General features: G+C 46.0%; 34 protein-coding genes and 1 pseudogene. 11 read left to right on the top strand and 24 right to left on the bottom strand.

Annotated elements, in window-relative coordinates:
• Nucleotides 1–251: 251 nt before the first annotated feature.
• Complete coding sequence (locus QUA97_RS20565; RefSeq protein ID WP_333195720.1) at nt 252–1,712, bottom strand: 16S rRNA (cytosine(967)-C(5))-methyltransferase; 1,461 nt, start codon at nt 1,710–1,712, stop codon at nt 252–254.
• Between the two features lie 161 nt (nt 1,713–1,873).
• Between QUA97_RS20565 and QUA97_RS20560 the strand changes: the two genes are divergently transcribed.
• Nucleotides 1,874–2,608 carry a Uma2 family endonuclease gene (locus QUA97_RS20560; protein WP_194067906.1) on the top strand — a complete coding sequence of 245 codons (735 nt, stop codon included), beginning with the start codon at nt 1,874–1,876 and terminating at the stop codon, nt 2,606–2,608.
• Nucleotides 2,609–2,647: 39 nt separating this feature from the next.
• Here the strand turns inward: QUA97_RS20560 and QUA97_RS20555 are convergent, their stop codons facing one another.
• Both QUA97_RS20555 and QUA97_RS20550 read right to left on the bottom strand, forming a co-directional pair.
• Nucleotides 2,648–3,364: a Uma2 family endonuclease gene (locus QUA97_RS20555; protein ID WP_333195718.1), complete on the bottom strand. Its 717-nt coding sequence runs from the start codon at nt 3,362–3,364 to the stop codon at nt 2,648–2,650.
• A 285-nt stretch (nt 3,365–3,649) separates the two neighbouring features.
• Nucleotides 3,650–4,747: a UPF0104 family protein gene (locus tag QUA97_RS20550; protein ID WP_333195716.1), complete on the bottom strand. Its 1,098-nt coding sequence runs from the start codon at nt 4,745–4,747 to the stop codon at nt 3,650–3,652.
• Nucleotides 4,748–4,850: 103 nt separating this feature from the next.
• Here QUA97_RS20550 and QUA97_RS20545 point away from each other — a divergent pair, with 103 nt between their 5' ends.
• Nucleotides 4,851–6,896 (top strand): S8 family serine peptidase, encoded by a 2,046-nt coding sequence (locus tag QUA97_RS20545; RefSeq protein WP_333195714.1) that lies wholly within the window; start codon nt 4,851–4,853, stop codon nt 6,894–6,896.
• A gap of 152 nt (nt 6,897–7,048) precedes the next feature.
• On the opposite strand, the gene QUA97_RS20540 is transcribed toward QUA97_RS20545, so the two are convergent.
• The 11 genes and pseudogenes from QUA97_RS20540 to QUA97_RS20490 all read right to left on the bottom strand — a co-directional run bounded on the left by QUA97_RS20540 (nt 7,049) and on the right by QUA97_RS20490 (nt 22,981).
• On the bottom strand, nt 7,049–7,528 hold the full coding sequence (locus QUA97_RS20540) for a hypothetical protein (RefSeq protein ID WP_333089109.1): 480 nt from the start codon (nt 7,526–7,528) through the stop codon (nt 7,049–7,051).
• Nucleotides 7,529–7,681: 153 nt separating this feature from the next.
• Nucleotides 7,682–9,322, bottom strand: a complete 1,641-nt coding sequence (locus tag QUA97_RS20535; RefSeq protein WP_333195712.1) for a glycosyltransferase family 39 protein — start codon at nt 9,320–9,322, stop codon at nt 7,682–7,684.
• Between the two features lie 14 nt (nt 9,323–9,336).
• Nucleotides 9,337–10,956: a glycosyltransferase family 39 protein gene (locus QUA97_RS20530; RefSeq protein ID WP_333195710.1), complete on the bottom strand. Its 1,620-nt coding sequence runs from the start codon at nt 10,954–10,956 to the stop codon at nt 9,337–9,339.
• Between the two features lie 73 nt (nt 10,957–11,029).
• Entirely contained in the window at nt 11,030–14,002 is a 2,973-nt protein-coding gene (pruA, locus tag QUA97_RS20525; protein ID WP_333195708.1) for an L-glutamate gamma-semialdehyde dehydrogenase, read from the bottom strand.
• A 207-nt stretch (nt 14,003–14,209) separates the two neighbouring features.
• Nucleotides 14,210–15,121, bottom strand: a complete 912-nt coding sequence (locus tag QUA97_RS20520; RefSeq protein ID WP_194067898.1) for a hypothetical protein — start codon at nt 15,119–15,121, stop codon at nt 14,210–14,212.
• A gap of 463 nt (nt 15,122–15,584) precedes the next feature.
• The gene (locus tag QUA97_RS20515; RefSeq protein ID WP_333195705.1) at nt 15,585–18,212 is read right to left on the bottom strand and encodes a protein-arginine deiminase family protein; all 2,628 of its coding nucleotides are present in this window, start codon (nt 18,210–18,212) and stop codon (nt 15,585–15,587) included.
• A gap of 209 nt (nt 18,213–18,421) precedes the next feature.
• Nucleotides 18,422–18,748: pseudogene (locus QUA97_RS20510) on the bottom strand (DUF433 domain-containing protein).
• A gap of 372 nt (nt 18,749–19,120) precedes the next feature.
• On the bottom strand, nt 19,121–20,527 hold the full coding sequence (locus QUA97_RS20505) for an NAD(P)(+) transhydrogenase (Re/Si-specific) subunit beta (protein ID WP_194067894.1): 1,407 nt from the start codon (nt 20,525–20,527) through the stop codon (nt 19,121–19,123).
• Nucleotides 20,524–20,817 (bottom strand): NAD(P) transhydrogenase subunit alpha, encoded by a 294-nt coding sequence (locus QUA97_RS20500; protein ID WP_106150865.1) that lies wholly within the window; start codon nt 20,815–20,817, stop codon nt 20,524–20,526. The genes QUA97_RS20505 and QUA97_RS20500 overlap by 4 nt, the downstream gene beginning before the upstream one ends.
• 431 nt (nt 20,818–21,248) lie before the next feature.
• Nucleotides 21,249–22,400, bottom strand: a complete 1,152-nt coding sequence (locus QUA97_RS20495) for a Re/Si-specific NAD(P)(+) transhydrogenase subunit alpha (RefSeq protein WP_194067893.1) — start codon at nt 22,398–22,400, stop codon at nt 21,249–21,251.
• A gap of 392 nt (nt 22,401–22,792) precedes the next feature.
• A complete protein-coding gene (locus tag QUA97_RS20490; RefSeq protein WP_194067892.1) occupies nt 22,793–22,981 on the bottom strand; it encodes a hypothetical protein in 189 nt (62 codons plus the stop codon).
• Between the two features lie 345 nt (nt 22,982–23,326).
• Between QUA97_RS20490 and QUA97_RS20485 the strand changes: the two genes are divergently transcribed.
• From QUA97_RS20485 to QUA97_RS20475, 3 genes are all read left to right on the top strand, one after another.
• Nucleotides 23,327–23,839: a DUF2808 domain-containing protein gene (locus tag QUA97_RS20485; protein WP_194067891.1), complete on the top strand. Its 513-nt coding sequence runs from the start codon at nt 23,327–23,329 to the stop codon at nt 23,837–23,839.
• 451 nt (nt 23,840–24,290) lie between these two features.
• Nucleotides 24,291–25,574: an MFS transporter gene (locus QUA97_RS20480; RefSeq protein WP_194067890.1), complete on the top strand. Its 1,284-nt coding sequence runs from the start codon at nt 24,291–24,293 to the stop codon at nt 25,572–25,574.
• An 85-nt stretch (nt 25,575–25,659) separates the two neighbouring features.
• Nucleotides 25,660–27,246 (top strand): DHA2 family efflux MFS transporter permease subunit, encoded by a 1,587-nt coding sequence (locus tag QUA97_RS20475; RefSeq protein WP_194067889.1) that lies wholly within the window; start codon nt 25,660–25,662, stop codon nt 27,244–27,246.
• 32 nt (nt 27,247–27,278) lie between these two features.
• On the opposite strand, the gene QUA97_RS20470 is transcribed toward QUA97_RS20475, so the two are convergent.
• The 9 genes from QUA97_RS20470 to purM form a co-directional block, all read right to left on the bottom strand.
• Complete coding sequence (locus QUA97_RS20470; protein WP_194067888.1) at nt 27,279–28,046, bottom strand: ABC transporter ATP-binding protein; 768 nt, start codon at nt 28,044–28,046, stop codon at nt 27,279–27,281.
• A 316-nt stretch (nt 28,047–28,362) separates the two neighbouring features.
• Nucleotides 28,363–29,241, bottom strand: coding sequence for a glycine--tRNA ligase subunit alpha (gene glyQ / locus QUA97_RS20465; protein WP_194067887.1), 879 nt, complete (start codon nt 29,239–29,241; stop codon nt 28,363–28,365).
• Between the two features lie 126 nt (nt 29,242–29,367).
• Nucleotides 29,368–29,655 (bottom strand): NfeD family protein, encoded by a 288-nt coding sequence (locus QUA97_RS20460; RefSeq protein WP_194067886.1) that lies wholly within the window; start codon nt 29,653–29,655, stop codon nt 29,368–29,370.
• A gap of 94 nt (nt 29,656–29,749) precedes the next feature.
• On the bottom strand, nt 29,750–30,037 hold the full coding sequence (locus tag QUA97_RS20455; RefSeq protein WP_194067885.1) for an NfeD family protein: 288 nt from the start codon (nt 30,035–30,037) through the stop codon (nt 29,750–29,752).
• 891 nt (nt 30,038–30,928) lie between these two features.
• Nucleotides 30,929–31,396, bottom strand: coding sequence for a GNAT family N-acetyltransferase (locus tag QUA97_RS20450; RefSeq protein WP_333195699.1), 468 nt, complete (start codon nt 31,394–31,396; stop codon nt 30,929–30,931).
• The gene (locus QUA97_RS20445; protein WP_333195697.1) at nt 31,393–32,028 is read right to left on the bottom strand and encodes a type I restriction endonuclease; all 636 of its coding nucleotides are present in this window, start codon (nt 32,026–32,028) and stop codon (nt 31,393–31,395) included. The genes QUA97_RS20450 and QUA97_RS20445 overlap by 4 nt, the downstream gene beginning before the upstream one ends.
• Nucleotides 32,029–32,047: 19 nt before the next feature.
• Nucleotides 32,048–32,389 (bottom strand): DUF1611 domain-containing protein, encoded by a 342-nt coding sequence (locus QUA97_RS20440; RefSeq protein ID WP_333195695.1) that lies wholly within the window; start codon nt 32,387–32,389, stop codon nt 32,048–32,050.
• A gap of 836 nt (nt 32,390–33,225) precedes the next feature.
• Entirely contained in the window at nt 33,226–33,930 is a 705-nt protein-coding gene (locus QUA97_RS20435) for a hypothetical protein (protein ID WP_194009557.1), read from the bottom strand.
• 1,029 nt (nt 33,931–34,959) lie between these two features.
• On the bottom strand, nt 34,960–35,988 hold the full coding sequence (gene purM / locus QUA97_RS20430) for a phosphoribosylformylglycinamidine cyclo-ligase (protein ID WP_194067909.1): 1,029 nt from the start codon (nt 35,986–35,988) through the stop codon (nt 34,960–34,962).
• A gap of 582 nt (nt 35,989–36,570) precedes the next feature.
• Between purM and QUA97_RS20425 the strand changes: the two genes are divergently transcribed.
• The 3 genes from QUA97_RS20425 to QUA97_RS20415 all read left to right on the top strand — a co-directional run bounded on the left by QUA97_RS20425 (nt 36,571) and on the right by QUA97_RS20415 (nt 41,557).
• A complete protein-coding gene (locus tag QUA97_RS20425; protein WP_194067881.1) occupies nt 36,571–37,644 on the top strand; it encodes a septal ring lytic transglycosylase RlpA family protein in 1,074 nt (357 codons plus the stop codon).
• A 411-nt stretch (nt 37,645–38,055) separates the two neighbouring features.
• Nucleotides 38,056–39,681 (top strand): bifunctional pantoate--beta-alanine ligase/(d)CMP kinase, encoded by a 1,626-nt coding sequence (locus tag QUA97_RS20420; RefSeq protein ID WP_333195692.1) that lies wholly within the window; start codon nt 38,056–38,058, stop codon nt 39,679–39,681.
• A 940-nt stretch (nt 39,682–40,621) separates the two neighbouring features.
• On the top strand, nt 40,622–41,557 hold the full coding sequence (locus QUA97_RS20415; RefSeq protein ID WP_194067878.1) for a polysaccharide deacetylase family protein: 936 nt from the start codon (nt 40,622–40,624) through the stop codon (nt 41,555–41,557).
• Nucleotides 41,558–41,785: 228 nt separating this feature from the next.
• On the opposite strand, the gene QUA97_RS20410 is transcribed toward QUA97_RS20415, so the two are convergent.
• The gene (locus QUA97_RS20410) at nt 41,786–42,850 is read right to left on the bottom strand and encodes an NAD(P)/FAD-dependent oxidoreductase (RefSeq protein ID WP_194071259.1); all 1,065 of its coding nucleotides are present in this window, start codon (nt 42,848–42,850) and stop codon (nt 41,786–41,788) included.
• A gap of 101 nt (nt 42,851–42,951) precedes the next feature.
• Here QUA97_RS20410 and QUA97_RS20405 point away from each other — a divergent pair, with 101 nt between their 5' ends.
• The 3 genes from QUA97_RS20405 to QUA97_RS20395 all read left to right on the top strand — a co-directional run bounded on the left by QUA97_RS20405 (nt 42,952) and on the right by QUA97_RS20395 (nt 45,801).
• Nucleotides 42,952–43,152: a hypothetical protein gene (locus QUA97_RS20405; protein ID WP_194071258.1), complete on the top strand. Its 201-nt coding sequence runs from the start codon at nt 42,952–42,954 to the stop codon at nt 43,150–43,152.
• A gap of 128 nt (nt 43,153–43,280) precedes the next feature.
• Nucleotides 43,281–44,126 (top strand): YaaW family protein, encoded by an 846-nt coding sequence (locus QUA97_RS20400; RefSeq protein ID WP_194071257.1) that lies wholly within the window; start codon nt 43,281–43,283, stop codon nt 44,124–44,126.
• A 151-nt stretch (nt 44,127–44,277) separates the two neighbouring features.
• Complete coding sequence (locus QUA97_RS20395) at nt 44,278–45,801, top strand: O-antigen ligase family protein (protein WP_333195688.1); 1,524 nt, start codon at nt 44,278–44,280, stop codon at nt 45,799–45,801.
• Nucleotides 45,802–46,070 lie beyond the last annotated feature (269 nt).

Below are 46,070 nucleotides of genomic sequence, written 5' to 3'. Positions count from 1 at the left end.
AGAATCAATTTTTCTTTGAGAAATCTTCTGAACTCCCCTTGACAACTGGCATACAAGCTTAACTTGTTACCAATGGGGCAGGGTTCACCAACAATCCTTCATTCTCACCAACAATTGAAAAAAACCGTCCGACCCAACCAACAATTTAAATGTACATTGGATTTATTGCAACCATCTAAATTGTGAATGGTGAACCGCAGATTAACACTGATTAACGCCGATGCAATTGCAGATTTCAATCGTCTTGCAAGTTAATTTTGCTTGAGTTTAACCATAAAGAAGCCGTCCATTTGATATTTGTGCGGCCAAACTTTCACCCATCCTTCGGGTGATGGTTGTACAGGTAAATCAATGGTTGGCGGTTCGATTTGCCAGTGAGGATTGTTGTCTAAGAACGATCGCACAACTTGTTCGTTTTCTAAGGGATGAATCGTGCAAGTTGCATAAACTAATACGCCGCCGGACTTGACAAATTTCGCTGCATTTGCTAATAATTCTGATTGCAGTTGGGATTGTTGTTGAATGTTTTCAGGTGTGTGCCGCCAGCGGGCGTCGGCGCGGCGGTGGAGGGTTCCGAGGCCCGAACAAGGTGCGTCTAATAACACTCTGTCTGCTAGGTTGATAAATTCTGGGAATTGGCGGCTGTCTCCGGTATGAATTTTGATAGATTTCATCTGGAGTCTGTCTGCATTTTCTTTAAGTTTTTTGAGTCTGCTGGCGGTTTTGTCGCAGGCGTAAATAGTGCCTGTATCCTGCATTAATTCGGCGCTGTGGGTGGTTTTCCCTCCTGGGGCCGCGCAGGCATCGATGATGATTTCTCCAGGCTGTGGATCGAGTAAATGGGTGACTAATTGAGCGCTGCTGTCTTGGATTGTCCACCAACCTTCTCTATATCCGGGGAGGTTTTTAATTGCGCCGGTGCTGCTATTTAGTCTTAATGCTTGGGGTAAGTTGGGGATTCTGCTAGTTGAGATGTTGCAGGCTGTGAAGGCGGTTTCGATTTGGGCGATCGAGCTTTTTAAGGGATTTATTCTTAGGTCAATTTTGGGGGATTTGTTGAACCATTCACAGAGTTGTTCGGTTTCGGTTTCGCCTATTTGTTCGATCCACAATTTGACAATCCAGTCGGGGAAGCTGTGCAGAATTCCTAGGCGTTCGATTTGATTTTCCGGTAATGTTAGGAAATTCAAACTCCCCCTAGCCCCTTCTTGGTAAGGGGGGGGATTTGATGTGGTTTCAGTCTCTGGTTGCTGAGGGGAATTCGGAGCACTCTTAGCCCCTTCTTCTAGGGGTAATGGATGGTGCGTGCGGGCCCCGCTTGGGGGGGTTAAACGGATGTATTGTCGCAGCAAACCGTTGACAAAACTGCTGAGTCCTGAAAATCCGTTTTCTTTTGCTAGTTGAACGGTGGTGTTGACGGCGGCGGAGGGGGGGATGTGGTTGAGATATTGCAGTTGATATAAGCCTAAATGTAGGATGGTGCGGATGTCTGGCGGTTGTTGGGAGGATTTTTTTGTTGCTAGTTTGTCGATGATAAAGTCGATCGACCGCATTCTCCTGACGCTACCGTAAACTAATTCTGTGACTAAACGCCGATCGAGGTCGTTGAGTTGAGAATTGCCTAAAGTGCGATCGAGGGCGGCATCTGCAAACGCACCTCGGCGGTGGACTTCGCGGAGTGCGAGAAAGGCTATTTGGCGCGGATTTTGCATGGCTGGTTGGTTGATATGTCAAGTTATTATAGGTTGTCTGAGGATTGAAAGCGTTGTTTTCACAAGATGAAACGAGGTTGATGTTAAGTGTATAATGTAAATAACTGCTTATTTATTTGACTATTTCGAGTTTCTATACCTGTAGTAAAAGGTGATTTCTGATGACTCAAATATCTGTAAAAAGTACAAGAAATATTGAGCAACCAACTCCTGCTGATGACGATGCGAGTATTCTGCCACTGGAAAATGGCGATCGGCTTTCACGACCTGAATTTCACGATCGCTATCTCGCCATGCCGCAGGTCAAGAAAGCCGAATTAATTGAAGGAATTGTGTATATGCCATCCCCAGTACGTCACAGAAGCCACGGTAAACCCCATGCTGCGATTACCGGATTGTTGTTGAATTACCAAGTGGCAACACCAGGGGTAGATTTAGGGATTGAAACTACTGTATTTTTAGATTTAGAAAATGAACCGCAGCCCGACGCTTTGCTGCGAATTGAGAATGGAGGAAATTCGCGAATTACTGATAATGATTACGTGCAAGGTGCGCCAGAATTGATTGTAGAAATAGCTGCAAGTACAGCATCTAAGGATTTGCACGATAAGAAAAATGCTTATCGGCGAAATGGGGTGCAGGAGTATATGGTTTGGCAGATTAACAAACAACGTTTGCATTGGTTTAGGTTGGAAAAAGGCAACTATATTTCTATCCAACCGGATGATAATGGTGTTATTTGCAGTAGAGTTTTTCCGGGTTTGTGGTTGGCTGTACCGGCTTTGTTGTCGGGAGATTTGGCGCAGGTGATGGCGGTTTTGCAGGAGGGGATTAATTCGCCGGAACACGCGGATTTTGTTGGGATTTTGTCGGGAGAGTCGGGAAAGGGCGATTGAAATCAGTATAGACGTGGTTTCAACCGCCGTCTTGTTTGTTCAAATTTCGTCGGGATTGATGCCCATTTCTCGCAATTTGTCGGAAAGGCGATCGGCTTTTTGCTGTGCTAATTCTTTCTCCTGTCGTTCTTGTTCCATTTGTTGCTGTGTCAGTTCCATTTGTCGTTGTGCTGATTCCATTTGATTTGACAACTCCACATAAGACAAAAACTTTTTTCCATCAGGCCGATAAATTTCTAAATCTCCCGATGCAGTTTGAAAACGGATCTGCAAACGCGGACTCACCCAACCATCAATTAATTCAATATAGTTGAGTTTTCCATCACTTCGCAGCCAACCCATTAATTCATTATCCTCTGGATTGTAGACATAATATTCTTCTACTCCATAATTCTGATAGAAATTAAACAGCTTAAACAGCGATCCCATTCGGTTTCCCGGTGATAGGATTTCAAAGACAACTTGCGGGGCGATATTGTCTTCCAGCCACTGTTGGTAGGAACCTCTGTAACCTTTCGGTCTGCCAAACACTACCATCGTATCAGGTGCTTGGCGAGTTTTGTTATCTCCTTCGACTGGATACCACAGCAAGTCACCTGCTACAAAAATATTTTCGTCTTCTTTGTATAGGGCATCTATTCCGCCTTGAATGGTGACAATTAGTTCAAACTGTTTAGTGTTGTCAGACATGGGTTTGCCGTCGCTGTCTGGGTAGATGATTTCGGCTGAGGTTTTTGTGGGAATTGTTGCCGTCATGGGGATGAGTCCTTTGCTAGTATCATCAATTTCTATTTTACGCTAAAGGCCGAGAAACCGGGTTTTTCGGAAAATACTTCATTATAACTCACAGATTAGGTAAAAACCCGGTTTCTTTGTCGGAGTGCATAAGTCTGCTAGGGTTTAAACCTCTAGTGTTTTTTTGGGTGAAGTTGACAGCAACGGTTCTAATCGGTTCCCTACTCTATCGCACTATTCCTATTACCTGCAATCTACAGATTCTCCGATATTTTCAGGGGGTAACTGATGCCGAAACAGTTAAATTTACCTTCTTTTAACCTGTCTGCGCTGCCGATCGATCTTTGCCACCGCAGCACCCGCAACATCCGCCAAAATGCTCACTATCCGATACAACGCCACCGCACTCAAAATTATAGCTACAGAAAAGCGATCGGACAGCAGGGCGATCGCCGTTGCTTCAAATACTCCCATCCCTCCGGGCGCACCCGGTACAACTAAACCCACAACAAACGCAAAACAAAAAGCACCGAACAAGTTCGGAATATCAATCAAATTCACCGGATTTAAAGCCATTACCGTTAGCAAAAAACCGCAGCCCCGCAATCCGATAAAACACATTTGTCCGATTAACGGCACTAAAGGATAGCGTTTAATTGGTAAATGAATTTCCGGGGAAGACTTGACACCAGATGTGTTTTTAGCTAGATTGGAGCTAGACCCCAAACGCCAAGTTGGTCGATCGCCCGCAACCTCCTCAATCTCCTCCCCAATCTCCCCAATCTCCTCCCCAATTTCCTCCCCAATCTCAGAATTTTCCCCGTTCTTCTTAGATAACTTCAACCGCTCCACAAATAGGACGATCGGATTTAAAATTCGGGGCTGAATCGCCGTTAAAATCGCAGCACAACCGAAAATCCGCAAAAAACCGTTGAATTTGTCAAAACAAATCAAACCAATCAGCACCCCCGCCGAAGCCATCAGCAGCGGTTCCAACAACACGCTGAGAATAGAAACTTTCGGCGAAATACCAGCCTTTTTTGCCTCGGAAATTCGACCCCAAAAATGCCAAATATTCCCCGGCAAATACTTGGCAATATTAGTTTTGAGAAAAATTTGAATCGCCCACCGGACACTTACAACTTGATTGAATTCCCGCAAAATCAACATCCACACCCAGCCGACAAAAATCAGAGACATTAAAGTAATGCCGAGGGCGATCGCCAGCAAGGGAAAACTTTCGGCTCGAATTTGGATGTTCGCAACTTCTCGCCAGTGAGTGAAAAAAGCTTTCGCAATAAATAAAAACGTCCCGCCCAGAATTACATAGCGAACATAAGGCTTTAAACGCGATTTCGCCAGCTTGAAAAAATTCTGAACTCGATGCAAGTGTTGTTTTCCCATTTTCCGATCCTGATTAGTGAATTTGGGATTGTAGATTTCTTAACCACAATTTCATGTTTTATATCTAAAATTTAGATCGATCGTACTTAAGGAGTAAATTTCTATGGCCAGCCCGAGTCCAGACGGTCTTTCCTATCTTTTAGATGATAGTCCCAACAGTTTCGCATTAACTCCGGGCTTTTTGACTCCTTATCCTAACGGACTTTTTGCCCTCGGAGGTAACGATTTTATTGTCGGTTCCTCGGATGCCGATCGCCTCAACGGTGACAGCGGTAACGACAGACTCCTCGGCGGCAGCAATTCCGATACACTATTCGGTGGTGTCGGGAATGACTTGCTCAACGGCGGTACCGGCAATGACTTCTTATTTGGCAATTCTGGCAGCGATACCCTGCAGGGAGGTAGGGGAGATGATGACCTCTACGGCGGCCGCGGTAACGACGTTTTAGTAGGCGATGGAGGCACAGATACCCTGACAGGGGGTTTGGGCTCCGATACCTTCGTCCTCCGCAGCGACACGGCAGTCTCCGATCCCGCAGCCGCTGACATCATTACAGACTTTAACAGTTTTGTCGATGCGATCGGACTGACTGACAATCTTACCGAAGCTGACTTGATGCTCGAAGAAATCGCGATCGCCCCCGGCATTTCCAATACATTAATTAAAATTCGCCAATCCAATGCTATTTTAGGCTTGGTAGCCAACGCATCTCCACAAGACCTCGCCGATAAATTTATCTCTGCAAGCACCCTATTGGGAAACCAACTCAGCCAAGCCCGCGATTTAGGCGTTTTGGACAGCACTCAAACCATCACCGACTCGGTTAGCAGCGCTCAACCAGACGACATTTACCGCTTTACTTTGCCCGCAACTAGCGACTTTAAATTAACAGTCAACAATTTTACGGGTGATGTTGGCGTTGCTCTGATTAAAGATATTAATGGCGACAATTCTATTGACTTTACCGATATTATTGCTGCTTCTCAAGAACCTGGTTTATCGCCGCAGTCAATCGACCTCAAAAATTTGGCAGCAGGAACTTACTTTATCCGAGTTTCTCAATACCAAGGCAATACAAACTTTACCCTAAATCTGTCTGCAACCCCTCCAACTATTTCTGATAACAATCCAAGCAACGTGCCTGGTTTTGACAGTCGTTTCGGCTTCGGTTTGGTGAATGCGGCGGCAGCAGTTGCTAAGGCTGCGGGTGTTCCAACTTTTCCTGACGTTCCCGACTTGGGCGGCGACGAGTGGGGTCGAGATTTAATCAAAGCTCCAGAAGTTTGGGCGCAAGGCTTGACTGGAGACGGCATTGTAGTAGCAGTTATCGACAGCGGAATTGACTACAATCACCCGGATTTGACCGGGAATGTTTGGAGCAATCCGGGGGAAAGCGGCGTTGATGCGGGTGGTCGCAATAAAGCTAGCAACGGCGTTGATGATGATGGCAATGGCTTTGTGGACGATTTCCGGGGATGGGATTTTGTCAACGGCGATAATGACCCGATGGATGATAACAGTCACGGCACTCATATCTCGGGTTTAGTTGCTGCGAAAAAAGATGGAGTGGGAATTACTGGAACGGCTCCGACTGCGAAAATTATGCCTTTAAAAATACTCGATAGCGCCGGAGTGGGGACAATTAACAATGAAATTGAGGCGATTTATTATGCGGTAGCAAATGGAGCAAAAGTGATTAATGTGAGTTTGGGTGGCCAACAGTTGAACGATCGAGAATTGACTGCAATTCAAGCTGCCGAAGCTCGCGGCATACTCGTAGTTTCAGCAGCGGGAAATGATGCTCGCCCGCAGGTAGATTATCCGGCTCGGTTTGCAAATGACGTAGGAATTGCTGTCGGTGCGGTTAGCCGCAACGGCTTATTTGCCGATTTTTCTAACCGGGCGGGATCAGAGCTAATTAATTACTTTGTTGCTCCGGGTGGTGATGGTGGCAGGGCAGATTCTGGTGACGTTTATTCAACTGTACCGCTTTCTCAACCGGGGATTCCCTATCGATATTTTGCGGGTACTTCAATGGGAGTGCCGCACGTAGCTGGGGTGATAGCTTTGATGTTGCAGGCAAATCCGAGTCTGACTCCTGCTCAAATTAAGCAGATTCTGGCGGAAACTGCCAATCGATCGGTTTAAATTCAATCCGGTTTGTAGTCAGGATTGTAGTCCTTTCTCATCAAAATCTCAAGAAGGAATAAAGTCCTCACTACAAACTTGATCGTAGGTTTGTATTGATGACTTTAATCCTAATTTTGTATAGTTGCAGCGTCAACCATCAACTCCGATCCTTAATAATTGGCGGCGTAAATCAAGTCAAATTTGCGGCACAGAGTGATGCAGCAGTGATTTGGTCGATCGAATACTAAATCGTATTTCATCTCGCCCTCAATTTTGGTAATCGGCTGCTTTAAGGGGATGCCGTGAATGTCATATTGGCGGCGTTCTAAGGCACTCCAGTCGATAATTTTGATGTCGATTTGGTTCTGCAAGTCACTTGCAATCAGAAATAAGTGCATCTTGTCTTCAGCTTTCCCTGTCAAGGGAATTTTGATTAACACTGACTGAGTGACGATCGGTCTTTGGTCGTTGGGATGCTTCTGGGTGTCGCAGCTTTGCAGTTCGATATCGTAAGGTTCTACCTTAAATTTCTCTCCGCTGGCGATCGCAGACGAGTGCAAGTCTTTCAGGCACTTTTCTAGATGAGGGATCAGTCCTAACTCTGGATCGCACAGCAGTTTGCGAATATTGGAGGTTTCAGTTACTGTCATTGTAGATTTTTTATGTTATTTTTAGATGCTTAATTTCTAGCTTACCCCGAAAAGCAGCCATATTCTACTCTACTTGCGACATACTTTCAAAAATTCAGTTGCTGGGCCGTATTTCACAGCGAACCAGATATTTTTTTCCCCCAATCTTTTAGATTATTTCTTAGTAATTTTCCAGAGATTGAGATCGACATTACTAACCGCCGGATTTATTTGATAGTTTTGTTGGTCAATTGCCGATCGCAAATTTGAGGACGGTCTGTATAAAAACAAGTCGCTGAAACCGCCGGGAATTGTCGGGGGTTCAGGTTTTTTTCGTGCCAATTCTTGATTTTTGTAGCAAGAAGTATAGCAGCGCGGTTCTATTAGCAGTTTGACTTGTGGTTGCAAGCGATAACTCAAAGCCATCATGTATGCGATATTCGCATCGCTGATTATTAAGGGATTGCTGGCAGAATTGACAATCGCCGCTACTTCCAATTCGGCGCGCAGCCAGCCGCTGCCTTTGTTCCACCAACTATCGGCCCCAGAACTAACTCCACCGGATATGATGCCTGCACAAAAAAGTGAGACTATAACTATTTTCCACAATCTTTGCTGTTTTAAATTATCACATTTGTTGCTAATTTTTGTAGACAGCAGGTAAGCAACTGCTAGCTGAATTCCCACATAACAAGGAACTAAATATCGCGGATTTGCCGATCGCCTGCCGCCTTTAAGTATATCGGGTAATGCTAAAAATATTGCGGTTGTGGCAATTAATAACAATACCATCAACCACACCCGCTTTGGTGTTTGCCGGCACAGAAAATAAATCGCATAGCCGACTAAAGCTAGAATCGCGATACCAGCGGGAATTATCAAGGCTAGTTGTGTGGCACTGGCACTTCCATCAATGCCAATATCAAAAAATGCTATGCTGAGGGAACCCACCCACCTGCTAACTAATCTTAAGAGATTTGTCTGTTCTGCCCATACTGTTGTGCTTCTAATTTGATTTAAATTTTCTACAGTATTTACGAGGGTAGGCATGAAGCCGATTAAAGCAATTAAAGCGGCTACATAATAGGCAATAAATGTTTTAATATCGCGCCAGTTGGCAATCAAGGCGACGTAGATTGCATGGGCGGCGGCGACGCAGACAAATAACAAGTGGGTGTAAAATCCCATTGCTGCTGTGACTGCGTAAAGCGCCCAGTGAGAAACCAGCCAAATTGGATTTTGATTTGCTTCGGGGCGCATTGCTCGCAGCAAGGCTGCACTCGATAAAATAGTAGTTAATGTCCACAAACTGTACTGTCTGGCTTCTTGGGCAAATAAGATGTGGTAGGGAGAAATCGCGAAAATTGCGATCGCCATCCATGCTACTGCTGAGGATTCAAATAACTCCCAAGCCAGCCAATAAATGGCGGGAAATACTAGCAAGCTAATCACGGCGGCCAAACTTCTCATTGCTGTAACTGAAGTGCCGAACCATTGCGCCCAAAATCGCGCTAGTACGTAATACAGCGGCGGGTGTTGCGGGTCTTCGGTTGCTAAGGAATTCAGGCTATCGCTTAAGGTTTTTTCGGAATTTACCTGCTGGTATTTTTGTAAATCCGAGGGCGAGGTTATTTTATTGTAGGAAATTTCTTTGAGCATTTCCGCTTCCGTGTAGCCGGAAACTCTTAAAGAAGTATAGGTTTCGTCTATCCAATAAAATTTGCCATCGAGATTGACAAATCGAAAGAAAATGCCGATCGCTAATACGGCGATTATCAGAAAACCCAACCATTTTCTAGGTAAATTAAAACGCATTTTTTCAATATTTTTTACTTGGTTCGCAACTTACTCAAAATGGTATCTCCACCTTTTAGAGAATAAATTTTTTCGATTTCATAGGGAGTCTTTTTTTCGATTTCTGCTTTGACTTCAGGGGAAATTCCGTATAGAAATATCTCCTGAAAATTTGGGGGAATTTCCACGGTTTGAGGCGGGAATACGATAAATTTAGTTTGGGGAACCAGCAGGTAACTCAGACTGAGTAAATTAGCGATTGTATCTACACTATACACCCACAAATCTGCAACCAGTAAAGGCCCAGAAGCTGAGTTAACCGTGCGGGCGATCGGGATGTTAATATAAGAACGGTCTTTATTCCACCAAGTGTCTGCCGGCAAATAGATGCAGCAAGAGATAATCCCAACAGATAGCACAGCAGCAAAAGCCAGCCTCCACAGCTTTTGCAACTGCACTGTAACTTGAGGAGATGTGATTTTGGAAGCAAAAAGATAGGCAACAGCTATTTGCATTCCTAGATAACAGGGAATCATGTAGCGCGTGTTGAGCGATCGAATTCCGCCAAAAATTATATCTGCGGGTAAAAAAATCACGACTATCACGCAGGTTAATGTCATAACAAACAACCAAACACGCTGTTCTGTATACTTCAGGAGTAAATAAAAAGAATATGCAACAATTATTAAAGTCAAAAGTAGGAGCAATCTTGAATATAATCGCGGTACATTGGAGTCTATTCCTAGATCGAAAAATTGCTTAGCAATGTTATACACCCAATTGACAGCTAAGTCGGGAAGGGGAATCTTTAAAGACTGCCAAGATGTTTTTTGATTTACATTTTGGGAGTTGATTATAAAAACTAAAATCCAAGGGAAAAAAGCAATAATTCCGGTTATTGATGCTAGTAAATAGCCAATTATATTTTTTTTAAATCGCAGTATTTCCGAGATGGCTACATAAATTCCATGTCCTAGTGCTACCAGTGCAAATAATAGGTGAGAATAAAATCCCAGTGCTACTGTTAGGGCATAAATTGCCCAACTACTGTTAGTTTTTAGACGCATTGCCCGCAGCAAAGCAGCGCCCGACAGCAAAATTACTAAGACAAATAAACTGTAAGGTCGAGCTTCTTGAGCGTAAACTATTTGAAAAGGCGATACAGCTAGTAAAGAAACTCCCAACCAAGCTGTTAGGGAGGATTCAAATAATTCTAAGCACAACCAATACATACAAGGCAAGGCCAGCAGGCTAAAAACTGCCGACATACTTCTAGTTACAGCTATTGAATCGCCGAACAGTTGCACCCAAAATCTGGTTGTGATAAAATACAGGGGAGCGAGTTGAGGTTCTTCTAATGCTAGACCTTTTACAGTATCGACTACGCTTTTTTCTGAATTAATCCGCTGGTATTTTTGTAAGTATTGAATTTCTCGAATTTTTCCGTCAACTACTTGCTCAATAAACTCTGATTCTGTATAACCGGACATCCGCAAGGAGGTATAAGCTTCATCTATCCAGTATACTTTTCCTCCGAGATTGCCGAAGCGAAAAAATATGCCTAAAAGTAATAAAATGACAATTACAACTCGCAGTCCCTTCGGAGGCAATGCCTGAAAAGGATGCACTTTATTGCTGTTTTTAGTTATTTCCATTTGTGCAATAACTTATTTGATATTAAATTGTTGAGTAAGGTGCACCGGCCGGCGCACCCTACCAATAGGTTTTTTAATCTACTCCTTCAATCGGCGCAAAACCTTGTCGCTGAATGTTTTCGGTTATTGTGCGCGGTTCGAGGAATTGCAGCAAGTAATCCGGGCCGCCGGCTTTGGAACCAACTCCCGAAAGTTTGAATCCTCCGAAGGGTTGCCGCGATACCACTGCGCCGGTAATTCCGCGATTTATGTACAGGTTTCCGACTTCAAAATCGGCTTGGGCGCGATCGATATGCGAAGGCGTGCGAGAATACAATCCGCCGGTTAAAGCGAAATTCGTACCGTTAGCAATAGCAATCGCTTCGCTGAAATTTTTTGCCCGAATCACCGACAACACCGGGCCAAAAATTTCTTCTTGGGCGATAGTTGCAGTCGGCGATACTTCCGTAACAATCACTGGGCCGACAAAATAACCTGTTTCGGGTGCCGCCATTTCTAAGGCTATCTTAGCTTCGGCGCGACCTTTTTCGATGTATTCGCGGATGCGCGACTGGGCGGTGGCATCGATGACTGGCCCGACTTGAGTGCCGGGATTTTCGGCTGCACCGACGTTGAGCGATCGCGCAGCTTCTATCAATCTTTCCACAAAAGTATCGTACACCGATTCGATCGCAATTACTCGCGAACAAGCAGAACATTTTTGACCGCTATATCCAAATGCCGAATAAACCACCCCCGCCACGGCTTGGTCTAAATCCGCACTTTCATCGACAATAATTGCATTCTTGCCGCCCATTTCCGCAATTACTCGCTTCAGGTGTTTTTGTCCCGGCTGCAAAATCGCAGCATCCGCATAAATCTGACAGCCAACTTCCTGAGAACCGGTGAAGGTAATCATGTGAACATCTGGGTGTTTTACCATATACGCCCCCACGGTTGAACCTTTGCAAGGCACGTATTGAAATACGCCTTTAGGAATCCCCGCTTCTAGCAAAATCTCGGCTATTTTAGCCGCAATTACTGAGGAAAATTCCGCTGGTTTTAGCAGCGTACAATTACCTGCTACTAGCGATGCAACTGTCATGCCTACGGGAATTGCGAGGGGAAAATTCCAAGGAGAAATAATCAAAGAAATGCCGCGCGGCCCATAGGTGTAGCGGTTGTTTTCTCCTGCTACATCGTAATTTTGCCCTTGTTCCAAGCGTTCCATTTCATCGGCGTAGTAGCGACAAAAATCGATAGCTTCGGAAACTTCGGCATCGCATTCTCTGACAGGTTTGCCGACTTCAAACACCATCCAAGCTGACAGTTCGTGCCGCCGCTGTTCCATCAATTCTGCTGCTTTTCGCAAAACTCCGGCGCGCTGGCGGACGGGGGTTTTGCGCCAACTCGTAGAGGCTGCTTTTGCTGCTTCTAGGGCTTGTTTTGCTTGGGATTCGGATAGCAATCCGATTTTGCCGACTATTTCTGCGGGATTGGAAGGGTTGAGAGAGTTAACTGTGGTTTCGGTATTTTGGTACTCGCCATCGATTAGGGGTAAATAGGTTTTTCCTAGGTTGGCGCGCACTGATTTGATGGCTGTTTCTGCTTGTTGCCGCAATTTGGTATTGGCGTAGTCGGTATCGGCGACGTTGGGAAATACTTTGCTGTAAACTAGCTGGTCGTTGCCATTGGCTACTGGGGCGGCTAATAATTGTTCGATCGGCATTTCTTCGGAACTTTGCCGGATAAACGAACTGTTGGCGGTATTTTCCAGCAATCGGCGGATCAAATAAGCCATTCCCGGCAACAAATCGCCGTAGGGACAGTATACTCGGACGCGATAACCCCGATCGACCAAAAGCTTAGCCAATTTGTCGCCCATGCCGTACAGTACCTGCATTTCAAAGCGGCGGCGCGGTATGTTGAGAGTTTCGGCAATCGCGATCGCCCTGGCTTGCGATCGCACGTTGTGACTGCCAATTGCTGCATACAAAAAATCATGATTTTCTAGCAGCAACTGCGTCATTGCTTCAAAATTCGCATCCGTAGCAACCTTGTCGTTGTAGACAGGCTGCGGCCAATCTTTCTGCATCGCCTTGATAGTTTCCTGATCCCAATAAGCGCCTTTCACCAGCCGTACAGTTATGGGATTGCCGCGTTTCTTAGCCCAGGCAATAATGTCTCGCAAATCTTGCTTGCTGTCGCGCAAATATGCCTGCAATGTGATACCAATATCCGTGCGACTGCGAAACTCTTCCTCTAACAATAAGTCTTTGAGGATGCTGAGAGTTAAACTCTTATAGGCGTACTGTTCCATGTCGAAGTGAACGGCAGTTCCCAACTCCTGGGCGCGGCGCAATAACAAGCGAATTTTCTCGCTGACTTTCTCCTCGCTGCCTTTAGCATCCAGCGGGTCAAACTGAGAATAAAAAGCCGTTAACTTGACAGATACTTGCACTCGCGGCAAAGTTTCGCCATCAGCTTTGTCAATAGCATCTACCTGCGACCAATTATGCGCTGCCTTCGCTAGTTCCGCCATCAATTCCAAATAGCGGTTGAGATAACTTTCCGCCTCAGCTTCTGTAATCACAGCTTCCCCCAAAAGGTCAACTGTAAAACCCATTTTATCTTTGCGAAGTCGTTCTAAGGTTTTAATTACCTGCTTGATATTTTCCCCAGAAATATACTTGTGCGCCAAAGTTTCCACCGCAGGCGCAACCGTCGTCGCCGCCAATTGACCGGGGACAGAATCAGCGTTAGCAAAGCTGAGCAATTTTTTCAAAGCTTCGGGCAATTCTACCTCTTCCACAGTCAGGTATTCTTGCAAGTGGCGGGCAATTTCCGGCTTGCTGCGGAGGGCGGGCAAACAGTCAATAAATCGAAACAATTGGACGCGCAGTCCGGGGCTGGCCATTGCCCAATCCATCAGTTTGTCGTCCCAGCGCATTTGGTCTTGCAGTTGGCCAAAAAACGATCGCTTTTTGTCTTGAGTGGCCTTCAGGATTTCTTGAGCTATTTCCTGAGTCTTGGCTTCGTAGATGGTTGGAGATACTTGTGCGACCATTGCTAATTAGTAATTGGTAATTGGTAATTGGCGCGGCGGGCTGATATATTTGGCAACCAAAGCATCTCTTGCGGAGTGTAAAAAGCATTTTTTGTATGGGTGCTGTCCCCGTTCGCTTCCTTATATGTAACGAACGGGGACAGCACTACAAAAGCTCTGACGCTTGATGCTTCCTTTTGTAGTTGCCCCCCGAGCAAATTATACTTACTATTTTACTTCTATTTTAACAACGTAGTTTGCTTGGCGATCGCCCGAAATTTCTATAGTATAATCGCCGCTGCTTGGTAGCTGACCTTGCCACTGACTCGCGCTATCTGCAGTGCCGATTTTTTCACCGTTAGGAGCAGTGATTGCCGCGTTAACTTGACCTTCTTGAACCTTAATTGTCATGCTTTGGCCGCTATTGCATTCTACCAAGTAGCGCTTGGATATATTGGCTCGCAAACTATTATTGAGAGTAGTTCCCGTAGCACCTGCTGGAAAGTTAACTCGCTCAGTTACAGGAGTTTCCACCGCAGCGCCAGAAGGAGATGGAGAAGATTTCGGCAACGGCGAAGCAAGTGGCGGAACGCCTGAGAGCGAGGGAATTGGAGTCTGACTGGCCGACGGCGGGATGGTGAGGGGCAGTGTCTGCTGGGGTGCTGGGGGAAGTCCGGGCCGGCGGTTGAGGCGCGCTTCAGGGACAGGCGGAGGGCTTTCCCGCAGGGGTACGTCAGCGGGCAGTCTGATTTGAATGTTCGCTCTTTCCTGATACATTTTCCACGCTAGGAAACTACCGAGACTGAGCACAGAACCGACTAACATTCCACTGAAAAAAATAGCCAAAATTTGCCAAAATTGAGTTGGTTTTGGTTCAGGATTTGCTGTGTGAGTTGTGGGATAGGAATCACTGACAAATTGACTGGTTTCAGGCGGATATTCTGCGGAAATTGGAATTGTTTCTGTTTCGTTGATTGTTGTTGGAATATCTTCGTTTGCCACAATTTCAGCGGGAGTTTCTGTCGGTTCTGCTGTTGAATTGGCACTAACCATTTCTGCGTTCGGGAACTCATCGCTGGCTGTGGAAACTGTTTCTGGTTGCTGGGTCAAAATTTGATTTTTTTCCTGTTCGTCGTTCATGGGGCTAAATTTTTTGTACAAATACTGCTTTTAGACATTTTACGCGATCGCGACTTGCCTATTAAGGTCAAAGAAACCGGGGTTTTTTCGCTCATCTGTAAACTGTAACGCTCGTATTTTCTCCAAAAACCAGGTTTCTGACCACCGATGCGTCATTCCTAGCGCTGAGGACTAAAGTCCTTACTACAAACTAGGGGGCGCGAGTGACCAGAAACCGGGTTTTTTGCCAAATACCTGCTCAAAATCATCAATCTCGGTAAAAACCCGGTTTCTTTGTTCCGAGTGCGCCCTGAAATATAAGTATTGAGCGCAAACAGAAATCAAAACTTTTTGATGGGAAAAATGTAGGCGTAAATTTATCGCTGGGTGGGGGCGGGTTTATGAGATTGTTCGTTACAGGCGAGTATTGTTGGTGAAATCCGCCCCTACCAATTACCAATTTCCGACTCCCAATTCCCGATTACTAATTATTAGGCAAAGTCTGCCAAAAAGGCTGCAGTTCAGGCTTCCTCACAGTATTCGTTGCCGACTGCACGTTTCCTTTCAATTCTTGATAATAGCGATCGTTTAGAAAACTCACACTAACACCAGCAGGAAGCAGCAGTTGGCGCAATCTTTCTTGAGTGTAATCTCTGCCGTCAATCATCGGGCCGCGGGGATTAGAAACTAACAAATTGCCGTTGACTGGTACCGAATTGACCATATTTGGCCACCAAGCATAACCGCTGTAGCCAAACATCGCTGGAACTTGAACGATTTGGTCGTCTGTCAGTGAAAACTCTCTTTTCAACTTGTCTAATATCGGGTTGATTTTCTGCTTTTGCAAATTGAGATTGTGTTGCATTAAAGCTTGATTTTTCAAGGCGGCGCTGACTGTAGTTTCATTGCTCAAACCGCGATTGATAGTAACCTCGCCGTAACCTTTCCCCGCCAATTCTTCCAACAGCTTTACTCCGGCTTCTGGACTGGCGATCGCCATTACATATTTTCCGGGAGTTTGACTGGGAATAAAATTGATAATTTCATCGACTTGGCGAGTCAAAAGCCAAGAAGTATCAATATCCACCGGAGGCCCTTGAATTCTTTGAGCTTGAATAAAATCAAGTACCTCTGGATTAAAACTAGCATTTCCCGAATTTCCGTAATAAGCTCGACCCATTGGATATCCGGGAATCGGCGGTGTCACCTGCAAATTTCCGTAGCCATTTGACCACTGACTTACGGGGTTATCGTCGCGAGAGTTGCCAATTTTAATTACTCTCAAGTTACGCTCTTCACTTGATTTATCCGGCGGGTTTTTATTGGGTTCGTCATTGCTTTTGAGAGCCACATTCAATTGGCGTATATCAGATTTTTCGGGAAGTTGAATGTAACCGTTTTTCTGAATATTTTGCATCCAAGCATTACCGCCCTGGATAATTTTTAATTGAGCGCCAGTGGGTTCTACTGCTTGTTTCAGTTGCGAGATAAATTCACTGTTGGCGGCCCCTCTGTCGCTGACTTGAACTTCTGTGACTGGTGCGGTATTGGCTGGTATTATCCAAGGACTGACACCCATTTGGATGGTGGTGGCGGCGATTTGTTGACCGTTGTTTTCGGCAGTTGCTTTGAGATTGACTTTGCCGTTCCAATTGCGATCGGCAAATTGTTTTGCTTCGACACCTAAAACAATATTCGTGCTGAAAACTAGGGGTTTTGTACCGGATATATCTACAGCTTGCCATCCATCGCCTATTTTCTGAAAAACGTTGATATGAGGGCTGGCGATGCTATCAGCAGTGATAAATAATTGAGAGGTTTTGAAGTTTTCAGACAAAGTTAAGTTAACTTGAGAAAGCATGGCTGCGCGGCGGGGGACGCTAACTTTGGTTTGTTTCCAAGGGGCTATTTTTGTGCGATCGTTCTTGGGATCGTTAAACACAATTAGCGCGCCGCTAGACAATGACCATTGTTCTTTTCCGGCTTCGTCTAGTTGATTAATTTCGCCGTCTCTGTTAGTATCTCCCGCAAAGAAGAAGTTGGTCTGCGAGGCTGCGAGGTTTACAGGGGCGGGAGTAGCAGTTGCGGTTGATTCAGGAGTTGGTTGAGGAGTTGCTTGCTGATTTATTTCTAATTCTTGGCGGGCTAGTTCTTGGCGGGCTAATTCCTGCTTTTCTAATTCTTGACGGGCGAGTTCTTGGCGGGCTAATTCTTGCTTTTCCAATTCTTGGCGGGCTAGTTCTTGCTTTTCTAATTCTTGGCGGGCTAATTCTTGTTTTTCTCGTTCCTGCTTTTCTAATTCTTGGCGGGCTAATTCCTGCTTTTCTTGTTCTTGGCGGATTAGTTCTTGGCGGGCGAATTCTTGTTTTTCTCGTTCTTGGCGGATTAATTCTTGTTTGGCAAATTCTTGTCTTTCTATTTCTTGGCGGGCGAGTTCTTTTTTCTCTTGTTCTTTTCTCTCTATTTCTCGGCGGGCGAATTCTTTTTTCTCTTGCTCTTTTCTGGCTAGCTCTCTTACCTGTTCTTCCTCGGCTCTAATTTTCTGTTGAGAACGTGCTACTTGCCATTCGTAGGTAGCGACAGTGAGGTTTCCTTGATATTCGATGGTTTTGTCGATCGCCCGCTCAGCCAAAAAAGAACCGTGAGGGATGAGTCGCAGGTGGTTGAGCGCCATTTGCCACAGGCGTTGTGACTCTTCCCAAGTAGCAGGGTCGGCTTTAGAAGTGCGTCCAATTACAACAGCTCTGGCGGCTATTTTAGCAGCATCGTCCCAATTATTTTTAGCTCTTTCTTCTGTTTGAATCTGACTTTGAGCGTTTTGGAGTTGCTCGGCCAGATTTTTAGATTGCTGGCGGTTCCAATGTTCTGGGGAAAACAGGTTGTTGTCGGGATTTTTGGTGCTGTTATCTAATTCTACCTTGAGGCGATCGCGCAATTTGTAGAGTTCCGGGAGCGATTGCGGAGTGTCGCCGTCTGACTGTCGCCCTGAGAGTGCGAGTTGGTAGTTGAGGGAAGGTTGAGCCACTGTTGCGGGCACAGCAACCCAAATAATACCGATGACGACACCGAAAGTATTGACAATGGCGATCGTAATATATTTAACCCAGCGCATATAGTTTATCCTCTGACACCCAAATTATTTTACCTAATCTTGGTGCCTTTGGTAAGATTTTACGGTGATTTGGGCGAATAGGACTTAGCATGGGGCCGAGAAACCGGGTTTTTCTCAAAAATACTTTGTTGCTACCGACAGATTAGATAAAAAACCCCGTTTCTTTGTCGGAGTCGGTAAGTTCTGTTATGGGATATTTACGCCATCTTTTAGGCTTCCTCATTTTCTTTGATTGCTTGTTCAATTTCCTCTGGATCAGCATCAGCATAAGCCCAAGCATTTACCAAGTCAGCGGCGGTTAAATCGGGAAATGATTATAGAATGATACCATCGTCAGCACCTAAACGGCGATCGCCCACCAGCGACCAAACGGGTATGCGAGTATTGCTAACACCAGCATCACCGCCGCACCAGCCGGGAGTTTTTTTTATGCCGAGGGAACCGTTGGTTAAAGTTTGAAGTAAAATTTCTATAGCTGCTGCTTTATCTGCGATCGTTAAGGAAGCAAGATTGACTTTTAATTCGGTTATTGTCATAGCTTAAGCTTCGGTTATGCTATAAATATATGCTAAAAATTGTAGCTCAAAGATTTTAGGAAATATTTTTGCAAAAAACCCGGTTTCTGCCTTCCCACAAGTTATATCGTTTCCGGTTGGATCGGAATGATTTAACCTTATTAGAACACAGAGTACACAGAGTCCGAGAATATATATCTGAATCATTCCGATGCTACCGGATTTGATATTAGAAGACTCGGCGATTGAAATCGCGACTAGACAAACGAAGTCAGCCTCCGCCGACTGAAGAGTATTGAAATCAAAACCAAATCAAAACAAAAACCCGGTTTCTTGGAGAAACCGGGTTTAATTATCTGCGTTAATGTGCGTTAATGTGCGATCGCAAAAATCCTACAACTGCTTCACCTCAGCAACTAATTTCGCAACCACATCCTTAGCGCTACCAAACAACATCATTGTCTTATCCTTGTAAAACAACTCATTGTCAACACCGGAAAAACCAGCACTCATCCCGCGCTTGATCACGATCGTATGCTTAGCCTTATCAACCTCCAAAATCGGCATCCCGTAAATCGGGCTCGCCGTATCGTGGCGCGCCGCCGGATTCACCACATCATTCGCGCCGATTACCAACGCCACATCCGTTTCTTCAAATTGCGGGTTGATATCGTCCATATCGTACAACTGCGGATAAGGCACGTTTGCTTCCGCCAACAGCACATTCATGTGCCCCGGCATCCGCCCAGCCACCGGGTGAATCGCGTATTTCACGTCAACACCCATTTTTTCCAAACCGTCGGCTAACTCGCGTACCGAATGCTGGGCTTGCGCTACAGCCATTCCGTAACCGGGAATAATTACCACCGATCGCGCATAGCCTAACATCATCGCACTTTCTTCGAGATTGATGCTGCGAACAGTTTTGTCAGTAGCACCAGCAGCAGCCCCAGCAGTCGCACCACCGCCGCCGCCACCAAACGCGCCAAACAACACGTTAGAGATCGATCGATTCATCGCCTTACACATGATCTGCGTCAAAATAATTCCAGACGCGCCCACAAGTGCCCCAGCAATAATCAGCATATTGTTCATCAAAATGAACCCAGCCACACTCGCCGCAATCCCCGAATAGGAGTTAAGCAGCGACACCACCACCGGCATATCACCACCGCCAATCGGCAGTACAAACATGATCCCCAGAATATTGGAAATCGCCACCAAAGCCAGGAATACCGGCACATCCTCCGGGTGAAACACCATATAACCGCTGCCGGCTAAAAGCGCGATCGCCAGCATCGCATTAAACGGCTGTTGAAACGGAAACGAAATCGGAGCACCCGGTAGCAATTCTTGCAGTTTTGCAAACGCCACAAGGCTACCAGTAAAGGTAATTCCGCCGATTAACACGCCCAAAAGGATCGTAATCGTCGTATCCGGCGCAGGCGATTGCGGGATGCTGAGATAGCGCCAGAATTCGCCCACAGCAACAAGTGCAGAAGCCGCGCCCCCGAAACCGTTAAGCAAACCCACCATCTGCGGCATATCCGTCATTGCAACGGTTTTCGCCATAATTGTTCCCACAATGGAACCGATGATGATGCCGACAGCAATCAATTCGTAGCTGATAACTTGCCTTTCGAGTAACGTACCGACGATCGCAATAAACATCCCGATCGCAGCTAACACGTTTCCTTGACGCGCAGTAGCCGGGGAGCCCAATTGTTTCAAACCGACGATAAATAAAGATGCGGCCACTAGATAGCCTAGCTGAATGCCACTGGGTAGAAAATCGCTCACGCTTTAACCTCTTTTTTCTTGAACATTTGCAGCATTCGATCGGTTACTAAGAAACCGGCGACAACGTTAATTGTGGCCAGGGCGATCGCGATCGTCCCCAAAATCGAAGTAACAGTCACATTTCCCTGGCCCGAAATCAGAATTGCCCCTAAAACCGCAATTCCCGAAATCGCATTCGATCCCGACATCAAAGGTGTGTGCAGCGTCGGCGGGACTTTATTAATTACTTCAAATCCCACAAACGACGCTAGCGTAAACACTACTAAACCTGCAATCAATCCTTCTGCCATAACAATTGGTAATTAGTAATTGGAAATTGGTTATTAGTCAGTAGTCATTAGTCATTAGTCAGTAGTCAGTAGTCATTAGTCAGTAGTCATTAGTCATTAGTCAGTAGTCATTAGTCATTAGTTAGTAGTTATCAACTGTAAAAGCTTTACCGTTTCCCAATCAGTTCAAACCTATTCACAGACTCCTGTTTACTGCCGAGGCCAGATTACCCCTTAGCTTGCCCCCTACTCCCCCTTAATAAGGGAGGAGAAGAAGCATTCAAAGTCCCCCGACTATCCGGGGGATTTAGGGGGATCTGGCCTTGGCTAAAAACGAGATTCATCAATGGTTTTAGATTTAAGTTGACACTAATTACACCAGCCATATCCCCACTAATAACCAATGACTAATGACTAATGACTAATGACTAATGACTATTGACTATTGACTACTAACTATTGACTACGGATGCCTCAGCCGTCAAAGCATCGCGAACTCGCTGGTTGCTAATCTCACCGTCGCGGGCGACACAAGCACCAGCAATGATATCGTCTTCAAAATTCAAATTGAGTTCCTTATCTTTCAGCATCAACTGAACCAAAGCCGAGATATTTTTCGAGTAAGTTTCGCTAGCGTGTACCGGCATTGAGGACGGCAAATTAATCGGCCCGATGACATTAACACCGTTCCATTCAACATCTTTCCCCGCTTCAGAACACTCGCAATTGCCGCCTTGTTCCGCCGCGAGGTCAACAATTACCGAGCCAGGTTTCATTTGAGAAACCATTTCTCGGGTAACTAAAATAGGTGCTTTTCTGCCGGGAACTTGAGCGGTGGTAATCACTGCATCGGAGGCGCTGACGTGTTGGGTGAGCACTTGGCGGGTGTATTCTTTAGCGGCTTCTGATAGCTCTTTTGCATAGCCACCGGCGGCGACGGTTTCTTCTTTTAGTTCGACATCAACGAATTTAGCACCCAAGCTTTGCACTTGTTCTTTGGTTTCCGGGCGGATGTCGAAGGCTTCGACAACTGCACCCAAACGGCGCGCTGTGGCGATCGCCTGCAAGCCCGCAACGCCCACACCCATTACCAATATTTTCGCGGGGCGAATTGTACCCGCCGCCGTTGTCAGCATCGGGAAATATTTTGGCAATGCACAGGCTGCGATCAGTACGGCTTTGTAACCGGCGACGTTGGCTTGGGATGACAGTGCGTCCATGCTTTGGGCGCGGCTGGTGCGCGGGATCATTTCCATGCTAAATGCCGTTACTTTGCGATCGGCCAACCGCTGCACTAAAGCCGGATTTCCCAAAGGATTCAAAAATCCGATGAAAACTCCTCCTTCGCGGAGTTGATGAACTTCAGATTCTTGGATCTCCCCGATTTTGACGACGACATCGGCTTCGCCCCACAGCGTAGCGGTATCACCGATAACACGAGCTCCGGCTTCTTCGTAAGCAAGATCCGAGAAAAACGATTTTTCCCCGGCACCGGCCTCAACCCAAACTTCTACGCCCTGTTTGACTAATCGGGCTACAGCGTCGGGCACTAAGGCCACCCGGCGTTCCTCTGCTTTAAATTCTTTGGCGATCGCTAATTTCATAAGAAAAACTCGGCAAGTGGGAAACTCAGCGACTTCAGTCCTGAGAGGAAAACGGCTCGGCGATTTTAATCGCCTTGAATCCCCTTTCGGGGGTCGGAGAGGGAATTTAATTAACCTCTCCGATGAGGTATGGTTGCCTCAAACTCCCATTTCTGGGGTAATGTTCGCTTGTCGGTCAAGGTTATAAAGGCTTGTTAGGCTAGCAGCACTGTCGAGAGTGACTTTAAGACTGTTTAACAACTAGCGACAGAGCAGAAAACTAGCGTCGCATTCGCCCGGTGTCGTGACCTGAATAACGTAGTCAGTTAAGACTTAGGCCCGTCAGAATAGCTTGTAATTTCTTACAAGCTCAGCGGCTTTAGCCCTGAGTTCCTGACTAACTCTCCTTTACTCTAGACATAGACAGGGCGGTTAAAACCGCACGCATACATGGCGGTTTCAACCGCGTCTGGACGAGACAGGGCGGTTGAAACCGCCAGCAGAAAGTCAGACAAAACCTGCAGACGCAGGTGGAAATTCAAATTTCCCAGTCCGCAGAGGTGTTCGGCGAGGGAAGCCGAGTCGCGGACATCGTTTGACAAGAAGCGATTTCAATTGCTGGCCCGGTGGCGGTGGAAATCTATTCTGCTGGCTTCTCACGTTGATAGTAAAGCCGATCGCCAAAAATACACTCGCTTCTTTAACTTGTCTTATAGATTCAATTTCGTTAAACTATTCAATTTGCAGCCGAGTATGGTACAATATAACGCTGCCTAATTCTGTAGTGTAAATGTCTGTTGTCAGTATTACGCAAAAAAAAATTGATTGAATTCGGGCGATCGCACTCATCAAATTGCCAAAACAATCGCTATATTAAAGGCATTCATTGCAAATTGCCCGCAGTAAATATTTAAGGTTCCATTCTAATTTTGGTCAGAGGAGCGATTATGAGACGATTATTTTCAGCACTAGCAGTTACAGGTTGTTTGCTGACAGGCTTACCCGCCATCAGTTTAGCCCAAGGAATGCCGGGATTCACAATTTTCGGCGGCCCCGAGCGCGCCAACCAATTAAACTATCGCTTGGATTACGGCAAAGCAGGGATGAACGGTGACAGATACCGGCTGCGAATTCCTTCCAAAAAAGTAAGTTTGGCGATCGCCCAACTGAACATATCCTATCCAGACTACTACAAAGGCGAATTCGACCAAAAAGATATTAAAGTGCGCGTCAAAGACAAAACAATACAATTGCAAGAAGTAATCTGGGACAAAGAAAATCGATTCATAGAAATTTATCCCGCAGAACCAATTCCAGCAGGTAGCAACGTTGAAGTTGTGCTCTCCAACGTCCAGAACCCAAGTCCCGGCGGGATGTACAATTTCAACCTCCGCATCCGCACCCCAGGGGACGTTCCATTGATGCGTTACCTGGGGACTTGGCTGTTAAGCATTGAGTGAGGAAAAGGGCAGAAACCGAGTTTGTTTCGACAAAATACGCGGTAACAGCCCGCAAATTCCCCAAAAAACCCGGTTTCTGAGCAACCCGCGATCGCCCAGAAACCGGGCTTTTTGTCGAAAAATACGCGGTAACAGCCCGCAAATTCCCCAAAAAACCCGGTTTCTGTGATGGGAGTGCATAAATCCTGAATACTCAAATGTCCACAAATACGTCAAAAGTATTATTTTTGGGCGATCGGACTCCCAAATCAACGAGCATCCTCTATACCTTAAGAAGGAGTCAACAACACAGTTAAATTCCCCATTCGATTGGGGGATGCGAGGCGGAGGGAGACTCCGCTATAAACAATAAATACAAAGGTTTTTAGGCGATTGTGGAAATCAATAGCCCAAGGGCGCTAGCTACAAAATATTTACCAATCAAATAGGATTGCTCGATCCGTACTCATACATGAATCTACAAGCAAAAATCAAATCCATAAAACTTCCTCCGGCCCTCAAATCTCGAAATTATCGCCTGTTTTTTGCAGGACAAGGCATCTCACTCATTGGCAATTGGATGACCCAAGTCGCTACTATTTGGCTTGTCTACCATTTGAGCGATTCACCTTGGATGCTGGGCTTAGTGGGATTTACCAGTCAAATTCCCACATTAATTTTACTGCCTTTTGCAGGAGTTTTCATCGATCGCTGGAACCGGCACAGAGTCATAATTGCCACTCAAGTATTAGCAATGGTTCAATCCTTAGCCCTAGCATTTTTAGCGCTAACAGGAGTCGTGAACATCTGGCAAATCCTGGTATTGAGTTTCTTTCAAGGGGCAATTAATGCGTTTGACGCACCAGCACGACAAGCTTTCGTGCCCGAAATCGTAGACAAAAAAGAAGACTTAGCAAATGCGATCGCCCTCAACGCTTCCATGTTCAACGGAGCCAGATTGATCGGGCCAGCAATTGCAGGTTTGCTGATAGCAACAATCGGCTCTAGTTATTGTTTCCTGATTGACGGACTCAGCTACATCGCCGTAATTGCAGGCTTATTAGCGATGAAAATCAAGCCGCGCCAAATTGCCGCAACTAATACAAAACCCTTACAAAGATTAAAAGAAGGATTTGTTTACGCCTTCGGCTTTCCGCCGATTAGAGCAATTCTCATCTTATTATCATTAGTCAGCTTCGCCGGAATGTCACACACAATATTAGTCCCAATTTTTGCTACAAAAATACTCCACGGCGACGCAGAAACCCTCGGCTTTTTGATGGCAGCTTCTGGAGTCGGAGCATTTTCAGGCGCGATTTATTTAATTGGACGAAAAAGTGTCGTCGGTATCGGCAAATTAATTGCTATTTCCCCCGCCGTCATGGGATTTGGACTGATCGGTTTTGGTTTATCCCGCGTCTTGTGGCTGTCATTAATCATGATGTTATTCGTGGGGTGGGGTTTCATCATCCAATTTGCAGCAGGAAACACATTCTTGCAAACAATTGTAGAAGACGACAAACGCGGCAGAGTCATGAGCATCTACACAATGGCATTTTTTGGAGTCACACCATTTGGCAATTTAGTAGCCGGCGGATTGGCCAATTATATCGGCTCTCCCAACACAGTCATACTTGGCGGTATAATTTGTATTTTAGCAGCGGTAGTTTTCAGCAAACAGTTGCCCGCTTTAAAACACTTAGTCCGACCACTTTATCAAAAAATGGGTTTAATTCCTAGCGCCGATCAAACATAAAAACGCAACGGTAAATATCTAACTAGATCCACCTGCGTCGATCTGCGTTCATCTGCGGTAAAAAATTACACCAGAGGTGCAACCAATGGCAAATACCAGTGCAATTCCCCAACAGCAAAGCGACGATCGCGTTCCCTTAAAAACCTGGATCGGCGTGATGGGAACAATTCTCGGCGCTTTCATGGCAGTTTTAGACATCCAAATCACCAACGCATCCCTCAGAGATATCCAAGCAGCTTTAGGCGCAACTTTAGAAGAAGGTTCTTGGATTTCCACCTCCTATCTAGTCGCCGAAATAGTCGTTATTCCGATTACGGGATGGCTGTCGCAGGTGTTCTCTGTTCGCCGCTACATCTTGGTAAATGCAAGTTTTTTTGTATTCTTTTCCATGTGCTGCGCTTGGGCGTGGAATTTGAGTTCAATGATTGTATTTCGAGCGCTGCAGGGGTTTACGGGCGGCATTTTGATTCCGATGTCTTTTGCGTTTTTGCTGACAAATTTACCGCCCAAAAAGCAGCCGATAGGGATGGCGATGTTTGCCCTGACAGCTACTTTTGCACCATCCATCGGGCCGACATTGGGAGGTTGGCTGACGGAGAATTACGGCTGGGAATATGTCTTTTATTTGAACTTGGTTCCGGGGCTGATGCTGCTAAGTGCTGTGTGGTATGCCGTCGCCCCGACACCGATGCGGCTAGAACTGCTCAAAGGCGGCGACTGGTGGGGAATTGCCTCAATGGCGATCGGCTTAGGTTCCCTGCAAGTCGTGTTAGAAGAAGGCAGCCGCAAAGACTGGTTTAGTTCTGATTTTGTTTTGCGTTTAACCATAATCTCTGCCATATTCCTCAGCGCTTTTTTCTGGATTGAACTAACTCGAAAAAACCCGTTTATCAACCTGCGATTGCTGACTCGCCGCAATTTCGGCTTGGCAACTATTGTAAATATTTCATTGGGGGTAGGATTGTACGGTTCGGTGTTCATTCTGCCCCTGTATTTAAGTCAGATTCAGCAATACAATGCCATGCAAATTGGCGAGGTAATTATGTGGGCTGGCGTACCGCAATTATTCATCGTGCCAATCGTGCCGAAATTGATGCAGCGAATTGATATACGGGTGATGATTGCTACAGGTGTGAGTTTGTTTGCGGTGAGTTGTTTTATGAATGCCAACATGAGTCACGATACGGGTATCGATCAGTTGCGTTGGTCGCAATTAGTGCGAGCATTGGGACAGCCTTTAATTATGGTGCCGCTGTCAACTATTGCCACGGCTGGTATGGAGAAACACGAGGCTGGTTCGGCTTCTGGTTTGTTTAATATGATGCGAAATATGGGAGGTTCGATGGGGATTGCGGCGCTAGCAACTTTGGTGACGCAGCGGCAGCAATTTCACTCTAATCGATTGGGGGAATCTGTTTCTTTGTATAATCCCGCAACGCAGGAAAGAATTAATCAAATGACTCAGTATTTTGTGAGTCGCGGTGCTGATTTGAGCGTGGCGAAAGATCGGGCAATTCAGGCAATTGATAATATTGTGCGCCGGGAAGCTTATGTGATGGCTTTTAATGATTGTTTTTATTTTGTGGGAATTGCATTGCTGGTAAGCGGGATTGCTATTTTGGGTTTTAAAAAGGTGAAACCGGGTGCGGGTGGTGGAGGGGGCGCTCATTGATTATATAGCGCCTCGGCGCACCCTACAAATGTTCACCATTCTTGTTCTGCTTCTGCTTCTGCTTGGATTAAATTTTGCCGCAGTTCCACCCAATTTATTTGATGAGATGGGGAATCTTCGAGGAGTTTTCCGCGCTGTAAATGCAGGACTCGCGTGCTAAACTGTTCGGCTAATTCTAATTGGTGATTGACCATTAAAATTGTGGTTTGATTGTTAGTTAGCTGTGTCAATACTTGCAAAATGTGAGCGGCTTTTCCTGCGTCTAGGGCGGATGTTGGTTCGTCTAAAAGCAAGATTTTGGGTTCCAAAATGATGCCGCGGGCGATCGCCACTAACTGTTTTTGGCCTGTGGAAAGCTGCAATTCGGTGCGATCGAGCCATTCTTGGGGGATATGAAGTTGTTCAATAACCCCGCTAATTCTCTGTGCAATGTTTGATGGAGTCACGCCCCGCAACTTCAAAGGATAAGCCAACGCCTCCCGCACCGACATCCCCAAAAGCTTAGATTCTTGCAAAATTAGGGTGATTTGTCGCCGAAGTTCGATCGCAGGTATTTGTCGGTAATCCCGATTTTCCAGATAAATCGAGCCGCTGGTGGGGCTGCTGAGTCGGTTTAACAACCGCAACAGCGTTGTTTTCCCAGCCCCCGAAGGGCCGACAATTGCGACGCGATCGCCAGAGTGCACATCAAACGAGATATTGTCTAATAAGTAGCTAGAGGCGATCGGTGTTTTCAAACTTACATCATCAACGCGCAATTGAGGAATTGTTTCTGTATTATTTGGTGAATAATTAAGCATTTAATTTATTTAAAATAGGGAATAATTAGTTTTATTGAACCGCGAAGACGCAAAGGACACGAAGGGGAGCATCTCAATGAAAGCAGCCAAGCTAAAAAATGGAGGTAGGAGACAGGAGGAAAGAGGAAAGAGGAAGAAAGAAGGAGTCAAAAGAAGTATTTTTACAAATATGAGATGCTCCCACACGAAGTCAGAATCAGGAAGAAGATCGGAAAAATAATAGCCAGATTTCCAACTTCTTTAAGAAGTCAGAAATCTATCTAATAAATTCATCCGTGTATCCGTGTCCGCATCCGTGTCGTGCCGCTCTTCCTTCTCAAACTTTTACTGTTTTTTCCAATGGAAAACCCAACTGTTCGCGCTGTTCCAAATAAAGCTGAGCAACCCGTCGCGCCAAATTCCGAATCTTGGTAATGTAGCGAGTTCTTTCCGTTACCGAAATCACGCCTCTCGCATCGAGTAAATTGAAAGTGTGAGAACATTTTAACACATAATCAAGACTGGGCAAAACCAATCCTTTTTTTGTCAGTTGTTCGGCTTCTTGCTCGTACAATCCAAACAAAGTAAACAACAATTCAGGATTAGAAGCTTCAAAGTTATAAGTACACTGTTCTATTTCTCCTTGTAGGTAAACGTCGCCGTAAGTTACGCCATCTTTCCACTGAATCTTGGTCATGGCATCAACTTCTTGGAGATACATCGCGAGGCGTTCTAGCCCGTAGGTAATTTCAATAGATACCGGGCGACAATCTATGCTACCGCACTGTTGAAAGTAGGTAAATTGGGTGATTTCCATGCCGTCGAGCCAGACTTCCCAGCCCACACCCCAAGCTCCGAGGGTGGGCGATTCCCAGTTGTCTTCTACAAAGCGAATGTCGTGGTCTTCCGGGCGAATTCCTAATGCTCTGAGGGAGTCTAAATAAACTTCTTGAATGTTGGGAGGAGATGGTTTAATCAGGACTTGATATTGATAGTAATGTTGGAAGCGGTTGGGATTTTCGCCGTAGCGTCCGTCGGTGGGGCGGCGACAGGGTTCGACATAGGCGACTGACCAAGGTTCCGGGCCAATTGCTCTGAGGAAGGTGTGGGGATTCATGGTTCCTGCACCTTTTTCTGTGTCGTAGGATTGGGCGATCAGACAGCCTCGATCGCTCCAGAATTGATTTAAGGTGGCAATGATTGATTGAAAGTTCACTGGTTTAAATAGGGCTAGTATGTATCTCAACTTATTTAAGCATAAAAAAGGCAGGGTTTATGCAAATAAACCCTGCCAAAGTTATGTGAGGTGTAAAAAGTTAGGTCGTTTGAATCGAGTTGTGATTTAGTCTGCGGGAGTGAGGGAAACTAATAGGGTGATGTTGTCAACGCCGATGACATAAACGGTGTCTCCTGGTGTGAGGGTGATTTGGCGATCGCACCGTGCGGGCCACCAGCTACCTTGAAAGCGGACGCGACCTGTTTGATTCGGATAAATCGATTCATCGACGATTGCTTCTTCATTGAAGTAGTGAAAGTTGGTATTGATGTAGTTGTCGATTAACATATTATTTGCTGTGCTGTAGGTGTGGACAGAAAAAATAGAACCGAAAGCTTTTGCTAAATTGAACATTTTACGGACTCCTTTTGTGTTAAAATATAGGAAATTTTTAGATGCTGTTTCTGCTATTTAAAAGGCTGCATTTCCTGATTTTCGATGCTGTGATTTAGTCGGCGGGAGCGAGGGAAACTAACAGAGTGATGCTGTCAACGCCGATGACATAAACGGTATCTCCCGGTGTGAGGGTGATTTGGCGATCGCACCGTGCGGGCCACCAGCTACCTTGAAAGCGGACGCGACCTGTTTGATTCGGGTAAATCGATTCATCGACCACGGCTTCTTCGTTGAAGTAGTGAAAATTGGTGTTGACGTAATTTTTGATTAACATATTGTTGGCGGTGTTGTATCCTTGAGTAGAAAAGATTGAGCCGAAAGCTTTTAGTACGTTGAACATGATATTTACTCCTGTTGTGTTAAAATATATGGATGTGTAATTGTTTATTTCTGCTATTTGAGAGGCTGCATTTCCTGGTTAAGATTGATTAATGGCCTAGATATTTCATTGTTCTTGTCTGTGGTGCTTCCATCCGGAGCAAAAACAAAAACTTTTTGATTTTTTTGGGGATTTGAGCGACGGTTGCGGGGAGTCTAAATTGAGTAATTCCAAGGTATTGAATTAAGGATTTAGCTGTCGCTTAGTTGCTGGGATTTGTCTCACTGGTAGATGTTGTTAGCTACATTAGCGCTTGGCTGATTCCGCATTACTGCTGCTGTGAAGATGTTTTCTTTTTTGATTTGAGGATTTTTTGAATCGGTTGTGACTCGCTTGCTTTACACTTACTAATTTATAAAAAGTCGAAGGTATGTGGTGCGATCGGTCTGACACTTTCCGTCTCTGGTACTGGCACAGGACAGTAAGCAACGGTAAAACAACGATTGATCGATGGTTTGAGGCTAATTCTCTGGCTTGTGGCTGTGCCAATTTAGCAAAGTGGACTACTGCAGGCGGTGAATTCTAAGTTTACGCAATGTCGATCGACCAATCCGGAACATCCGTACATATCTAGTGCGCGACTCACACCATCGCCGATAAAATACCGTTATAGGTTTCTAGTCAGGGCCCAACTCCTCTCTCGTCTGATGAATACCCAAGTCCGAACGATCGAACCGATTTTGCGTACTCAGGCATCAAAAATGCACGCTGAGACTGACGCAGACATCACGAAGCCCTAGGAGTTTTCGATCCGCGCAGCTCGATCGCACCCTGCAATCGCAATTATTCAACAAGTCAAACTTAAAGTCAATTCATAAATTCAGCATCTTAAATTCATAAAAGTCATAATTATCAAGAACCTTCTCGATACTGCATAATAGTTACAGGAATTCTGAATAAAAATTTAGCTAACTGAGACAAACCAAACTTGAATTTCAAGGACTGCGGCAAATCTTGCACAGAAACTGCTACGAAGCCAAAGCGACTGTAAAATGCTGCGAGTCGCTTTCCCAAACATTCTAAATATAGCGGTTCCGTAGCCTGTTGAATTAAATATTGTGTGAGATAGGTGCCCAAACTGCGATCGCGCCAATCCTTCGCCACCACCAAACTACCCAATTCTTGCGCGCCGGAAAAGTTCCGCAACTGTCCGCAAGCAGCCAACTTTCCCTCACATTCGATGACCCAGAATTGCTCCCAGCGCAACTGAGTAGGATCGAGTTTAGCGCTCCACACCAACCTTCTAATTGATTTGATATCTTGTTTCAACGCTGGTCGGATTGTGCATTTGTGGGGTAAGTAAACAGAACTTGCAATCATGAGTTATAGCTGGAAACTACAGCAGCGATTCGTTTAAAAATGCGAAAAACTTCGTAAAGTTCGTTGCCGGGATTCTGAAGATCAAACAACTTAGATAAAGCATACTGCGGTGTATCTTGTTTAGTCACTTTAATGAATCGGAAACTGCTGCCATTAGTCAGAAGCCCAAACGTTGGTTGTTCTGAATTTGGGTCATTCAGCATATAAAATAGCAATTGAGGAAGTCCAGCTTCAACGGAATATTGGGATCGCTTGGCTTCGATAGCCACAACCCAAAAAGATTGCAGCAATAATAGGACATCTATGCTGCCCCTAACAATTATATCTTCATCTTCGACAATCAGTTCAACAGATTTTTCACATTCTATGTGAAAGGGAGTTAGGAAAAAATCTGCTACAAATAGCAAAGGAGCTAGTACCACCATTTTTACAGTATCTTCTAGAAAAGGGTATGAGGTACTATTGATATAGCCTGCTTTTACCTTGTCGAGCGATCGCTTTTCTGCGTCTGTGATTTCTGGCAAATCATCAATCCATTCTCTGAAAAATTGCTCGTCTTCAGACAATTGTAGATTAAATTTTGTTTGGACATCACCGAGTGTCAGTGCTTTTGCTTGAATGCTTTGTGTCATAATTTTCTGTAGATCTTAGCTAGTTGTAACTGATTGTAGCAGATCGATTGTCGATCGCCCCCAGCAACACCTCCGCGCCAAACCGCACCGGATCGGTACAAGATAATCCCGTTTCTGCTTGAATTTCAGCTATTGCTAACAGCGCATCTGCCTCATTTAAGCGATGAGTTTTAAGGGCGATCGCGCTCACTTTTGCCCCGACAAAAGCACCCGCCGCCGCAGCCACCATTTCGTACAATTCAACCACTTTCAACAAACTCGGAATCAATACCTGCGGGTGATGCGGCAAGCCTGCTTTTTTGCCCAGCCAGTCGTGGATTGCCATGTCGATGCCGGGGCGGGCTACGGTATATTGTGGCATAATTATAGTTAGGCAAAGTGCCCTGCAGCGCGCGCTACATTAACAGGTAAAAAGCTAAGCAAGTAATACCAATCTTCCAAATTAATGCAACAGTATATGTAGGTGTGGATACATCGAAAATTTTTCAAAAAGAGTGACAATCTAATAGCGACGCACCTTACACATTGGGTGAACAAAACAACCCTCCGTTTCACTCCGCCCAACAATTTTATTGTTGCAACATTTTTTATAAATGGTATAAATTCAAGAGAGCGGACTAAAGTCCTGACTGCGAACCTATGATAAAGCAGGACTTATTTAATTGTAAGTCCTGCTAGGCTGCTAAGCGATCATTTTCTAAATTTTATTAAACAGCCTGACTCAAAAATCCGCCTGACCAATTGTCAAATTCTGTGCCAATCTCCTCAGACTGTTCTAGTAGAGGGTTTAGCCTCTCCTCGGAGATTGCAAAGCAGGGGAAACGGTAAAAACCCTGCACCACTTTTTTTGTTTTAACCACGAAGGTCAACCAGAATTAACTTTTATCGCCGCAGTTACAGCATTGTTCGCCAGTCGCTTCCCGGACACCGTTCTCCTATGGTTGGCGATTTATAGGTCAAACAGAAAAACACCTGTTCTGGCTAAAGTTGGTTGTTTATTTATGCTGTATCGTTCTATTCTGTACGATTTTGGAAAAATGTTAGCGGTCGTACAAAAAACTTTACAATTTGCAGCTATTAGACTTTGCCAGAACAGCGAATCAAAGGCAAGATATATGCCTACCCACAATAATTATTGTTTATGTCTCATGCACATTTTGCTAAAAGTCGAAGAAAAGTAAGTGGTTTGTTTTTGACCTATTTGTTGACTGTGGAGCTTATTTGTCGCAGTTGATGTTGAATTCGGTTAAATTCTTTCTGTTCTTCGCTTAGCAAAGTATTGTCGATCGGCGATCGCATATCCCACTGCAATTCAGACAATAACAGCAAACAACCGGCCATAATTATGCCTGTGGTTAGATATTGCCAAGGTGCGACAAAAGGCAATAATCCGATCGCAAATAGATGAGCTAATCCGATCGCGATAAAAGTGCGCGATCGCAAACCGAGTCCAGTACAAAAATAGCCGATCGCGCTCAACCCCAACCACAAATCGCACAGGTGCAGCAACAAACCACCCCAACCCAGAAAAATACTGCAATCCGTCAGCACCAAACCAGTTATCATCAGCATCGCCCAACAATACAGAATCCAGCTAACTCGCTCGACTTTTACCCAAAACAAAGTTAACACAGCCATCCCAGCAGTGCCAATAATCGTCAGTGTTGACCACAGAATCGCCTGAAAGCTCCAACTAAGCGGCACAAATTGAGCCGTGAAAAAAATCCCCGCCGTCACCAAACCCCAAAGCAGAAAAGTTTGGTCAATCCGGGTATAAAATCCTGAGAAAAGAGTAATATTTCCAATTTGCCAGTTTAGTTGCAACAAGCCCGATCGGTCTTGTACGTCGAGATGTTCCTGTTTGCTGCGGATTAGGGGTTCGGAGACGTTGAAAAAGGTCATCCAGTGTGGTTTAAAATATTAGGTTTTGCCTATTGTAACAAAACTACATAAATATTTTAAAAATTTTATTTCATTTTTTCTCATTCCCCGGATCTGCCTGGGGAGGTAGATATCGAGGAACAGCCTCCCCAGAGTCTAAAGCTGGCGACGAAGCTGCGTTAAGTTTAGACTGACACAGCTTAGAATTTTGAGTTTAAGCAAGCCTTCAATACTAATTTTTGGGATAAAAAATGAAGGCAACATTCACAAGCGTTGAGCCATTTTAATTGTCGAGTAAATTGGCCACGTACTTCTGGCAGTTTTTTGCAGATCGAGTTTATATTTCCTGGCGTTGCTGATTTACGGTAGGACAGGTTAAATATGCAATTCATAAAAACTAGCAGAAAGCTTCTGGATTTTGAGATTATTTGTTTCTCGCCCAGCGAGCAAAGTCTCTGCACAATTTAAGGCGGACTTGCACTGGTTTTTTAGCCACTGGATAAATTATATCAAATCCTCTCTTCATCGGAATAGTAAATTCACTGTTGACTGTTAACATCATGTAAGTAGAAAGGCGTAAATATTTGTAGTTGGGATGAGGCAGGAGTCAGGAGACAGAATGCAGGAGGGATTAAGGTTTTAGCCTCATTTATCTTTCTTAACAAAGTTGTGTTTTTCCCCACCGACTTACTTATGAGTGCAACCGGAATTGATATTAGACTGCAATTGCATTGATGCGATCGATTCAAAATTATTTGCGTCAATCAGTGTTAATCTGCCTGAAATCTGCGATCGCTTCATCGGACAAAAATTTATCTTGTAAAATAAACCAACTTTCCTAAAATTTTGTGAAAAAAATTGGCTTAAAAAAGAGGTATTACCTATTGACTTTTCCAGAATTCTTGTGGTATATTTTAGATAATGGGAGTGGTGAGTTGAATTTTCAAAATCTCACCACTCCCATTATCTAATAATACCTCATCGATTACTCAAAGTCAAGCATTAAGCCGAAAAAAAAAAGGCGATTTTTTTTAATTTCTTCAACTAAAATTAATCTGCGTTGATTACCAATTCCCCATTTCCGTCAATAACTTCGCCGATCGCCCAAGCAGCAATTTCCTGAGACTCAAACCATTGAACGGTGGCTGCGACTTCAGCGCGATCGACCAACAGGACAAACCCAACACCCATATTAAAAGTATTGAACATATCTGCGATCGCAACTTGCCCAGCTTCAGCAATCCAGTCAAAAATCGGCAAACTCGGCCAGCTATCAATGTCAATTTTCACAGATTGATTTGCGCCCAAACAGCGGGGCAAATTTTCCGGCAAACCGCCACCAGTAATGTGAGCCATCCCGTGAATTTTTAAACCGCTGTTAATGGCTGCGAGGACAGGCTTAACATAAATCGCAGTCGGAGTGAGAAGAACCTCTCCCAAACTTTGGCCGCCCAACTCAGAGGGTTGGGAATGCCAATCAAAACCCCTCACGCCCGCAATTTTCCTTACCAAACTAAAACCGTTGCTGTGGACACCAGAACTAGCGAGCCCCACAGCCACATCTCCCACCCGCACCTGCGAACCATCAAGCAACTTGCTTTTTTCGACAATTCCCACACAAAAACCAGCCAAATCGTACTCACCCGCTTGATAAAAACCGGGCATTTCTGCGGTTTCACCTCCGAGCAAAGCACAGCCTGCTTGCTTGCAACCCTCAGCAATCCCTGTCACCACAGCAGCTAATTGTTCAGAATTTAACTTTCCCGTGGCTAAATAATCGAGAAAAAAGAGGGGTTCCGCCCCGGATGTCAGCACGTCGTTGACGCACATCGCCACCAAGTCGATACCTACCGTGTCGTGGCGCGAGAGCTCGCTGGCCAACTTCAACTTAGTCCCAACGCCGTCAGTGCCCGAAACCATCACCGGCTCTTTTAAACCCTCCGGGACGCTGAAAAACCCGCTAAATCCGCCGAATCCGCCCAAAACTCCCGCTCTGTGGGTGCTTTTGACCGTATTTTTGATGCGCGAGACAAAAGCTCTGCCCGCCTCAACATCCACACCTGCTTCTCGATAATCCATAAATCCGCCAAATCGATTTCTAAGTTTTAGTGTATGCCCATAACGGTTAACGCTTAACAGTGGACAAACAGCTTTTTTCAGGCCAAGCATTAGACCCTTCCTCCAAAGGCCTGTCTGAAACAGGCTCGAAAAGCCTCTTCCAGAATAATTATGGGAGAGGTCTAGTACGCAGCAATAAAATCCGGTGAATTTTTGTAAAGTTTTGTAAAGTTTTCAGGAATTGCGAAAACGTCTGCAAACACTGGAATCAAAGCATTATCTGAGACAGAAATTTGTGAAAATACCCTCAATTTTTGGTAAATTTCGTGCTGTGAGCGATCCCCAAGCGCAAAAGTTTGTGGTAGTCTGTTGCAGTTCGTTACCAAAACACAAATTGCGGATCGAGTATGAGTTGTCAAGTATCGGGAAAGTTTCGACCAAAATTTTTGGGGCAGAAGCATAAAAGCACTCAAAGCAGCCCGATACTCTGCTGTGACTCTAGGAGGAATCGCGAAGGGCAAACAGAAAAATCTGTAGCGCCCGATCGCATCTTGGCAAATCCTCCAATCTCGCTTGGCAATGGCTCTTCACAAAAATGGACGTATGAAGGAAAAATTTGTTGGTGGTCTACTCGCTGTCCTGTTAGTTCCTGTCGTAGGAACGGCCTCTTCTTGTCACGCACAAGCAACAGATGCCGTCAAGCAAAACTCTCAGTCCCAGCAAGTAATTGCCACCCAACCGTCCCCGCAGTTAAACGCGAAGCGGGTCGAAGCACAAAAAGTCGGACAGTATCAGTATCAAGCAAGAGCTGAGATTAACCGAGACTCGATCGCCAAAATTCAGTCCCACGACTTAGGTGGGCGACAAGCAGCGACAGTCTACGTGCGAAACATTCCAGTCATCACCTTTCTCAACGCCAGTCCGGAAAAAAATGCCAAAATCGGAGAAACAGGCGACAGCCAAGCCGATGCTCGCAGTCAGTTAAAAATAGCAGACCAAAAAGACAATCCCAAAGTAGGAAACATCGCCAGCAACGCAATCAGCGTCCAAGCAGATCCTGTGTCGCGGGCATCGAGCTTAGCAGCAAGACTCAACCAGCTAGCCCGCAACAACATCGATCCCAACAGCATTACAGTGAAGTGGGAAGAACGAGACCGCTACCTGATCCAGGCAAACGGCGAGGACTTGGTAAACATCAACGCCGAAACCATCCTCCCCGACAGCACCAGCGACTTTAGTCGAGACGCGCTGCAAGTAACCAATCGCCTCCGCCGACTGCTGGGGAACGCTCCACCCCTGGCAGCAGTCGCAGGCCAACCCCAACCAGAACGCCCCCTGCTATCTGTGGGCCCCGTTCAAGTGCGGCTCAACGGCTGGGCTTCCTGGTACGGCCCGGGCTTTAACGGCAACCTCAGCGCCAGCGGCGAGCGTTTCAACCAAAATGATTTAACCGCAGCCCACCGCAACTTGCCCTTCGGAACTAGAGTGATGGTGCGAAATCTCGACAACGGCCGCACCGTAGTCGTCCGCATTAATGACCGCGGCCCCTATGTGGGCGATCGGCTGATTGACTTGTCCGCAGGTGCCGCCAGCGTCCTAGGAATGATCGGCAGCGGTGTGGCGAGAGTGGAAATCGAAGTAATGGAACCGCAGCAGCCAACAACTGTGGGACAGTAAACGGTAGACAGACAGTACAATAAAAGGCCAGATATTGCAGCATTCTGCCTCGCAAAGGGTTTCTGGCCTGCTGCACAAAGAATTAATTTTCTTGTGGAGCCCCCATGAGAGTCCGTTCATCAAAAGCCGATCGAGAATAGACTTGGATTGCATAAGTCCTCGATCTTTCAACCGCAGATTTCAGGTAGATCAACACTGATTGACGCAGATAATTTCAGATAACTTGTGAATGAATGCCAGAGGTATAGTGATGTCAGATATCCGATCGACACTAATATCTGGCTCTCGCGGCCAAAATCGCGCGATCGGGCGGGGCAAACTTGTTGCTAACATCGGTGCAAGATATCAGATGGAACAAATTCTGAGTCAACAAATCTGGCTTCTGTCAAAGGCCTTCAGGAGAATATAACGGTGCGCCTGTTTACTGCGATTGCAGCACTTCGCTGCTACTTAAATTCACAAAAATCTGCTGCACCTCATTTGACAGTCGGTTTAGTTCCGACGATGGGAGCTTTGCACCGAGGACATCTGAGCTTGATCCAGCGAGCAAGACAAGAAAATGCGATCGTCGTGGTGAGCATTTTTGTCAACCCGCTGCAATTTGGGCCGAGAGAAGATTTTCAAGATTATCCCCGGAATTTGGAGCAAGACCGATTGCTGTGTTCGGAAGCTGGGGTTGATGCCATTTTTGCTCCCCCAGCAACGGAAATGTTCGGCAACTCAGGGGTCAATTCCCTACGGGATAGCTTCGCCGCGCGTGCAGAAACACACAAAACCGCCCAAACACAAATTCAGCTTTCATCCTTAACTCAAGTAGTACCGCCGCCGGCGATGACATCAGTATTGTGCGGCCTAGTTCGGCCTGGTCATTTTCAGGGCGTCGCGACAATTGTGACTAAACTTTTGACTTTAGTGCAACCGACAAAAGCTTATTTCGGTCAGAAAGATGCTCAGCAGCTAGCAATTCTCCGCCAACTGGCTGTTGATTTTAACTTGCCTGTAGAGATTGTTGGTTGCCCGATCGCCCGCGAAGAGTCGGGACTGGCGATGAGTTCCCGCAATCAGTATTTAACAGCAGAGCAAAAACAGCAAGCCTGCGCCCTCTACCGCGCCCTGCAACAAGCCTCAAAAACTTTTGCTTCAGGCGACCGCACTGCCACCGCCGCACTTGCTGCAGCGCGCGCCGAAGTCGCCAGAGAGCCTGCTGTCAAGCTCGAATACGCCGAACTTGTCGATCCCGAAACTCTCGCGCCGTTGCAGGTTGTGGAAACAGCAGGACTTTTAGCCGTAGCAGCCAGAGTAGGCTCTACTCGGTTGATTGACAATATAATTCTGCTGAACCGGCGGCCGATTGTGGCGATCGACGGCCCGGCGGGCGCTGGCAAATCCACCGTAACTCGCCAAGCAGCAAAAGCTCTCTCGCTGTTTTATCTGGATACCGGGGCGATGTATCGGGCGCTGACTTGGCTGGCTTTGAAAACGGGGACGCCGATTTCTGACGAATGCGCGATCGCCGAATTAGTCAGTTACAGCTATTTAGAATACAACCTCGATCCCGGAGCTTTGACACTAAAGATTAACGGGGAAGACGTAACCGAAGCAATTCGCAGTTTGGAAGTGACATCCCGCGTCTCAGAAATGGCAGCGATTCCCGCCGTGCGGCAGTTTCTGGTGGAGGAACAGCGGCGCTGTGGCAAAAAAGGCGGAATTGTGGCAGAAGGCAGGGATATCGGCACTAATGTGTTTCCCGATGCGGAGTTGAAGATTTTTTTGACGGCTTCGGTACAAGAGCGATCGCGCCGGCGACTGTTACAACTTAAAGAGAGCGATCGGGCTAATATTAGTTTGGCGCAGTTGGAACAAGACATCGCCCTGCGGGACGAAAAGGACAGCACCAGGGAGGTTGCACCTTTGCGAAAAGCTGCCGATGCTGTGGAAATTCAAACAGACAATCTGACTGCTGACGAAGTGATCGATCGGATTGTCGGCTTGTACAAACAGAGAATCGGCCCCCACCCACAAAAAGACTTTGATTGATATATAGCCTTTCAATCTCTCATATGAGGTACTATCCGGTATAGGGCATAGGGCATAGGGCATTGGCCCGCGCAGCGCATAGGGCATTGGCCCGCGCAGCGCATAGGGCATTGGGCAAGGCTTCCGTGGGCATACCTCACCACGCTTGAGAACCGCTATAGGTGCAATATTTGAAGTTGAATCAACTTGTAGCGTCAGGAAAAGAGAAGAGTCCGCCTCGTGAGTCCCCCAGAATATAACGAAGACAGTCCAGAATGCTAGTGTCACCTTGAAATCAACTTGTAGGGTGCGTCAGGTGCAACGATCGATATAATTTCGGCTTTCGTGTCTGACGCACCCTAGTAATTGTGCTTAGGAATGAAAATTTAATAACTTAAGCGATTGGCTCGTTACCAGGAAGAGCCTGGTAATGCAGATAGGCGAGGCTCTGCCTCTCTTTAGCCCTGAGCTTCTGGAGAGAGAGAAGTGTGGCAGATGTTTAAGTTATTAAGTTTTCGATCCTTATTTGATGTCGGGTCAGATTACCATAAAAAAAGCGGTTCCTAGTGCGGACTTAAGTCGGCACTACGAAAGCGTACTAAACGGGACAGGCGCGATCGAATCTTATCGCTGTCAACCGTCAATCGGAGACGATATTAAGCATGAGGACTCTTAAACCGGGTTTAGATTTAGTTTTTTAGTTGAGAAACCCAGATTTTTCAAATAAACCCGGTTTAAGAGCGTAAATCCTGTTGAAATTTTGCCGATTTTCATCGGTTAGGCGGTTTTTTGTACATAAGTCTTAAATTTTTTTATCCTGTCGGAGTTCTGCGCGATCAGTTATTTGCAGTATTAGCATTTTTAGACGCAATCCGATTTAAGATAATTCTCTTAAGTGGATTACTAGGACATAGACATAAAATCTCAAATTAACTGTGCAAGGTGCGAAGGAGAGAATGACGTGACAAAATTGAAACGGCTGTTGAGGCGGCGCAAAAATTTAATCGTTGCTTTTACGGCCGCGGCCGCCAGTTTTTTACTGGGCGTGACGTTGCCAATGAACTTGCGGGCCACTGGGCCAGTGACACCGATGCAGTCGCAAGTGTTGGCGGTATCCGAACCCTCAGAACAAAAGCCGATCGCCAATGTTAATGGAATCAAAGGGGCGATCGCCAGTCGAGTTGAATTTTCCCAAAAGGCGATCGCCTCTTTGGAGGAAAAGCGCTTTCAATCAAGCCTGCCCTCCGAGTTGAAAGGTGTAACAATCCGTCAGGCGAAACTCGACTCGCGGCACAAAGCGATCGCCCTGACATTTGACGACGGCCCCTGGCCGACAACAACTACACAAATCCTAGATATTCTCAAGAAAAACAATATTAAAGCTACATTCTTTTGGGTAGGAAGGTATCTGCACACTTATCCCGAACTTGGCAAACAAGTAGTGGCTGCAGGTCACGCGATCGGCAACCACAGTTGGAACCACCAATACATTAAGTATAACGAAGACGGTGCAGCTCGGGAGATCGATCGCACGTCATCGTTAATTGCAGAATTAACCGGGGTAAAAACATCGCTTTTCCGCCCGCCGGGAGGCATTTTAAACAATGGGTTAGCAGCTTACGCACAGAAGAAAAAATATACAGTTGTCCTGTGGTCGGCCGATTCTTTAGATTGGCGGAGTGCTACGCAATCGTTGATGGACAACGTGTTTCGGCAAGCAAATTCCGGCGGCATTGTGTTGATGCACGACGGGGGAGGCAATCGCTCGAAGACGGTACAAGCTTTGCCGAATATTATTGCTAGATTGAGAAAAGAAGGGTACAAATTTGTAACGGTTCCTGAGTTATTGCAGATGCAAGAAGAAGAGTTAAAACAGGAAAAAACAGCAAAGAAATAAAAAATTGGGAGAGTGGAATTAAGCGCCATTTTCCCATTCTTTTTTAAGTAGTACGATCGATTTTTCACAAGGATACCTATCTTGCGCCCCACAAATCGATCGACAATCGCTATGCTGTAACAAAGCATCAGTTCGATGGCGTACCAGCTATGACTGCAGAACCCAACCTAACATCAAGCTTAACTTTAATTTCCTTCCCAGCCGCACCTTAATTTCGGTGTTAATCACCTATTGAAAGCTTGCATCTAACGGCAAATTCTGTAACTGAGAATTTATCCAAGCAGCCGCCGCCACTCCCGATCGCAAAGCAGCTTCAATTTGACCTTCGCCGCACAAATCCCCCGCACAAACCAGCGGTAAAGTCCCAGCCGCCGGCAAACAAGAAACAGGCAAAGGATTTCGACAAAAAGCATAGCGCCAGCGGTGAACCTGCAACCATTCCGGCTGATTCAGCCAAGGCATTAAATATTCAGAAGTGCGATCGAGCAATTCTTGACCAACGGTTGGCAAATCGGTAGATTCTAGATGGCGTTCCGCGAAATTGGCGCTGCTGTGAACCACAAACACAGGCTGCGGCGGATCGAGTCGCTTGCTGCTGTCGAGGCCAACCCAAGCTAAATCAGAATCATCGGGAAAAGAAACAGATTTCCACTGCGGATTGAGATTGCTCAACTCTGAATTTCGTGCTGCAGGATAGCCAGCCATAACTGTAATGCAAGGGTCGTACTCCACAGAACGCAATTTGTCAATAAAATCAGGCGACAAACCGATTTCCGAATCCAAAAACATTAAAGCTTGAGGAGCAGGAATTGCTACAACCACAGCCTTAGCAATCAATTCTTGAGGTATCTCTAAATTGTCGTCCGTAACTTCCAGAGAAAGACGCCACATTTGATTGTCAGTACGAGCAATAGCCTTGACTCGGCGGCCGTACCAAATATCTAAACCCTCTGCGATATACTTACCGACAGTATTCATCCCAGCAGGTGCGACATAACAAGAACAGGGAATAGCAGATATTTCTCCTTGTCGGAATTCTGCCACACTATCCGTCCAGAGTTTCAGGATCTGTCGATCGACCAAAACATCAATTAACGCCTGCACCGCCTCTCCCTGCGGCTCCAGATAGCGAGCCCCGTGATCTGCCCTAGCGCCCTGTACGCGGCGAGTAGCGACTCGTCCGCCGGGGCCGCGAGATTTCTCAACAACCGCCACAGAATAGCCAGCGAGGCGCAACTGCCGAGCGCAAATCAGCCCCGCCATCCCCGCACCGATCGCCACAACATCGAACATAGTTAGTCATTAGTCAGTGGTCAGTGGTCAGTTGTCAGTTGTCAGTTGTCAGTTGTCAGTTGTCAGTTGTCAGTTGTCAGTTGTCAGTTGTCAGTTGTCAGTTGTCAGTAGTCAGTGGTCAGTGGTCAACAGTCAACACTCAACAGTCAACACTCAACAGTCAATACTCAACAGTCAATAGTTATCAGTTTAAAGCTGCGGGGGAAGTTTCTGTGCAGTATTTCAGTTTGCGGCCAAACCCTGAGAGCCGCAGCACGGGTTGCAAGCCCAACGCCATCGCCCTGCAGCACGTAGTAGAATAGGGGACAGCACGAATGCACAGGTAAGATTAGTTTAAAAAAATATAGCGGCAAATTCCACAGCCCGCTACTCGGGAAAATCTAAAATCTAAAATCTAAAATCTAAAATAACCCTAGCGGAGGGCAAAATCTTGGACGAACTCAGAGCAGCATTAGAATTGACAACAGAAGAAGAATTGCAGCAACTAACAGAACTCTTGTTCAGCCGCAAGTTTAACCCCTTAGATTACGTGCAAACCCCCGCACCCACAGACGTACAAAGCCGCGATCGCGAAGCATGGCTAGACGCCGTAGAACAGCGGTTTCGGTATCTTGCAGCCGACGGGGTGACGGTACTCAGAGGGCGCACCGAACAAGTAACCTACAGACAAGCACTAATTCAAGTTTGTCGCTATCTCAAAATCCCTTATCCCAAACAGTTGTCAACCACCGACTTAGAAGCCGAAGTATTTCTGCATTTAATGGGCCGCGCTTGGAAGCGCTTACCCGCCGACGAACAGCAAGCGCTAACACTGCGCGTACAGCGAGCAATTGTTGATTCTAAACTCTCCCAACCCCTGCCAATTTCTGCAGAAAAAGACCCGCTGGGTTTGCTGTTCAAAGGTGGCAGCGCTTTAGCTGTGAGTTCTATCTTAAAACCCATGTTGCTCAAACTGATGGCCAATCAATTTGCGCTGCATTTTGCCACCTATCAAATGGCCAGACAAGGAGTGCTTGCAGGGACTGCAACCGCAGCCACCCAGTTTCAAAATTATGTCGCAATTCAGGCGGCGCGGCGCGGGATGGCGGTGAGTGCTGCTCGTTACGGTGCGACGCGGAGCGTGTTTTCGCTGCTTGGCCCGGTGATGTGGACTTGGTTTGTGGCGGATTTGGGTTGGCGATCGATTTCCACGAACTACGGGCGGATTATCCCGACCATTTTTGCCTTAGCTCAAATTCGATTAACGCGATCGGAATGCGCTTGGGAACTAGCCTAACTATAGACTTTCTGTACTCTCATATGAGGTACTATCTGGGATTGGGCATTGGGCATTGGGCATAGGGCATAGGGCATAGGGCATTGGGCATACCTCACTTTTTTGAGAACCGCTATATTTTGGATTGAATAATTGAAGAATTGGAGTGTGAGTGAATATAAAAAATCGGTACAAATTAGCTGTTAAACAGACAGCAAAAAATCTCAAATCTCGCCTCCAAAAACATCCAGACAGCCGCCTGGTAATTCCTTGGAATTTCGCTCAAATCGGGATGCTGATTTTTCCCTTAATTCCAATATTGGGAGGTTTAGGAATATTCTTAGGATTGGCCGGTACTTTCAAGCAAAAGTATCGTCAAATTAGCCGCCGCCCGCTGAACCGAGGATTCGCCATCCTCTTTGCGGTGCTAGTCATCACAACGATTTTTGCTAACAACCGCATCGATGCTGTTTTAGGCTTGTGCAATTTTTGGCCTTACTTTATATTTTTTGGCATTTTCAGCAGTTTAATTCAAACTCCTGCTCAGTTGCGACAAATGTCTTGGACGATCGCAATTAGTGCAGTACCCGTAATAATTTTAGGTTTGGGACAGCAATTTTTAGGTTGGAGTGGCATCGATTTATTGCAGCCTGTTTTTGGCTGGGTACTCGAACCCAAAGGCAATCCCCCCGGCCGCATGGCTTCTGTCTTTATGTACGCTAATATTTTAGCTTGCTATCTGACAATTGCTCTTATTTTAACACTCGGATTGTGGATGGAAGAGCTAGGGAGAGGGGGAGAGTGGGAGAGTGGGAGAAGGGGAGAGAGGGAGAGGGGGAGAGGGGGAGAGGGGGAGAATTACCAATTCGCGATGCCCAATTCGCGATTCCCAATGCCCAATGCCCAATTCCTATTTCTAAGTTTGGCTGTGCTGGGAAATGCTGTTGCTTTGATTTTTACTAATTCTCGAAATGCGTGGGGATTGGCTGTTTTAGCAGTTTTGAGCTTTGCATTTTATGCGGGTTATAAAAAAATATTAGCTGCGGTATTTAGTGGGGTTGGTGCAGTGTTTTTGTCGGCGTTTGGGCCGGAACCGCTGCGACAATATTTACGAAGAATTATCCCGGCTTTTTTCTGGGCGAGACTTACCGATGAGATGTTTCCAAATCGGCCTACTGGTACTTTGAGAACTACTCAGTGGGAGTTTGCTTGGTCGATGACTCAGCAGCGTCCTTGGACTGGTTGGGGACTGCGAAATTTTACTCCTCTCTACGAAGCTCAAATGCACGAATGGCTCGGTCATCCTCACAGTTTGATATTGATGCTGACTGCGGAAACGGGAATACCGGCAACGCTTTTATTTTTGGGTTTAGTTGGCTGGGTTTTGGCTAGAGGTGTTTTGTTGTTGATGAATTGGCCTGTTTCTGCGGCGGACATCCAACAAGAGCAAATAGCAACAGAGGAAGTAGGGGAAAATGCTTTATTGCTCAATCAAAACTCTAACTTTAGTATCACAAATCGGCTATTTTGTCAAGAAGAAAGAGGGGACGATCGCCTAATTTTCTTCAGTTATTTATTAGCCTTCGCCGCCTGTACGCTGTTTAACACTGTAGACGTGACGCTGTTTGATTTCCGAGTCAATACAATAAGCTGGTTGCTGTTAGCGGCGATTTGCGGAGTCAGCCAGAGGGAATAGGGAATTGGGCATCGGGAATAGGGAATTGGGCATCGGGAATAGGGCATTGGCCAAACAGGGAATTGGGCATTGGCCAAACAGGGAATTGGGCATTGGGCGTTGGGCATTGGTAACTAATAACAGTCAACAGTCAGTAGGGGCGGTGGATGGTGCGGGCCCGCCCTCTTAACAGCCAACAACCAACAACCAACGAATGACTAATGACTAATGACTAATGACTAATGACTAATGACTAATGACTAATGACTAATGACTAATGACTAATGACT

Origin of the sequence: Microcoleus sp. CZ3-B2, assembly GCF_036705055.1 — a bacterium.
Taxonomy (GTDB): domain Bacteria; phylum Cyanobacteriota; class Cyanobacteriia; order Cyanobacteriales; family Microcoleaceae; genus Microcoleus.
The sequence above is the reverse complement of the archived record's forward strand: the minus strand, read 5'-3'. Positions and strand labels throughout refer to the sequence as shown.

Coding starts and splice junctions, on each gene's coding strand:
- QUA97_RS20565 (WP_333195720.1), bottom strand. CDS start 1,712: ATGCAAAATCCGCGCCAAATAGCCTTTCTCGCACTCCGCGAAGTCCAC.
- QUA97_RS20560 (WP_194067906.1), top strand. CDS start 1,874: ATGACTCAAATATCTGTAAAAAGTACAAGAAATATTGAGCAACCAACT.
- QUA97_RS20555 (WP_333195718.1), bottom strand. CDS start 3,364: ATGACGGCAACAATTCCCACAAAAACCTCAGCCGAAATCATCTACCCA.
- QUA97_RS20550 (WP_333195716.1), bottom strand. CDS start 4,747: ATGGGAAAACAACACTTGCATCGAGTTCAGAATTTTTTCAAGCTGGCG.
- QUA97_RS20545 (WP_333195714.1), top strand. CDS start 4,851: ATGGCCAGCCCGAGTCCAGACGGTCTTTCCTATCTTTTAGATGATAGT.
- QUA97_RS20540 (WP_333089109.1), bottom strand. CDS start 7,528: ATGACAGTAACTGAAACCTCCAATATTCGCAAACTGCTGTGCGATCCA.
- QUA97_RS20535 (WP_333195712.1), bottom strand. CDS start 9,322: ATGCGTTTTAATTTACCTAGAAAATGGTTGGGTTTTCTGATAATCGCC.
- QUA97_RS20530 (WP_333195710.1), bottom strand. CDS start 10,956: ATGGAAATAACTAAAAACAGCAATAAAGTGCATCCTTTTCAGGCATTG.
- pruA (WP_333195708.1), bottom strand. CDS start 14,002: ATGGTCGCACAAGTATCTCCAACCATCTACGAAGCCAAGACTCAGGAA.
- QUA97_RS20520 (WP_194067898.1), bottom strand. CDS start 15,121: ATGAACGACGAACAGGAAAAAAATCAAATTTTGACCCAGCAACCAGAA.
- QUA97_RS20515 (WP_333195705.1), bottom strand. CDS start 18,212: ATGCGCTGGGTTAAATATATTACGATCGCCATTGTCAATACTTTCGGT.
- QUA97_RS20500 (WP_106150865.1), bottom strand. CDS start 20,817: ATGGCAGAAGGATTGATTGCAGGTTTAGTAGTGTTTACGCTAGCGTCG.
- QUA97_RS20495 (WP_194067893.1), bottom strand. CDS start 22,400: ATGAAATTAGCGATCGCCAAAGAATTTAAAGCAGAGGAACGCCGGGTG.
- QUA97_RS20485 (WP_194067891.1), top strand. CDS start 23,327: ATGAGACGATTATTTTCAGCACTAGCAGTTACAGGTTGTTTGCTGACA.
- QUA97_RS20480 (WP_194067890.1), top strand. CDS start 24,291: ATGAATCTACAAGCAAAAATCAAATCCATAAAACTTCCTCCGGCCCTC.
- QUA97_RS20475 (WP_194067889.1), top strand. CDS start 25,660: ATGGCAAATACCAGTGCAATTCCCCAACAGCAAAGCGACGATCGCGTT.
- QUA97_RS20470 (WP_194067888.1), bottom strand. CDS start 28,046: ATGCTTAATTATTCACCAAATAATACAGAAACAATTCCTCAATTGCGC.
- QUA97_RS20460 (WP_194067886.1), bottom strand. CDS start 29,655: ATGTTCAATTTAGCAAAAGCTTTCGGTTCTATTTTTTCTGTCCACACC.
- QUA97_RS20455 (WP_194067885.1), bottom strand. CDS start 30,037: ATGTTCAACGTACTAAAAGCTTTCGGCTCAATCTTTTCTACTCAAGGA.
- QUA97_RS20450 (WP_333195699.1), bottom strand. CDS start 31,396: ATGATTGCAAGTTCTGTTTACTTACCCCACAAATGCACAATCCGACCA.
- QUA97_RS20445 (WP_333195697.1), bottom strand. CDS start 32,028: ATGACACAAAGCATTCAAGCAAAAGCACTGACACTCGGTGATGTCCAA.
- QUA97_RS20440 (WP_333195695.1), bottom strand. CDS start 32,389: ATGCCACAATATACCGTAGCCCGCCCCGGCATCGACATGGCAATCCAC.
- QUA97_RS20435 (WP_194009557.1), bottom strand. CDS start 33,930: ATGACCTTTTTCAACGTCTCCGAACCCCTAATCCGCAGCAAACAGGAA.
- purM (WP_194067909.1), bottom strand. CDS start 35,988: ATGGATTATCGAGAAGCAGGTGTGGATGTTGAGGCGGGCAGAGCTTTT.
- QUA97_RS20425 (WP_194067881.1), top strand. CDS start 36,571: ATGAAGGAAAAATTTGTTGGTGGTCTACTCGCTGTCCTGTTAGTTCCT.
- QUA97_RS20410 (WP_194071259.1), bottom strand. CDS start 42,850: ATGTTCGATGTTGTGGCGATCGGTGCGGGGATGGCGGGGCTGATTTGC.